The organism is Streptomyces sp. AM 2-1-1, assembly GCF_029167645.1.
In the GTDB taxonomy this organism is placed as follows: domain Bacteria; phylum Actinomycetota; class Actinomycetes; order Streptomycetales; family Streptomycetaceae; genus Streptomyces.
Map to the genome: position 1 here is coordinate 7074689 of NZ_CP119147.1, position 57510 is coordinate 7132198.

Sequence of the window (57510 nt, forward strand, 5' to 3'; positions counted from 1 at the left end):
CCCTCACCTACACCGCCACCGTCGGCAACAACGGCTCCGAGGCCGCCACGGGCACCACTGCCACGATCACCCTCTCCGGTGCCGCCCGCACCATCACCTCGGCGAGCGCTTCCCAGGGCTCCTGCACCGTCACCGCGCCGACCGTCACGTGCGCCCTGGGCACGGTCGCCGACGGCGCGTCGGCCACCCTCACCGTGAACGTGACCCCGACCGCGGCCGGCACCCTGACCGCCACCGTCACCGCCGCGGCCACCGAGACCGACCCGGTCCCCGGCGACAACACCGCAGCCCAGTCCACCACCGTCGCCACCCCGCCGACCGCGGACGTCGATGTCGACCTCACCGCCCAGCCGCGGCTGGGCATCCTGGCGCCCTACATCACCTACACCCTGACCGCCCGCAACACCGGCCCCCACCCGGTCACCTCCGCGACCGTGAAGGCGGCACTCCCGCCGGGCGCCTCGGCCACCGGCCTCTCCACCGGATGCACCACCAGCGGCACCACGGTGACCTGCTCCTACGGGGCCATCGCCAACGGCGCGAGCGTCAACAAGACCTTCCGCGTCCCGCTCGGCCTGCTGAGCCTCGGCCCGGTCACCGTCACCGGCCAGCGCACCGCCTCCGCACCCGCCGACACCAGCGCCGCCAACGACACCGCCGCCGTCACCTGCAACGCGCTGTCCATCGTTCTCGTCACCTGCCCCTGACACCGGCCGGCCGCCGGACCCGGACCACCCGGCACGGTTGCCCCCACCGGCCCACAAGCCGGCGGGGGCAACCGTGCCGGCCAGCCCACGGGAAACACGCCCCGGGACCCGGGCCGTGCCCTGAACGCCGGCCGCCGGCGCGGCCGGCCAGAAGCGGGCGTCGGTCTTCCCCTCTCCTGATACCCGCCCCGCCCCGGTGACCCCGACCACCAAACCGGAACCGTGACAAGGCGGCCCGGCTCGCGGACCCGGCGGCAGCGCCCGCCGGCGTGGGGTCCCCGAGCATTTCCGTCGGTTCCGACCCACAAGTGCCGAGATGTTTGGTTTCCGCGTGGGGGGTACTCAAAGGTGCAGGCAGTCGGCGTACGCGGCTGCTGAGGTGCTGGACGGTTGGGAAAACAGCTCCCGGCGCCGTCCCTAGGTCCGGGTTTGCCGAGTCCGGGTGGGTGTCTGCGCCGAGGGCACCCGCCCGGTGCCCCCGATGCTTCGCAGGCCGCTGACCGGCTCCCTCGGCGGCAGGGCCTCGGCCGCGCCGTGGGGACCTGCGCCGCCGCACACCACGACTGCCTGAGCACCCCCGCGCCCGGCGGCACGCTGCCGGACGCCGGCGGTCAGACACCGCCACCGGGTCCCGACCTCGCCCCGCCGTGCGGCGAGTCGTCCGGTCGGGTACCGCAGGGGGCGTCTGGAAGGTCGATCGACGACGGGTCAAGGGCGGACGGTGGATCTTGGCCGCGGACCCGTCCACCAAGGGCTTCGCCGTTCCGCGGCTCCGCCCCACGCGACCCGCGCCCTCAGGTCGCAAGAGGCTCGGAACGCCGCGGGTCAGCTGCGGGGGAGCGCGCCCAGGAGGGTCGTCGTCAGGGCCAGTTTCAGGGAGTCCTTCAACTCCAGGTGGAAGCGTGCGAGGTCGGGCTCGGCCCGGTAGGCCGCTTGCAGGCTGGCCGGGGGAGTGCTGTACGCCGACAGCGCGCCGGCCAGGACCATGGTCTGCAGGCTGAACATCGTCGCGTTCTCGCCCAGCTCCGGCAGGTACGTCAGGAGCAGTGAGGTCATGGTTGCCAGGCGGTCCAGAGAGGCGCGCTTGTACCGTGCGACGACCTCGACGGAGACGTTGTGTTCCAGGACGCTGCCCTGAGCGCCGAAGAGGTCGCACAGTACCGCTCGGCCGGAGAGTGAGCGGCTGAGGATCTCGGCCACCGCCACCGCTCGCTCGGCCATGGGCAGGTTTTCGTCGACGTCGGCGGTCAGCTCTCCTGCCAGTTCCGTCAGCCACTCCTGCAGGAAGCGGTCCAGCAGTTCCAGCAGCACCGCCTCGCGGGACTCGAAGTAGCGCAGCACGTTCGGCTTCGCCAGGCCCACCCGGCGGCTGAGTTCGTTCAGGGTGACCGAGGCCACCGGCATCTCGTCCAGCATCGCCGATGTCATGTCGAGGATCGCCCGTCGCCGGATCTCCCGCTGCTCTTCGGTGCGCGCCCGCTGGAAAGTCACGGTCACCAGCCTAACTTAAGTACCCCCGGTACGTTGACAACGTACCGAGAGTACTTTAGCTTCGTGGAAACAAGATACCTTCGGTACTTAACCAGGTGGGAGTCCGGCATGGGCGAGAAGTGGACGACGGCGTACATCCCGGACCAGCGCGGGCGGGTGGCCGTGGTGACCGGGGCCAATACCGGCCTGGGCTACGAGACCGCCAAGGCGTTGGCCGGGCGCGGCGCCTCCGTGGTGCTCGCCGTGCGCGATGTCGGGAAGGGCGAGCGAGCCGCAGCGCGCATGACCGGTGACGTGACCGTCCAGGAGCTGGACCTGACCTCCCTCGACTCCGTCCGGGCCGCGGCGGCGTCGCTGCGGTCGCGGCTCGACCGGATCGACCTGCTGATCAACAACGCGGGCGTGATGTACACCCCGAAGCAGACCACCCGCGACGGCTTCGAGATGCAGTTCGGCACCAACCACCTCGGTCACTTCGCGCTCACCGGGCTGCTGCTGGAGCTGATGCTGCCGGTGTCCGGCTCGCGCGTGGTGACGGTCAGCAGCACCGGCCACCGCATCCGGGCCGCGATCCACTTCGACGACTTGCAGGGGGAGCGGTCCTACGGCCGGGTCGCCGCCTATGGTCAGTCCAAGCTGGCCAACCTCATGTTCACGTACGAGCTGCAGCGTCGGCTTGCCACGTACGGCACCACCGTCGCGGTGGCCGCACACCCCGGCATGTCCAGCACCGAACTCGCCCGCAACAGCCCCGCGGCCCTCCGCCTTCCGCTCACCCGGCTCGCGCCGCTGATCACCCAGACGCCGGCGATGGGCGCGCTGCCGACCCTGCGCGCCGCCACCGACGCCGCCGTGCTCGGCGGCCAGTACTACGGCCCCGGCGGACGCAACGAGATCATGGGCCACCCCCGGCTGGTGACCTCCAGCCCGCAGTCGTACGACGCAGCCGTCCAGCAGCGGCTGTGGGCCGTCTCCGAAGACCTCACCGGGGTGAGGTTCCCCACCGCCGGCTCCCAGCGGAAGCCGCTTCCCTCCGGATCGGCCGCCACCCAGTAGCCCGCGCTGGTGACAGGCGCTGACCCCTCCCGGCCTGGGCCGAAGAACAGTGCGTCCGCCCTTGAGCGAGCCTTGCCCCTGCCCCGCCCACCGCCCGCGAGCGCGAGGCCACAGCCGAGCGAGACAGGGGTGGTCGCGTCCGAGCCAGGGTTTGCCCTGCCGGATCGGCCGCCTTCCTCGTCCGCTCCCGCACGGGGTGCGAGGCGGCCTCACCGGGCAGGCGGCCGGCCCTGTCCCGGACCGGCTAGGGTGGCCACTCATGGTGACTGAACGATTTCGTAAGGTGATGACGCCGGTGGGGGCGGGTCCGGTGGTTCCGACCCCCGCCGACCTCGCTCTGCTGGACCGGCTCATGAACGTCGGCGACCCGGACTCCGACGCGGTGGTCGGTGACCTGTTCGCGCACGGGCAGGTCGAGCGCGTCAACGAGCTCCTGCACGACTGGAAGGTCAACGGACAACCTCTGCCGGACGGCCTGCCGGACAAGGTCGTCTCCTTCCTGACCGCGGGTCTGGTGGTGCCGGCCTGGGCGGACCGGGCCGCTGTCAGCCGCGCCCAGCGGTTCGAGCGGGAACACGCCATCGAGGAAGGCATCACCGCGGCCCTGCACACCACCATCGGCCGGGTCCGTATGCCGATGGAGATGAGCGCCATCGACCGCGCCGTCGACCTGAACGACGCCGAACTGTTCGCAGGCAAAGCAGCACAGCTCCTGGTCGGCTTCTACCAGGCCGAACCGTTCGGGCCTTCGAGCAACCTGCTCGTCGACCTCCTCAAGACGCGGATGATGCACTCGGCCGTCCGGCACCTGCTCCAGGCCGACCACTGGGACCAGGGCCGGTGGGGGACACCGATCAACCAGATCACGTTCCTGCAGAACTGGACGATGTTCACCAACGCCGCCTACGACACCCTGCCCAAATTCGGGACCACGATGACGCCCCAGGAACAGGCCGACCACCTGCACCTGTGGCGCGTCTACGGAGCGATGCTGGGCATGCCGCTCGACATCCTGCCGACCACCGTCGCGGACTCGCTCCACATCGCCGCGGTCCTCAAGCAGCACCTGAGCGAGGACTCCGCCAAAGCCGACGCCCAGTCCCAGCAGGCCATCGACGCCGTGGCCAAAATCGTCTCCGGACCGGCGGCGCCGGCGGCCCGGCCCTTCGTCACCGCCTTCGTCCGCTACGTCATCGGCGATGAGGAAGCGGACCACATCCACCTGGCCCGGGACCCCTTCCTGGACTCGTCCGTCAAAGTCGCGGTCCCGGCAGCCTTCACCACCATCAACACCGTCGGAGCCTCCGGCCTGCCCAGGGGCGGATTCAACGACATCCTCTTCACCCTCGTCCAACGCTGGCTCGAACGCGAGCACGGCGATGTCGACCTGCCCATGAACACCCGCCTGATCCCGGCACCCAGCACCGGACACCCCGCGACGCAGGCACCGGCACGCACCTGACGACACCTCTCGCCCAGACCCTCCAGCCCCGCCCCCGCCTCCGCGGGGAACGTCGCTGAACGGGCGCCGAGACCAACGGGCCGTCCGCTACCCCGCCACCATCGGCGGCGGGGTACCGGACGCGAGCGGGACATCGACCCACGCCGCGCCGGCCCTTCCCGTACGTGCCCAGCCACCGCCGCCGCCACGGCCGTGACGGACCGAGGCCGCCCTCCGCAGCGCTCGTGCAGTAGCCGGCTTCGGCACCACCCCGGACCCCGGTGGAGCAGCCACTCCATGCCCCGGGGCCCGGCACGGGGCCGCGCAATCCCTCGACCGCACGGCCCGGTCCCACGTCGCGGCCCGCCCCGGCACTGCGAGGTCCTCCACCACCCTGCGGGCCGGCCGCGCCTTCCGCGAGCGGTACCCCGACGCGCAGGCCGTGCACGCTTTCCCTCCCTGCTTCGGCGACTACGTCCCCCGGTCGGCGGACGTGGTCAGCCGTACACCGGGCGGTCTTTCCGTCGAGGCGATCGAGGAGGCCGCCGACCTCGCCGACGCCGTCGGACCGCACCCCCGCCCGCGCGGCGCATGCTCCCGGAGGAGGACGAGTTCCCGCCGGGGGCCGGTCACCGAGGCGCGCAGGCGCGCTTCGTCCCCGGGCCCCGCCGGCCGGCGCACCGCCCGGCCGCGTCAGCGGGTGACACCCAACGCCGGCAGCACCGTCTCCGCGACCCGGTACGCTTCCTCCAGGAGCGGGTTGCCGGAGAGAATGAAGGTGTCGACACCCAGGCCCTCGAACTCCCTGAGCCTTTCGACGACCTGCGCGGTCGAGCCCACCACCGCGGTGCCGGGCCCCGGCCGGAACAGGCTCATGCCCGGCCACATGTTGGGATGGACCTCCAGCTCACGGGCGTGCGCGGGAACCTTCCCGCCGTGCTGGCGGAACTGCCGCTGCCAGCCCACACCTTCCTCGCCCGCCCGGTCGCCGAGCTGGCGGGCGTACGTCGCGTCGCTGGTGACGTCGAGCAGTCGGTCGGCGGCCGCCCACGCCTCTTCCTCCGTGTCCCGGACGATCAGATGCAGCCGCAGTCCGATCCTGAGCGTGCGGCCGTACGCGGCGGCCCTCGCCCGGACCTTCTCCAGCTTCTCCTTCAGCAGGTGCGGCGGCTCACCCCAGGTCAGGAAGACGTCGACGTGCTCGGCCGCCATCTCGATGCCGGCGTCGGACGAGCCGCCGAACCAGAGCGGGATGTGCCCGTCCTGGACCGGCTTCAGCTCCCGGAAGGAAGCTCCGGCGTTCTTCAGGTCGTAGAAGCGGCCCTTGTGGTCGAAGACCTCGCCGGCCGTCAGGCGCTTCACGATCGACCAGTACTCCGCGCTCAGCTCGTACCGCTCGTCGTGCTCCACGTGGAGTCCGTACTCCTGGAGCGACTTCGTCGAACCGTTGACCACGTTGAAGCGCAGCCGGCCACCGAAGAGCGTGTCGAAACTGAGCGCCATCTTGGCGAGCAGCGTCGGCGAGACGAGCCCGGGGTGGACGGCGAGCAGCGGCTTGAACCGAGTGCTCGTCGATGCGGCGAGCGCGCTGCCCAGCGGCCAGACGTCGTACAGGTCGGTGGCGAGGAGCGCGCCGCTGTAGCCGAGCCGCTCCACCGTCCCGGCCAGCTGGCCCAGGTAGCCGAGGTCGACCGGGCGTCTGCCCGCGGGCTCCCAGGGGTAGGCGCCTTCGCGCGGAATGATGTACCAGAGGACTTCGGTCGCCATGTCGTCATACCGCCTTGCCGACCGCGGCACGGGCACGGGCGTGGGCCACGGTGATCGGGCGGTCGATGAATCCGGTCCGGTGGAAGATGTCGGCGGCCTCCTGCTGCTCGGCGATGAACGCGTCGGTGACGGGCTCGATCGCCCAGGGCAGGGAGGCAAGCGCGGTCTCCCAGTCGTCCGCCGATCCGCCGAGGTCGGCGGCCGCGATCCCGGCCGCCTGCCGGGGGTGGGCCGCCGCCCACTCGTCGGCGCGCTTCAGCGCCCGGGTCAGGGCCTCGATCGCTTCGGGCCGGGATTCGGCGAGGTCGCGGCGGGTGAAGAAGACGGAACGGTCGCTGATGACGTCGCCGGTACGGACCAGGGTCCGTACCCCGCCGGTGCGCCGCGCGGCGGCCAGCTCGGCCCCCTGGGCGATCCAGGCGGCGATCTCGCCGGTGCGCAGCAGGTGCTCGCTGCCGGCGTCGCTGCGGACGGCGGTGATGTCGTCGGCGTAGGACAGCCCGGCGTCGTCCAGGGCCTTGGCGATCAGATGGGTCTGCCAGGAGCCGATCGCCAGGTGGACGGTCGAGCCCTTGAGGTCGGCGACGGTCCGCATGGGGCTGTCCTCGGCGACGAGGAGCGCGCCGTGTCCGGGGCGTGGTGCGGAGACGGCCGTGTAGACGATGTCGTGCCCGGTGGCCTGCGCGGTGACGGGCGGGGTGGACCCGGTACCGCCGAAGTCGATGACGCCCTGGGTCAGGAGCTCTCCGGTGCGTACGCCGTTGGTGTACGGGTGGAAGACGACGCTCTCGCCCAGCGGGTCCAACTCCTGCTGGGCGAAGCCGAGCCGGGAGAGGTGGTACAGGTAGTAGAGGGACGGGTTGCTGCTGTGGACACCGATGGTGATGGTCATTCAGGTCACTCCGGCTTCGGTTCGGGCGGGGGAAGGAAGGGAAGGTGCGGGGGCCTCGACGCCGAGGTCGGCGAGAAGGCGTCGGCGCAGGGCCGCGAAGGCGGGATCGCCGGGGTCGCGTGGCCGGCCGATCCCGACCTTCTCGTCGGTGACGAGCCGGCCGTCACGCAGGACCGCGACCCGGTCGGCCAGCCGTACGGCCTCGTCGACGTCGTGGGTGACCAGGAGGACGGCGGGCCGGTGCCTGAGGCACAGCTCACCGACGAGCGCCTGCATCTTCAGCCGGGTCAGTGCGTCGAGCGCGGCGAACGGCTCGTCCAGCAGCAGGAGTTCGGGTTGACGGACCAGGGCGCGGGCAAGTGCGACGCGCTGGGCCTCTCCGCCGGAGAGGGTGGTCGGCCAGGCCCCGGCGTGGCGTTCCAGGCCGACTTCGGCCAGCGCTCCGAGCCCGTCCGCGGAGCGGCTGCGCGGCAGCCCGACCGTCACGTTGGCGAGAACCTTCTTCGACGGGACGAGGCGGGGTTCCTGGAAGACGATGGTGCGCGCCTCGGGAACGAGTACCTCTCCCTCGTCGGCGGCGTCGAGGGCTCCGAGGATCCGCAGCAAAGTCGTCTTCCCGCTGCCGCTGGCCCCGAGCAGTGCGACGAACTCTCCCCGGGCGATGTCGAGTCGGAGATCGTCCAGCACAGCCCTGGTGCCGAAGACGCGGCGCAGCCCTCGTACCCGTACGGCGGGAGCGGATGTCGAATCGGTCATCGGGTGGCTCCCTGAGGAGTGCGCCACGGCATCAGCAGGCGTTCCAGCAGCCGGACGACGATGTCGGCGGTCAGTCCGAGGAGTCCGTAGACGAGGATGCAGACTGCCAGGACGTCGGTGCGGGCGTAGCTCTGCGCCTGGGACATCAGATAGCCGATGCCGGCGGTGGCGTTGATCTCCTCGGCTGCGATCAGCGCGATGACGCTGAGCGTCATCGACAGGCGCAGCCCGGCGAGCAGGGACGGCAGGGCGCCGGGCAGCACGACTTCGCGTACGAGGGCGAGCCGTCCCAGGCCGAAGCTCCGCATGGCCTCGATGAGTTTCGGGTCGGTGTTGCGGACTCCGCTCGATGTGGACACGTACATCGGGAAGGTGGTGGCGACGGCGATGAGGAGGACCTTCGCCGTCTCGTTGATCCCGAACCAGACCATGAACAGTGGTACCAGCGAGAGGAAGGGGATGGTGCGCAGGGTCTGGAGCGAGGAGTCGAGGAGTTCGTCGCCGAGGCGGGTGAACCCGGTGGTGATGCCGAGGGTCAGTCCGGCGGCCAGTCCGATCAGAAGGCCGAGTCCGGAGCGGGTGAGCGAGATGGTGAGGGCGTCGGGCAGCTGCCCGTTGCCCCACAGCTCACCGACGGCCCGGACCACTGCGCCGGGCGATGCCAGCACGTCGGGCGTGAGGAGTCCGGTGGCGGACGCCACCCACCACAGGGCCAGCAGCAGGACCGGGCCGACGGTGCGGACGGCGAGCGCGTAGCCCCGACCGCGGGCTCTGCGGAGCTGGGGGCGCGGCCGGACGAGGCCGGTGTGCGGGGCCGCGGGCTCGCCGGAGTCGGCTTCCCGGCGGACGAGTCCGGGGGAAGCGGCGGCGGCGTCGCTCACTTCAGCTCCTGGACGTCGAGCAGGTGGGGGGCGACATCGACTCGGGTCCTGGTGACCTTCTGCTCGGCGTAGAACGCGGCGACGGCCCTGAAGCGCTCGATGTCCTCAGGGCCGATGGGGTCGATGGTGCCGCCCTGTGCCAGGAACCGCGTCTGGACCTCCTTGGCCTTCCCCGTCACGGCGGTCGGGCCGGGCGTCCGCGAAGACGTTGAGGTAGGCGGCCGGGTTCCGCTTCTCCTTGGCGCTGGCCTCGTGGAGGTACTGGTAGAGGGCCTTCAAGACCTTCGGGTGCTGCTCGGCGAACTCTGTCCGTACGGCATTGAGGCTGTAGTTGTCGGAGCCGAGCGCCGCACCGTCGGCGACGAAGTGCGCCTTGCCGCTGCCGATCTCCGCGACGGCGTAGGTGGCCCAGACGGCCCAGGCATCGACCTGGCCGGCGTTGAAGACCGCCGCCGTCTGGTCCGGCTGCAGATAGACCCCTCTGCCCTCGTCCGCCGGGATGCCGGCCTTGGCGAGAGCCTTGGAGCAGCAGGTACTCGCTCGTGCCGCCCTGGTTACACGGCCACAAAAACTTCTTCCGGCCAGGTCGGCCACCGAGGTGATGTCCGAGCCGTTCCGGCCGAGAGGATGCCCTCTCCCGCGGCGTCCGGGTCGACGGCGGTGAAGAACTTGAAGCCAGGGCGTTAAGCGAGCGAGGTGATGCCGGAGGTGATGGATCCCCGGTGGCGATGTCCAGCTGGTCCGCGTTCATCGCCTGCCGGCGGTCGGGCGGGCGAACGGGCCGGCGCTGCCGGTCCATTCGACCTTGGCGCCCGCCTTGGACAGGTCTGCCTTGTCGAGGCTGCTGTCCTTCTTGCCGAGGGCGAGCACGCCGTGTGGAGCCGCCGGCGGCTCGGGGATGCGCTCGGTCACGCTGGCCTTGCTCGCCGGAGCCCTTCGCCGCGTCGTCGGCCTCGGAGGCACCGCAGTGCAGTGGGGCCCGAGGAGCGAGGAGACGGTGAGGAGTGCCGGAACGGCTGTCGCATGCGTGGCCGGGGAGTGTTCACGATGAAGGTTCCTCGTGACTCAGGGGGCGGCGGAGGTTCCGGCGGCCCAGAGCGGCTGCGCGGCGGGCAGCGGCCCGGGGTCCCGGCCCAGCGCCGCCACGTCCCGACGGGCCTCCGGCAGGAAGCCGGGGGGGGGGATGGGCACGCAGCCCGGCTTCCTGTGCGGCGAGCAGGCCGAGACGTTCGGCGGACAGGTCGGGGTGGAGGGTCAGATGGGTGCCTGGCCTGCAGGCACCGGCGACTCCGTCGGCCCCCGCCCTGGGGGAAGGTCTCGGCGCCGAGGATGCGGGGGGGGGCGACCTCGTCGGGCCGTCCGGTGTGTGTGTGTGTGTGTGTGTGTGTGTCGCGTGTGTGTGTGTGTGTGTGTGTGTGTGTGTGTGTGTGTGTGGTGGCCCAGTCGGCTGCCCGCTCAGCAAGACGGCGAGAGCGGGAACCGGTCGACGAGGCCGGGGTGGTCGTCGAGGAGTAGATGATGGACGGTGATGGGGCGCGGCGTGCCGTTGTTGACGCGGAAGCGGCGGTCGGGCAGTCCGTCGAGAGGTCGACGCCCCCCCCACCCCGGCACCCGGCACGGCGGGCCGCCCCGACGGCGAGCGCGCCCTTCACGCACACGGCGTCGACGTCACCACGCCGCAGCGCGGGGCGAAAAGATCGGCCGCCCAGCGGCCCCGCTCAAAAAAAAAAAAAAAAAAAAAAAAAAAAAAAAAAAAATGCCCGTCGGCGGCCACGTCCATATTATAGAGAGAGAGAGAGAGAGCGAGCGAGGTGTCCTCGAGCGAGAGTCCGGCGGAGGCGAGCCCCCCCTCGAAGCCGCGCAGGGCCATGGCACGCCAGAAATCGATGGCGATGTCGTGCTGGGGCAGGGCGAGCAGCGGCCCGAGCAGGAGGCCGGCGCCCCGGATGCCGGAGCCGGGTGCGACCAGGATGGCCTGCCGTTCCTCGATCCAGGTGAGTCCGATCAGCCCGGTGCGTTCGCCCCATGAACGGGCCCACAGGGCGGGGACGTTGCCGCGTGCTCTGAAAAGGCCGGGTAGGGCGTGGGTGTAGTGCGCGGCGCGGTCGGTCTCCGGGGAGGCGTCCTGCAGGGAACGCACGGAGATGCCGCTCAGCGGCAGACCCAAGGCGTCGTCGTGCGTGAACCATCGTTCTTCTTCTTCTTCTTCTTCTTCTTCTTCTTCTTCTTCTTCTTCTTCTTCTTCTTCTTCTTCTTCTTCTTCTTCTTCTTCTTCTTCTTCTTCTTCTTCTTCTTCTTCTTCTTCTTCTTCTTCTTCTTCTTCTTCTTCTTCTTCTTCTTCTTCTTCTTCTTCTTCTTCTTCTTCTTCTTCTTCTTCTTCTTCTTCTTCTTTGCCGGTCGGCGGCGATGCCGGTGGCGGTGGGCACGGGACAGCGGGTGAACCAGAGGGTCCGGGCAGGACGGCAGGCGTCATGAGGTTTTTCCGGGGATCGACGAAGCAGGGGGAGCCGGCGGCGCGGCACGCACGTCCCGGTCCGGGCAGCTAACGCATGGAAGGGGCCCGCCGCGCGTCGGACCGACGCGCCGGGTGCGAAAAGGAGCGGGGAGGGGAACTGCGCAGAGGGTCAGCGACAGGCGGAGCTGGACACGCGGGCCAGGTCGATGTGACTGCGCAGCGTGAGGACGAGCGGGACCGGAGCGGCGTGGGCGGGGAGTCCCGGTTCGGCGGCCGGCCATGGCACTGCTCCCTTAGCTCGTCGGTTCAGCTCGTCGGTGATGACGGCGGCAGCCTGCCACGGAGCTGTGCCCGCCCACAACTCGCTTCCCATGATGCGGGATCACGTATGAACGCACTGTTTCACCAGGCACTTGTGACCGAGGGGGCCTCCCACAGTGTGGAAACATCGAAGTCCGCATCCGACAGCGGGAGTGAACCCACATGACCGACGCCGCAGCACGCGCTCCCGGCGGGGCCCAGGCGGTACAGCGCGCACTGGACGTCCTGCACTGTTTCCACGACAACGGCCCCGACCTGAGCGCCTCCGACCTCGCCCGCCGCCTGAGCCTGTCCGTCTCCACGGCCCACCGGCTTGCCCGCACCCTGCTCGGCGCCGAGTGCCCGGAGCAGGACGCCCGGACGTCCGGCTACCGGCTCGGGCCCGCCGTGACCGAACTGGGCCGGCTCTCCTACTACCAGCGTGGCCTGCATCCGGCGGCCCCCGAGCTGGCGGATCTCGCCGACCGCACGGGCGCCACCGCCGACCTCCCGCCCTGCGCAGCGGACTGTACGCGGTGATCGACGCCGGCGGTTCGGTGACCCCGAAGGCAGGACCGCGGCGGCCGCTGCACTCCACCGCACTGGGGAAGGTGCTGCTGGCTTGGCCGACGCCCGGCGAGGGCGGGCCTCCTCGCCGCCCCCCTTGCCCGCGTTCACCGACCGCACGATCGTCGAACCGGCGGCCCTGGACGCGGAGCTGGCACGGGTGCGGTCCGCCGGCTACGCCGTCATCGACGGCGAGTCGGCCCACGGGGCGCTGACATTGGAGCTGCCGGTGCTGGACGGCGCCGGGCACGCCCGTTTCGCCCTGGCGGTACGGGGCACGCCGTCCGTCATCACCGAGGCCCGCACCGACGATTCCTGGCCCAGGCGCGACCCTGCGCACGGGCTCTGGAGGGGGGGGGGGTGCTTCCGCTGTCATGGGGGGAGCGGCGGCCACCCGGCCCCTGAGTCTTCCCCCGGAACCGGTTCGGCGGGGGAGCCGGGCCCTCACCCGGACGTTCGATCCCGTCGCCGCCTGCGATCGTCACCAGTCGGCGGCGCGTGACGACCGCGATGGTTTGCCGGACGTCACAGGACTGGTGCAGCACCCGTCCGGCCGGCACGAGTGGGCTGTTACCGAGCGGTATAGCCGCCGTCGACGGGCAGGGCGATGCCGGTGACGTAGCCGGCGCCAGGGCTGGAGAGCCACAGGACGGCCTGGGCGATCTCGTCGGCGGTCCCGAGACGGTTGATGGCCTGGCCGGCTTCGGCCTGGGTGCGGGTCGAGTTCGCCGCCTTCGACCACCGCGGCGTCGACCATGGGGGTGGCGATGGTGCCGGGGCAGACGGCGCTGATGCGGATGCCGCGGGAGCCGTGTCCGAGGGCGGCGCTCTCGGTCAGGCCGATCACGCCGTGCTTGGGTGGCGTGGTAGGCGGCGCGGCCGGGGTTGCCGACGAGACCGCCGAGGGAAGAGCAGTTGACGATGGCGCCGCTGCCCTGGCCGCGCATGTGGCGCAGTTCGTGCTTCATGGCCGCCAAGATGCCGCGCAGGTTGACGTTCTGGACGCGGTCGAACTGTTCGGCGCTCTCGTCGGCGGCGTCGGTGGGCGGGGGCATGATCCCGGCGTTGTTGCAGGCCATGTCGAGGCGGCCGAAGGTCTCCACGGTGCGGTCGACGGCGGCGGCGACCTGGTCCTCGTCAGTGACGTCGCAGACCAGGGCGAGGGCCCGGTGGCCGGCGTCGGTGAGTTCCTTCACCGTCCCCTCGACAGCCGTCTCGTCGATGCCTTCGGCGAGGTCGACGGCAGCGCCGGCTTCGGCGAAGGCGCGGGCGGTGGCCAGGCCCAGGCCGGAGGAGGCGCCGGTGACGAAGGCGACCTGGCCGGTGAAGTCATAGACGGGGTCTGCGGAGAAAAATACTCGGACAGGGTTTCGGCGGGGGTTTCGGACGGGGATGCCGGAGGGTTCAGGTGGTCTGGCCGCCGTCGACGACGAGGGCGGTGCCGGTGGTGAAGGCGGCGTCGGCGCAGCACAGCCAGAGCACGGCGGAGGATACATCCCCGGGCTGGCCGAGGCGGCCGACGGGCTCGTCGGCGAAATGTCCTTCGCGGCCCCCGGGGCGGGTGTCGCCGAAGCGGCGGATCATCTCGGTGTCGATGATCCCGGGGCTTTTGACCTCGGCGCCGGAGGAGACGTTGACGATCGCGCCGCCGCCGTCCTGCTTCAGCATCTGGCGGATCTGGGCGCGGGTGCACAGGAACGCCTGGGTGAGGCCGACGCCGAGGACGCGGTCCCCGTCGTTCCTCGTGGTGTCGGCGGCCGACTGGACGGGCTGCTCGACGCCGGCGTTGTTGAAGGCGGCATCCAGGGTTCCGAAGCGCCGGACAGCCCTGGTCGATCGCGGCCTTGACGTCGTTCTCGCTGGTGACGTCGCAGGTGAGGGCGAGGGTTTCGCCGCTGCCCGCCTCGATGAGGCGGGCGGCTTCGTGCAGGCCGCCACGGGACAGGTCGGCGAGGGCGACCTGTGCGCCTGCGCGGGCGAAAGCGAGGGCGGTGGCCCCTCCGATGCCCCCGGCCGCGCCGGTGACGAAGGCGGCCTTGCCGTGGAAGCCGTAGGTGACGCGCACGTTCGTTCTCCCTTCGGGAAGGCGGGTCGCAGACGAGGGACCCTAAGGCGGGTCGGTGCCGCCGGGGGCACCGGCGCGCCGGTATCGGCGGGGAGGCGGCACGGGTCAGGGGGCGGCTTCGACGGTGACGCTGGTCGCCCGGCCGAGCTGAAGCATCGCGCCGGGATGCCCTCACCGTCGAGTTCGCTCGCCGCGTGCCGAGGTGATCGGCGCCGGTGGCGGATCAGGAGCGAGACGTGGCGGCCGACGGCAACGCCGACCGGCAAATGGCCGCCCCCGTCCAGGCCCGCGCCGACGGGAGCGAACGGGTACCGGCGAGCACTTCGAGCGACAGCAAGGCGGGGGCGGGGCCAAGCGATCGCCACACAGAGCCAGGGGGTGGCGGGGCGGCGGTTTTTTCCTCGTCGGCCGGCCGGGTCCAGCCAGTGCACGACTGCGTCGTCCTCGCCGCTCTCGCCGATGGCCATGTGGACCATCAGGCCGGCTCGGGGCGGCGCCGTGCCAGTGCTCCTCGCCTTGGCCTTGGCCCAGGACGCGGTCACCGGGCTCGATGACCTCCACCGGGCCGCCGCGGCGCCGGTACAGGCCGACGCATGCGGCCATGTACACGCTCTGCCTTTGCTGCATGGCAGAGCCAGTGGGTGCGCAGGCGCCGGGCATGAAGTGCACCAGGGAGGCGTGCGACAGGGGAAGGGGCAGGGCCGCCATGACCGGGTCGATGTAGACGTCACTCAAAGAATCCAGTCGGCCGGATTCTCGACTTGGTCTAGGCCGAGCAGCCGGCAAGACCTGCACGGCTGTTCGGGGTGCAGTCGGGATGATCACGGCGTGAGGAGGGTCTTGACGGCGCGGTGCTCGTCCATCGCCCTGCAGTTCTCGGCGATCAGCTCCAGGGGCAGGGTAAGGTCGAAGATCCGCTCTGGCCGATCTGCGGGCCAGGACTCGGTCGAGCAGGTCGCAGCAGGTAGCGGCGTATTGGGCAGTTTTGCCGCGCAGGCCGACGTGGGAGAAGAACAGCTCCTGCGCTCGTCGACGGCGACTCGTGGTGGACACTTCGATGAAGCCGGATATCGCCGCCTGGAGGGCGGAGCGCAGCGCCTGGCTCATGGCCTGGGCCGTGCCGACGCACTCCAGGACGCCGTCGGCGCCGATCCCGCCGGCTACGCCTTCGATTTTTTCCACGCCCTCGTCGCCGCGCTCGGTGACGATGTCAGGGGCGCCGGAACTCCCGGGCGAGCTTCTGCCGCGACTCGTGCCGCGACATGGCGATGATCTGCTCCGCGCCTCCCTCCTTCGCCGCGATCACCCCGGCGAACAGGCCTACCGCGCCGTAAAACCCGACCACGGCGGTCGAGCCGGGCCCCACCTCGGCGGCGTCCGCGGCCTACCAGCCGGTGCCCATCACATCGGAGATGGCCAGCGCAGACCGGGCCACAGCTCCTCGCCGGGCACCTCGCCGGTGGCCAGCACGTAGGTGCCCTGGGCGTGGGGGATACGCACGTACTCGGCCTCGCAGGTCGAAATGAACTCGCGGTGCGAGCAGTGCGACTGGAAACCGTTCGTGCAGTTCGCACAGGTGTTGTCGGACGTGGCGAACGAGCCGACGACGAACTGCCCCGGCTTCACCGCGGTGACCTCGGAGCCGACCTCCTCGACGAAGCCGACGTACTCGTGGCCCATCGGGTGCGGGTCGCCGATCGGCTCGGCGCCGCGGTAGGGCCACAGGTCAGAGCCGCACACGCAGGTGACGGCCGTGCGGATGATCGCGTCGGTGGGGTGAAGCAGCTTCGGGTCGTCCAGAGACTCGAAGCGGACGTCACCGGGGGCGTGGATGACTGCGCCGCGCATGGATGAGCTTCCTTTCGCGTGCCGGGGCGGGCGGTCCCGGATGCCGGGGTCGTCGCCGAATGCAGGGACAGGTGCACGATCCCGTCGTGGTGACCGGGCGAAAAGCACCACGTCATCCAGGTAACCCGCTCTTTCCGCGGGGAGCGAGACACCATCAAGGGGTGTACCGCCAGTACATCCCCAGGGGCGCAGGCGGCACGTACCGTCGAAGGAGTGGACAACCAAGCAGAAGTCCGCGAGTTCCTGACCTCGCGGCGAGCCAAGATCACCCCCGAGCAGGCCGGCCTGCCCCCCGGGAGCCGCCGACGGGTACCGGGCCTGCGCCGCAGCGAGGTCGCCGCGCTCGCCGACGTGAGCGTGGAGTACTACGCCAAGCTGGAGCGCGGCAGCCTCGCCGGCGTCTCCCCGGCCGTCCTCGAAGCCGTCGCCCGTGCGCTCCAGCTCGACGACGCCGAGCGCGCTCACCTGCTGAACCTCGCTCACGCCGCCGACGGCTCCGACGCCCTCATCCGCCCCCGGCGCCGCACCGCGCAGTGGAAGGCGCACCGGAGCCTGCAGTGGGTCCTGGACGCCGTCACCGCCGGTCCCGCCTTCGTGCGCAACGGCCGCATGGACCTGCTCGCTACCAATGAGCTCGCCCGCGCCTTCTACGCCGACGTCTACGCCTCGGCCGGCAACCAGGCGAACCTGGCCCGCTTCCAGTTCCTCGATCCCGCCTCGCGCCGTTTCCACCCCGACTGGGAGCAGGCCGCTGACATGGCCGTGGCCATCTTGCGCACCGAAGCCGGCCGCAGCCCCCACGACAAGGGCCTGCACGACCTCGTCGGTGAGCTGTCCACCCGCAGCGACGACTTCCGCACCCGCTGGGGTGCCCACAACGTCCGCCACCACGGCACCGGCACCAAGCGTTTCCACCACCGCACCGCAGGCGACCTCACCCTCGCCTACGAGGGCCTGGAGATGGCCGCCGCCCCGGGTCTCACGCTCACCATCTACACCGCCGAACCCGGCTCATCCTCCGAAGAGGGCCTAGGCCTCCTCGCCTCCTGGGCAGCCACGTCCCAGCCCTTCACACCTCACTTCGGCGACTGACATCACGACTCCGCACAGCGCGCCGGCTGACCGGGGGCGCCGCGCGGAAAACGTGGTGAGGGCCTGTCCGCGGCCGGCGCTCCGAGGTCTGTCGTCGGCGGGACGGACCACAGACGCCGCCGCGCCCTGCCCGGCCCCGTTCCGCCGGACGGGGCGCGGCGGCCGGTCATCCGGCCTTCCGTACCCGGGAACTGTCCACGCCGACGATCCCGCCGTCCGCGTCGGTCGGTACGACCTCCGGCACGGGTGCGCCGTGCCGGTCGACGAGGATGGAGTGCGCTTCGCCCGGCGCGAAGGCGTGCCGTTCCCCCCACTGCCGGAGCGTGAGGACGGCGGGGAAGAGATCGTGGCCGGCCTCGGTCAGGACGTACTCCTGGCGTCGGCCCGACGCCGCGGTGGTCCGGGCGAGGAGCCCGTGCGCGACCAGCTTGCGAAGACGGTCGCTGAGGATGTTGCGCGCGATCCCGGTGCGCCGCTGGAACTCGGTGAACGAGCGCGCGCCGTCCATCGCGTCGCGGACGACCAGCAGGCTCCACTTGTCCCCGACCAGGTCCAGGGTGCGGGCGACGGGGCAGTCGGGATCGGTCCACTGGGGCCCGGGGGAGCACGCGGTGCTGCCTGGCATGACACCTCCCATTGAGTTGCGGATTGAAACCATCATGCCGTACTGTCGAATAGGTTGCAATTTGCTACTGAATGGGGTCTGTGATGACTGCGTGGCGGCGCTTGCTGCTCGCGATGGTGTGTGGGGTCGCCGTGGCGAGCATCTACGCCGCGCAGACGGTCCTGGACCCGATGGGCCACGACCTCGGAGTGGCGCCCGGGCTCACCGGCTGGATCGTCTCCACCGGCCAGTTCGGATACCTGGTGGGCCTCGTGCTGCTGGTGCCCCTCGGGGACGTGGCGGACCGGCGCCGGCTGATCGCCGTACACCTGGCCGTCACGGCGGCCGGCATGGTCCTGACGGCGTCGGCGACGGCCTCCTGGGTGGCGTTCGCCGGACTCGCCGCGGCCGGGATGTTCGCGGTGGTGGTACAGACCACGGTGGCCTACGCCGCGTCGGTGTCGTCGCCCGGAGAACGCGGACGCGACATCGGGGTGGTGACCTCGGGCGTGGTCGTCGGCATTCTGGGCGCGCGGGCCGTCACCGGCGCGCTCACCGAGCTGTGGGGCTGGCGCAGCGTCTACGTCGTCCTCGCGGTGCTGTCCCTGGGACTCGCGGCCCTCGTCCTCGCCGTCCTGCCGACGGAGGAACGGTCCGGCCGCCCCACGGGATACGTACGCGCCGTGACCTCGATCGGCGGGCTCTTCCGGCAACGGCTCTTCCTGTCCCGGGGGCTCATCGCCTTCTTCCTCTTCGCGTCCTTCGGGACGCTGTGGAGCGGGTTGTCCCTGCCGCTGTCGGACGCGCCCTGGCACCTGAGCGAGGGGCAGACCGGCCTCTTCGGCTTCGTCGGCCTCGCGGGCGCCCTGGGCGCGGCACGTGCGGGACGATGGGCGGATGCGGGGCGGGCGATGCCCGTCACCGGTCTCGCGCTGGGCCTGCTCATCCTCTCCTGGGCGGCGATCGGGCAATTGACGTGGACCCTGTGGATCCCGCTCGTCGGGATCGTGCTGCTGGACTTCGCCGTCCAGGCCGTGCACGTGAGCAACCAGCATCTCCTCACCACCGCCCACCCCGAGCGCGTCAGTGGCGTCATCGGCGGCTACATGGTCTTCTACTCGCTCGGTTCCGCCCTTGGCGCGGCCTCCACCACCGCGCTCTTCGCCGCCCACGGCTGGGCGGGGTCCAGCTTCCTCGGGGCCGGCCTCGCCGCGTGCGCGCTGGTCGTCTGGGCGGTCAACCGACGGCTTTCCGTCGACGGCGCGACCCCGTCCGGCGAGGGCACGGACGCCACCCCCGTCGGGGACGGGAAAGCCGTGGAGCGGGCCGGGCGCGCGGCCTCCACCCACTGACCCGTTCCACCGCCGGCGTGGCGCGCCTCCGTCCCGGGGCGCGCCACCGGCATGCGGTGGCCTCCGTCGGCGGCGCCACCCCGTGAAGGCCCTCCCACGCGAGGGGTGTTCGTGTACGACCGGGCGGCGACTCACCCACCTGACGGTTCATCGAGCGTTTTCAGAGTGGCCACCGATCGAGTGACGGCGACGGGGGTCGCCACGCACGAGGCGCCCGCGCCGCCGAGGGAGATGCCCGACCTCTCGACTCTTCAGCGCAGGTGCCTCGCCGGTTCCCTATCGGGCCGCACTCGACCTGCCTCATGCGCCGGTCGAGTGGGTCACCATGCTCATCGTCACCCGCGAGCCCGACCGCCGCTGCGAGCTCCCGCCGCGCAGGCACGCCGGTCGCTCCGGTGGACCTGCGCAAACGCGACACCCTGGCCCAACTCGCAGCGGCCTTCGGCATATCGGCCGGCACCGCTCACGCCCGCACCGGTGCGGTCATCGACCTTCAGGCCGACCGGGCGCCGGCCCCGCTGAAGGTCCTGCGCGAGACCGGTCCGGAGTACGTACTGCCCGACGGGACGCTCGCCGACCGCGACCGAGCGGGCGAGGGCCGGGCCGACTGCTCCTCCGACCACCGCCGCCACGGCGTGAACGTGCAGGTCGTGACCGACCCGGTCGGCGAGGTCGTGTGGATCTCTCCCGCCTTGCCCGACAGGTGCCAGACCCGACCTCGGCCCCCACCCGCAGAATCATCCGGATCTGCGAACGCCAGGGAGTCCCCGTCGGAGGCGAGGACGCTCGCCCGGAGGGTGCGTACGTGCTCGGGATGTCCGATCAGCTGACATAAACGTCAGGGCGATCAGAGCCTGCGGGGCGTACCGCCCTGAAGGGGCGATGATCGTTTCGATCAACTCGTCGATCGGGGTGTCGCGCGGCCGCGGGGTGCCGACCCGGGGCCGGCCCGGGGACGCGCTCACCGGCGTGGCCGAGCAGTCACGGTTTCCCGGTACCCGGAACGGTCATCGTGATCGGCCACCTGCCTGTGATGCCTGGGAGGTGCCAACATCCCTCCCCAGAAACGCCGTTGGGGGGAGAGAAAGGCGCCCGGACGCCTACCGGGCCGCAGCCCGGGCCACCACAATCTCGGTATGACGATCACGCCGGCCCCTCCGAGCGCACCGCCGACCCGCCGCACCCCCCTCGACCTCGCCCGCGGGATCCTCACGGGCGCGGTGATCGGGAGCTCGCTCGCCGCACTCGTCGTCGGCACTGTCCTCGAACGCGTTCCCCTGCTGGCCGGCGGCTTGGCCGTCCCCCTCGCCTACGGACTGCTGGTCCTCGCCGCTGGGGCGCCCGAGCGCGCACGCGAGGCGGCCATCGTCCCCCGTACCACGCTCGCCAAGATCGAGAGCCTGCGCGCCACCGGCGGGGAGACCAGCGACGTGCCCGTCCGCTTGGACCTCACCGTCGCCCCGGACGGCGGACCGGCGTACCGCGTCGAGTCCACCCAGTCCGTCAATCTCGTCGACCTGCCCGACTACGAACCAGGCGGCATCGTCGTCGTCCAGTACCCACCGCACCAGCCGTGGGCGGTGAAGCTGGTGAAGCGCCCCACACCGGAATGGGAGGACCGCGCGACCGCGGCCCGCATCGATTCAGCGCCCGGCCCCGCCCTGACCGACGAGCGGCCCCCGGACAGCACCGTCGGCGGCTACCTCACCCTCCTCGCCCTGCTGCTCGGCGCGGCCGGCGTGGTCTTCGTCTTCCGGGCCGACCTCTTCGGCACGGAAGACCCTGCCGACCGGCCCCCCTCGGCCGCTGCGCCCGCCGACCCCGGCACCTCGTCCACCACGATCGTCTCGGCCGCGTCCGGCACCGTCGCCCTCGGCCCCGGACAGTCCCTGTTTGACGAGGGCCGACTGCGTGTGGCGGTCGATTCGCTCACCAAGGGCGACGGCAGAAAGCGCCAGGCCCTCACCGTCGTCGTGCAGGACCACCTGCTCACCGTCGTCTTCACCGCGGCGGGCTCGCAGGTACCCGGCTTCGACCTGGACGCGCTGCCCTACCCGCGTATCCCCGCCCTCGTCCGGGAGGCCGGAGCCACTCTCGGCGTCCGCTCCCCGCAGACCTGGCAGCTCACCGCCGAGAGCCTGTCCGGCGTCCTCACCCTCAGAGTCGGGGTGGCCGGCGCCGACGGCGCCGCCTCGTTGGAGGCGGACGGCCACGGCGAGATCGTGCGGCGCGTCCCGGCGCGCTGACAGACGGACGGAACGGGCGCCCGGACGGAACGGGTGAGCCGGGCGGGGCAGGCTAAGGGCTGTCCCGCAATTCCTGGCGGGTGCGCGACGACAGCTACGGCACCTCGCCGCGTTGTCGGAACGTCCACATACATCCAGTATGCGGGCGCCCCTCCGCCTTGCGATGCACCGCATCTGACGCCGCGCACTGATCCACCACGAATTGCGGGACAGCCCTCAGGGAAGGGAGCACGTATGGGCCGGCACGGATATCTGGCGTTGTGGTGCGTCATCCTCGGCGCCGTCGCGCTCGTCGGATACGGACGGTCGCTGGCCGGGGTGACCCGCGGCCAGCGGGCGGTCCGCGTCATGGGCCGGATCGAACGGGTCACGGAGCCCCGGCACGGGAGCTCGGGACGCGAGGGGATCGCCGTGGTCGTCACCTTCCGCGATCCCGCCACGGGGCAGGAGTTCACCGTCACCAACGACGGCGAGTGCGGCGACCGAATCAGCACGGCCTGGACGGGCCGGGAGATCGGCATCCGCTACCCTCCCGGCCGCCCGCACGCCTACCGCTTCACCACCGACCCGGACGCCGGACGGAGCGGCCTCGGCCGGCCCAACTTCGCGGTCTTCCTCATCTACGTCGGGCTGGTCGTCGTCGCCTCGATCGACTGGGGCTGGCCGTGGGCCCTCATCGGCTTCGGCGTGCCCTGGACGCTGCTGGGCGCGACCTACCTGCCCGGGGCCGTACGCGACTCACGCCTACGCATCGAGGGCCTCGCCTCCGGCGGCCCGGTCCCGGGCCGCGTCATCGCCGTACTGAAGGACGTCACCGTCGAAGCGGACGGCGAAACCGCCACCAGCCACACCCCGGTCGTCGCCTTCACCACCCACGACGGCACCGCCGTCACCGCCTACCGCACCGTAGGGCTGAGCGATCCCGCCCGCTCGCGCGGCCGGGACCTCACGATCCATTACCGCCCCGACAACCCGGTCGTCTTCACCACAGACCTCGCTGCCGAACACCGCTCCCACGTCGCTGAGATCGCGTTCGCTGCCGGGGCCCTTCTCTTGGGGGTCGGCGCGGCCGTGGCGGGAGGGATCTTGATCGCGGGCTGACGCCCACCGGCCCTGACGAGCCGGCCCCGCGACCGGCACGACGTCAGGTGACAGCCGCCGCCGAATCGATGTGTTCGCGCATGCCCGGATGAAGACTCGACGGTGCGGCAACATCGTTCTCGGTGATGTCCTGCGATTCCTGGGCGACGTCCATCAGGCCCGAACGAGCGTTTTCAGCGGTGCCTCTCCAGGGCGAGGACGGCTTCGGTGATGACGCTCATGCGGTCGGGGCCGATGCGGGATCTGGGGAAGAGCCGCCAGGACCTCAGCCGCGCCACGCGTCGTTCGACGGGTGCGTCGGCTGTGCGGCACGACGGGGGAGTGACCGGCCGGCCGCCGGCATCTGTGGCACAACCTCGGGCAAGCCGCTGAGCGGGCTGTCGCCGGCCACCACCCGTGCCTTCGCGTCCGGGTCCCCGACCGCGAGGGGAAACCCGGGCCGGTGGGGGCCGGCGAGGGTGATCAGCCCAGGTGCTGCTGGGCGTATACGGCGATCGCGTCGCGAAGGAACTCGGCCAGCGCGGGGTGCTTGGCGTCGTATCGGGCCTTGAAGTCCGGGTGGTCCACGTAGGTCTGACCCAGGCCCGTGAACGAGGCACGGCCGGGGGTCCAGAACGCCGAGACCGCCTCGAACTGCCGGCCCATGAGTTCCAGTGCGCGGGCGTCCGTCGGCGGCACTCCGGCCCGGACCAACTCGACGGCCGCGTCCTCGATCGCCTCGTACTCGGCACCGATCCTCTGGGTCCGGGGCGTATCCCAGCCGGCCATGCGGCGCTTGCTCTCCGTGATGTGCTCCATCACCTTCTTTCCGTGCCGGTCGACCAGTTCGTTCTCATACTGCGTCTGCTTGACGGGGTCCAAGCCCTCGAACAGCTCTGCCGGGTTCATGGGGGTCGTTCCTTCCAGGTGAGCGAGGGTGTTGGCGACCGTCTTGGCCAGTTGGTCGAACCGTTCACGTTCGGCGAGGAGCTTGACGAGGTGCCCGCGCAGGGCCGTGACGGCGTCCTTCTCCTCGTCCACGACCTCGGCGATCTCGGCCAGGCCGAGACCGAGCTCGCGCAGGAGGAGGATGCTCTGCAGTCGCAGCACCGACGCCTCGCCGTAGTAGCGCTTACCGCCACTGCCGGCCCTGTCCGCGGGGAGCAGACCAAGGGCGTCGTAATGACGCAGCGCCCGCGAGGTCAGCCCGGACATCGCCGCCAGTGCCGTGATCGACCACTCTTCAGCCACGTGCACCTGCTCTTTCCTTGCCCATCACCCTCGACGGATCACGCCGACATCAATCACCGTAGAAGTTGACGCAGCGGCAACCGCAAGCCGGATCCCGTCGCCGGCATCGTGGTCTGCGTCACATCTCTCCTCGGAGACAGAAACCTCCGGACTGCGGCGGAGAACGGGCCAGGCCGGTTTCTGTCCGGCTGCCGCTGCCCGCCGGGTTGCCGTCCGCCCCCGCAGCCCTCCATGGGCCGGCCCCTGCCGGCCGTCGGGTCCTCTGCGGGCCGCGAGTTCTGCCGCACGTCTCCCTGCTGGGGGCGGGCGTGCTGGCGGCCGGCCGTTTCGCTGGTGAACCTGCCCCCGAGCGGCGCACTCGGGACTCCGGCCACTGTTTACCGAGGCACCCGCCCGGAAGAGGGGCCGGTGCGTCGTTCGCAGCGGGGGCACTTCGCCACCAGGGCGGATGTCGGATCCCGGGGGCGAAAGCCCGCTGCCCGCCAACGGGACGGCCCGACCGGGTGGCCCGGCCACGCTCACCGCCCGCGCCCGCAAGTACGGCGCGGACATCGCCGCCGTGGTGGGCCGGTGCACGGCCGGGTGGGAGGGTGGCCCGCGCGTGACGGACGAGCCACCCTCGCCTGCTGACCAGCCCGTTCACCTGCCGGCACAGGATGAAAGAGGCTCACTGAGCGTTTTCGAAGTGGCCTGCGGGCGGATGACGGCGATGAGGGCGCAGCGCACGCGGGGGAGCCGGTGCCGAGGCGACGGCCCGGTGGTCGAGGCGGGGCCCAGGACGCGTTCCCGGCCGAACAGGGGGCCGCTCCGCACAGGGCCGGCCCGCGACCTGAAGCCCTCCGACATACGCGGACATACGCGAAGCGGCCCCGCCCACCCGGGCGGGGCCGCTTCGCGGTCATGGGTGCGGGTCAGGCGTGACGACGGTTTCCGGTAATGACCCGGTACAGGACGAGGAGGATCAGCGAGCCGACGATGGCAGCGATCCACGTAGAGAGGTCGAAGAAGCCGTCGATCGAGTCGACGCCGAAGATGACCTTGCCGAGCCAGCCGCCCAGGAGACCGCCGGCGACGCCGATGAGCATCGTGATGATGATGCCGCCCGGGTCCTTGCCCGGCATGAGTGCCTTGGCGATGAGGCCCGCGAGCAACCCGATGATGATCCACGCAATGATGCCCATGTTGCCTCTCCTACCTGGTCATATAAAGACGGTGTCAAGAAGCCGTGTTTACCGTGCCGGTGTTTTCAAACCCTGTTCGCACGAAACATCTGTGCATCGGCCGGCGGGGCGGCACCCCAGGGCGCGGGATCCCGGGCGACGTCGGTCCGCGCCGCGACGGGCCCCCGGTGGTTCGCCCGCAGTGACGGCCGGTCCCCTGCTGCCCAGGGGCGCGGCCTGTTTTTCGTCGGGCCGTCCGCACACGCCGCACCCCAAAGAGCCGACTCACCATCACCGTCGTGACCAGCGACCACAACAACACCTGAGGGACATTGCGTTGTACGTCCGGACTGAGGTGAGAGCCGCCGCTCCGAGGTGAGAGCCGCCGCTCCGCCGACGCCGATCGCGGCGAGCGCGCTCCTCCGGTCCCCGGCGGGTTTTGAAGGGTCATGACCTCGACTCCGGACCGTTCAGACGCCCGCGATGAGCAGATCGCCGAGCTGCGTACCGCTCTTCAGCAGGCGGTCGGGCGGAGGATGGAGTGCGACGCCGAGTGATGTCCTCGGCGTGTCCAGCGAGTATCCCGACGCGGCGGCCAGAACGTGGACGGTCGAGCTTCTGCCGAGTTTCAACGCGACAAGTGCCTCAACGGCGACCGTGACGGCCTACGCCCTGTGTCTGCCCACTTCATGAGGTGGTTCCCCCGGCGAGCGGGCAGCGGCATCGTCCCACGACGCTGTGCCGCTCCGGGTTGCGGTTCAGTGGCAGGTGCCGGGCGGCCAGCGGTCAGGACCGGTTCTCCGTGTGGTGACGGAGCCCCCTCGGACCTTCCGGGTGGGGCTCCGTTTGCGTACCCGCCTGCCAGCGCCTGCGCGGCACCGCGCCTTGGTGGCTCAACGGGCGGCTTCTGGGGAGCTGGTCGGGCCTGGTCCTGCTCCCCTCAGGCCGTTCGTGCTGGTGGACGTCCGGGAGGTCCGGGTTCGGTGGTCGGGGGCGGGAGGAGGCGGTCGAGGACGTATCGGATGTCAGGGTGCCGGCCGGTTCCGGAGCGGTAGAGGGCGTGGATGCTGCGGTGGACCGGCACGTGCAGGGGGTGGACGCTCAGTTCCGGTGTGGGGGCGGGGAGGGCCATGCGCGGGATGAGGGCGACGCCCGCGCGGCGGGCGACCAGGGCTGTGAGGACGGTGAAGTCGCCGGCCACCGCCGCGGTTCGCGGGACGAAGCCGGCGGCGCCGCACGCGCGCTGTGTCATTTCGTGGCACGCGGTCTCGGGGCCCGGGAGGAGCCAGGGGGCGTCGGAGAAGCGGCGCAGGTCTGCCGGCGCGCCGGGTGACAGGTGGCGCTCGGTGGCGTCGGCGGTGTGCAGGACGAGGAGGACGGGTTCGTCGAACAGGGCCAGGTGCTCGCAGCCGGCGGGAAGAGGGCGGGGGAGCAGGCTGTAGGAGTGGGTGACGGCGATATGGACCTGGTGCCGGGCGAGGGCGGTCTCGGCGGCCGGGGGTTCGTGTTCGGCCAGGAACAGGGTGGGCGCTTCCGGGGCGGGTGCGGTGCCGGGCGTGGGCCAGAGTGTGGGGATGATCGTGCGGGCGGCGGAGGCGAACGCCGCGATCCTGACGGTGCCGCGCTCGCCCTGACGCAGTGCTGTCAGGTCCGACTCGGCTGCGGCGAGGTTGCCGAGGAGCACGTGGGCGTGGTCCACCAGGCGCTGTCCCGCGCCGGTGAGGTGAAGGGTGCGGCCCCGCTTCTCCAGGAGCCGTACCCCGGCCTCCTTCTCCAGCACCGCCAGCTGCTGGGAGACGGCCGGGCCGGTGAGGTGCAGGGCCTGCGCGGTGGCCGCGACGGTGCCCTGCGAGGCGAACTCGGCCAGCACCCGCAGTCGGCGAACATCCAACAAGGAAGACTTCCTAACTGATCAATAAGAAAAAGATAAATAGACCTAATGAATGCTACCCGGCAGAGTCGGCAGGGTGAAGCTCGACAAGACCCCGCTCGCCCTCGCCGCCACCGTGCTGCTGTGGGCCACCGCCTTCCCCGCGATCCGCGTGGCCCTGGACGGCTACGGACCGGCCCAGCTGTCCTTTCTCCGCCTCGCCGTCGCCTCCCTCGCCCTCGCCGCCGTCACCCCGTGGCTGAGTATCCGGCGGCCCGCACGCGACGACCTCTGGCGCATCGGCCTCGCCGGCGGCACCGGGATGAGCGCCTACCAACTCCTGCTGAACTGGGGCGAGCTCCATGTCCCCGCCGGTACCGCCAGCCTGATCATGGCCGCCGTCCCCGCGATGAGCGCCTTGCTCGCGGCCCGCTTCCTCGGCGAGCGGCTCACCCCCACCAAGGCCGGCGGTTCACTGACCGCTCTCGCCGGCGCGGGACTCATCGCGCTGTCCGGCACGGAGAGCGGATACACGGCGGCCGCATGGACCGTCCTCGCAGCGGCCTGCGGCCAAGCCCTCTACCACCTGACGATCAAGCCCTTGCTCCGGCACTACACCGGACTGGAAGTCGCCGCCTACACCATGTGGGCCGGAACCGCCTTTCTGCTCCCCCTCGCCCCCACCACCATCCGGGCTTTTTTTTCCGCCCCCTCAGATCGACAGCCGCCGCCGTCTGCCTCGGCCTCACTCCCCTCGGCCACCGGGTTCTTCGTCTGGGGTTCTGCCGTCGCCCGGCTCAGCGTCACCACCGTCACCGCCGCCCTCTACCTCGTTCCCGCGGATGTGCTCGCCGCCTCCTCCCTCAGGTACGGCGAACAACCCCACCCCACCGCCGTCCTCGGCGGGCTCCGCTCCATCACCGGCCTTCTGCTCCTCGAACAAGTTACCCCGGCCCCCGCGGCCCGCAAAGCTGGATAACGAACACCGCGACCGGGAGAGACCGCCTTCCCACGCCACCACTCCTGACCCCCGGCCGACAGCCCGATCAGGGGCGGTGCGCCCCCGCACCCTGAGTACTCGAGTCCGTCCGGCGCCACGAGATGCGTGCATGGACCCCGCCTTCCCCCCCTCCCCCTCCCCCTCCCCCTCACCCCCGCTAACCGGTCAAGCGGGGCTATTGCTCTTGCTTGCCGTGTGTCTGGCAGAGGAGGGGTGGCCACTCCACACGGCGGGGCTGGGAGACTGTTTTCCTTCTTGCGCCCGCGTTACCGCCCCATGGCCCTGCCCGGCAGCCGCTGTGAGCTCAGCGGCCGGTTGCCTGCTTCTTCCCCACTTTCCCCTCGGCAGGAGTCACGGACACGACCTGCCTGCTCAGCGCCGAGTTTTTTCCCTACAGCCCACCCGTCGCGCTTCCCCCCCGGACCGTGCACATCCAGCACGCGGGCAGGCAGCTCGGTCCGTGCGTGTCGACCAACCCGGCCATCACCACCGGGACGATGACCATCTCGTTCGACGCGACCCGTTCCTGTCTCACGGTGGCCTCCCCGTCGACCGCCACCCTGACGATCAACTGGAACAACGGCCAGAGCAGCACCCTCCTGGTGAACTACGTCAACAACAACGCCGCCGGCCAGATCGTCTCCGTCGGCACGGGCGCGGTCACCACCGGCCTGTTCGCCGGTGACAGCGCGGTCGTCGTCAACGTCGGCCCCACGCTGGACACCCTGAACTGTGTCCTCAACGGGATCAGCAGCCGCACCGGAACCTTCACCCTCGAACTCACCTCCCTGTAGCCGTCATGCTGGCGGCATGGGTGCGCGCCGGGAACCATGACCGGGACGAGGCCACCGCACCAGCCTGCGCTCGAAACGAAGGGGCCGGAAGCGCTGAGCACGTCTCCGGCCCCGTTTGCATGTCCGCCCCCTTTCCGGGCGCAGGTCACCCGCCTCCAGACCCGCGAGCGCGCGGTCCGCAAGGTCGGCCGGATGCTCCTGACCTCCGCCACCGGCACCGGCTGCGACATCGAGCAGACGTGCGGCGTCACGGACCTCACCGCCAGCGATCACTTCAAGAAAGCCCGCACCCTCATCGACAGGGCAACCCCCTGCACCCACTCGGCGCGACCCCGGCCGCGAACACCCGCCCCGCCCCCTCCTCCAGGACGTCCTCGGCCCCGGGCAGGACACCACCCTCCTCGTCAGCACCCGCCCCTGGCCGCTCCTCGCGCTGCGCACGCAGACCCACTACCTCAAGGGCCAGATCCGCCGGCCCCGGCCGGACCTCGCCGCGCGCCTGGGCGAGGAGGTCCGCAAGGACTGGCAGCCCCGGGGCCGGGAACGGGCCCGGAAGCGGGCGGTGGCCTCCACCGGTATCAGGGTCGAGACCCGTGCCCGGTTCGGCTTCACGGCCGCCGCGGGCTCCAGCGACGACGGCAGGATCCGCCGCCTCACCCAGCCCCTGCCACCCCGCTACGCCGCCCGCCTCTTCGGCGCCCGGGCCGCCGGCGCCCGCGACGAAGACCTCCAGGCCGTCATCGCCGAAGGCCTCCAGGACCAGTACTTCCAGGACGGCGGCCGCCGCGCCGCCGGCCTCCACGTCCAGTTCACCGACATCGACTACCTCGACATCCAGCTCTGATCCCCGCACCAACCGTCCCGGGCCTCCCCAGGTCCGGTGAGCCGAAGCACGTTGGTCGTCACATAGGCAGGCTTGCTGTCACCGTTGGTTTCGACCAGGTTGCGGTAGACGAATCGGTGGTCGGTCGTCACCGTCTCCGGAGCGAAGAACGGCAGGCCGGCCACGAGTGCCCGGCGAATTCGGCAACCACCGCGGCGGGGATGCCGGGGCAGGGCCACTCCAACTTCTCGCCCCAGTCCGCCCCGGCGGGCGCGGCCGAGCGTCGCAGCGCCGGATACGCCCTAGCCGGACACGGGTGTCAGCTGCTCATCCGCCCACTCGGCGAAGGTGGTCACCGGGATGCCCAACTCCCGGGCAAACTCGGGCCGGGCGGGCTGGAGGACCGCGTTGTTCCACTCGTGTCCGGCTCCCCACTTCGGCATGCCCGCGTCGAGGGCCTCTTCCAGGCTCATGGAGGGCGCGGTCACGGGCACGCCCCAGGCGGCGGACAAGGTCTGCGCGATCTGCTCCATGGTGCGCAGGTCACCGGCCAGTTCCAGTTCCACCTCGTGGAACCGGTCAGGGTCTCGAAGGGCGTGCGCCGCAGCCGTGCCGATGTCCCGCGCGGCCACCAGGGCCAGTTCGGTGTCCGGTTTCAGTACCGTCAGCAGTCCGCCGCGGGGCCCTCTCGGCGCCAGCAGGGGCAGATTCTCCATGAAGAAGGCGGGCTTGATCACCGTCCAGCGGGCAAAGCCCGCACCACGCACCGCCTCCATGATCGCCTGCTTAGTGTGGAAGTAGTCCGCCATCGCCGCCCAGCGGCTCTCGGCCCAGCCGGGGGCCCGGGTGTGCTCACCGACTCCACTGGTCGAGGACTGCACGAACTGCCGTACACCCCCAGCCTTCGCCGCGTCCACCAGGTTGGCGGCTTGGGCGAGCTCGCCCGCGAAGTCCACGCCGGTCTCGTTCATCGGCGGCATCTGCACCGAGAACACCGCGCGGATTCCCTCGACCGCTGGGCCGAGGGAGGCCCGGTCGGAAAGATCCGCCCGCACCAGTTCGGCGCCCAGCGCCTCGATCGCCTGGGCGGCCTTCGACCGCGGATCGCGTACGAGTGCACGTACGGGCACCTCGGCGGCCAGGAGTGCGCGGGCCGTGGCCCCGCCTTGCTGGCCGGTGGCTCCGGTGACCAGGACGGTATCGCTGTTCATGGTTGCTGCTCCTGACGGACCGGAGAAAGAAAACGGCGGGGCCCGCCGCTTTGCTTGCCGCTAAGATATGGCGGTGCCCGCCGTTTAGCAATGAGGAGATCATGCCCGGTCAGCGCTCGGACGCCCGACGCAACTACCAGCGCATCCTCGCCGTCGCCGAAGCCGAGGTCGCCGCGCACGGCGCCGAGGCATCCCAGGAGCAGATCGCCCGCACCGCAGGCGTCGGTTCGGCGACCGTGCGCCGTCACTTCCCCACCCGCCGTGCCCTGCTCGAAGCCGTCTTTCAGGAGCGCATCGAGGGCCTGTGCGAGCGCGCCCACCGGCTAAGTGCGACCGAGGACGGCCGCACCGCCCTCCTGGAGTGGCTCCACGCCCTCGTCCTCTACGCCGTCTCAGCCCGCGGATTCGCCAACACCCTCAGCTACGAGCCCCCCACCGAGGAACCCTCCCCGCACTCCTGTGGCAACAGAATCGCAGCGGCCGCAACTCCCCTGCTCCAGCGGGCCATTCGCGACAAGGCGGTTGCACCACACGTCACCTTTCACGACCTGCTGACCCTCGCCGTCGGCATCGCCCTGGCCACCGAGCACCACAAGGACCCCGAGACCCAGGCCGACCGCCTCTTCCGCCTCGCTGTGGAAGGAATCAGCCCCGAGCACGGCATCGCTGGGGCAGCCGGGAACTCAGACTCTTCGGTACTGGTGACAGAAAGTCTGCCGAACGGGCGCTTGTGACAAGCGGGATGCCCTTATCGGTGACAACCGACGTGCCTCGACCGGTCCTCTCCGCCGGCTCATCCGGCGTCGCCGGTGACAACTCCCGAGCTTCGGCTTAACCGGGACGCGGCGATTGGGCCGTCAGATCGGCGTACAGGGCTTCCGGGGTGGGTCGTGTCGGTCCGGGGCTCCCGGGGTGTCCGGCGGGAGCATGGCCCCCTGAAGGATCAGGCGTAAGAGGAGAGTCGTTAGCTTGTCGTTCAACGACTTCGCTGGGCAGGCAACGGCGGCGCTGGGGCAGCGATCGGCTCAGCTAGCTGGGCACCGGAACCCAGGCGCGCATGTCCGCGTCGTTCGTGCCGTACCAGTAGCGCGGCATTCCTTTGATGCTGGTGGTGCGGAACGGACGGCCGTTGTCGTCGATGCGGATCGTGCCGGTGCGGCCCTGGGAGGACCAGTCGAGTTCGAGGTACCAGCGGGCGTCGCAGGTCTGTGTCGTCGCGTCGACCAGCAGCACCTCCGGGTCCTCGGCGGAGACGCGGTACGGGAAGCGCACGGCCGGCATGGTCCGTCCGCGATCGGCACCGTCCTTCGGGCGGGCGACAGGGCGGTCGACGTCGAGGTCCACGGTGAAGCGGCGGGGCGTGAGCTCGCCGCCGCAGCCCTGTTCCATGGAGTACGCGCTCCCGGCGGCCGGGTTGCCGCGGCCGACGACGCGGACGCGGAGCGCCTCCAGGACCACGGCCGTGGATGAACGCCCCTGCACCGAGATCTGCACCATCGTCCGCCGCCCGTGCACCGCGCCCTGCGTCGACGCCCACGCCCCGGCGTCCTGCTCCACCGGCGGCGGAGGCACCTGTGCGGGCGGTTTGTCGATGACGTAGTCGTGGCCGCAGCCCTTGTCCCAGACCAGGGAGTCGGTGCTCCAGGTGAGGGGCAAGTCGGTGGCCGGCTTCACGGCCGAGGTGAGATCGCCGCTGGTGGGTGACGGGGGAGTGGTGCGCTGCCGAGGGCTGGGCGACGCGGAGCTCCGGGAAGGGGAGGAGGGGGAGGCCGGCGGTTTCGCCGAGTGCCGGGGTGCGCCGGGGGCGGTCGTCCAGGGGGCCGCCGGGCGGGAGGCGTCCGCCTCGGAGGAGCCGTCGTCCGACAGGGCGAACACGATGCCGAGAGCGGCGAGCAACGCGCAGGCGACGGCGGCGGACGCCAGGGCCCGCCGACGGCGGTTCGGGAGGCGGGGAGCGCCGGCGAGGGCGGGGGAAAGCGGGTCGGGATCGTCTCCGGGCTGTTCTGCGGAGCTGCCTGCCTCGACGAGTGGCCCGTCCGGCTCCGGGTCTGCCCCCGGTTCCGATTCTGGCTCCGGTACCGTTGCGCCCGCCGAGCCGGCCGTTCGTGCACGCTGCCGATCGACCACCGCCGACAACCACAGCCGGTGCAGCTCGAGCCGCTCCTGCGGTGTCGCCCCGCAGAAGACCGCGAGCCGTTCCACTGGCGCGAATTCCTGCGGTACCGCCTCGCCCGCGCAGTACCTGTGCAGCGTGGAGGTGTTCATGTGGACGCGCCGGGCCAGAGAACCGTAGCTCCGGTCGGTGCGCTCCTTCAGCCCGCGCAGCAGCGCCGCGAACTCCTCGACATCGTCCCGCATGGACACCGTGCCCCCGTCGTCGCCCGCGATCCCGTATCCCAGGCGCTCGTATACCTGCACGTCAGATGGGCTGGGACGGTTCCACCGTCGCGTCAAGGGCGGCAGCCGTTGCGCCGGGCTCCGGCGACCGCCGATGCTCCTGGTGTCGCACCGACCAGGGCTGGAGGGACCAGCCGGCGTCGGGCGACATCCGACACGCATCCACCGACGGTTACCTCCACAGCCACCGGGGTGTGACGCGTCATCACCCACCCTCACGATGCCGGTCTCCGTATCGGGCAGCCGGGCCGTCCTGTCCCCGCACCGGACACGGCCGGGATGCCGACACGTGCGCCTTCGACACGAAAGCCGCAACCGGCCGAGAGCAACCACAAACGGATCAGAGAAAGAAGTCGCTCATGAACATGAAATTCCCGGCACGCCGTCGTCCGGCCCGCCGCGCCGCCGTCGCCGCCGGCCTCGCCCTGGCCGTCGGACTCGGTGTGTCGACACAGATGTCGGCGCAGGCGTCCGTCCGCGCCCCCGCAGCGGCGTCCACCGCCGCACCACAGTCGGTCAGCGGCACGTTCGGCCAAGCGGTGACCCGGGTCGCCGACTTCTACGGCGCGTACATCGACGCGAAGGGCGACGGCACGGACCGGGACGTCACGCTGGCCGCAGCGCTCCGCAGGCACTACCTGACGCCCGACTTCGCCGAGCGGCTTGCTGCCTGGGAGGAGAAGAACGCGACGGACGGCATCCTGCGTGCCCAGAACATCCCGGCGCGGTGGAGTGTGACCGACAACGGCATCGTGGGGAACGGCCATGAGGTCATCATCACCCTGACCTACGGCAGCGGGGAGACGACACAGAAGACCAGGCTCTTCGTACTGCTGGAGCGGTACGACCACATCGCCGACATCGCCACCACGAGCGCCCGCTGACGGCGGCGCCGCTCCCGTCCGGGCACCGCGCCCCGCCGCAGCGACGGCGGGACGCGGGGCCCGGTGGGAGCGGCGCCGCGGGTAGCCGGCGACGGCACGGCGCCGTGACTCGCGCTTGTGTCCGCCCGGGCACACCCACGTGCCCGGCCACATGCGGTTCTGCCAGTCGGCGTACGGAGCCCTGCGAAGGCGGAGCGTGCGGGCTGAGCTGCACTGTGAGCAGGCAGGGGGGACTCCAAGCACTGCCACCCGTAGCCCGCAGAACGTGAGCCGGCGGCGAGACGGTGGTCGTGAAGGAGACTGAGGGCGGTCAGTCCGAGTCGTACCAGTGAGCGACGGGGCGCTCCGGGCAGCCACGGCACTCGAAGATGTACACCGAGCCCACACTGCCCACGTCAAGCCCGGTGGGGTCCACCGGGACTGCCCGACCGTCGTCCTCGTCCCGGTCCTCCAAGGGCAGCCAGATGCGCCACGAGGCGCCGTCGCATTCCCAGCTCGACACGGTGAGCAGGTGGTCCATGCGGCGGCCGCACCCCTGGCAGTCCACCCATCCCTGACCTGTGAACCAGGACGGATACCCGCCGATTTTGATGCCCGGCGCCTCGGCGAAGCCGGAGAAGGGCAGCAGCGGAATCGCCTCCTGCAGTCGGCGGAAGTCCTCCTGCCATGCGTCGGCCAGGTCTTCCGGCAGATCCCAGCTCGGGTATTCCGTCACCCGCTCCGGGTGGACCACGCACGGCGCCGGAACATGCCCACGGGCCGCTGCCGGATCCGTTGGCGGTGCCGGGAGCACGGCCCGTACGGCGGCGGAGTCGTGCCAGAACACCACCGGCCACGGTGACGCGGGAAACTCGTGGTTGAACGGGCACCAGAGCACCTGCAAGACATCCGTGCCCTCGGGGAAAGACACCACGCCGGACGGCAGGTCCGCGCGGAAGGCCTGCACGACCGGCACCATCGGCACCCTGGAGCTGCCCGGCAGGCCGCTGCCCAAGTCTTGGTGCGTTTGAGTACAGACCGGCCAGGCCTTGTCTACCGGCCACAGCAACGGCCCGCCCACGGAGCTCTCAGTGCTCGACGGCACCCCCCGCCTCGGATGCAGACGCACTGTGTCCCGCGCCCACGCGGCGAGCCCTGGAACAAACCTCACCACGTCCACGGGACGTGGCGGCGTCCGCCGTCTCGCCACGCCTGTCCCGAGGTCCGAGCCCATCAGATGATCATCCATGGAGGAACCCTGCCAGACGGCGCCCGAGCGTTGTAGTTGGCCGGACGGGCCAACTACAACGGCACAGCTGAACGGCATCCGAGCGACCGTTGCCCGCCCCGGGTCTCCCCCGGGGGCCGGGGCGTGGCCGTGGGGTCCGGAGATCGGCGTACAGCGCTTCTGGGCCGTTCGTTCCGAACCGGTCCGCCGGGGCGGGGCGTCCGGAACCCCCGAGGTCCCCTCGGGAATCGAAAGGGCCGGCGGTCCACCTCGGGCCGGATCCGTCCCGGAACCCTTCTCTTCCCCAGAGCCCAAGGGGTCTCTCAGGGAAGTAGTCGGCGCGCCCGGCTCCCGCCCCCGAAAAGGCCCTCGGGCCTGGCGCTGACCAGTCCTGCGGTTGCCCGGTCGGCGGGATCGGATGCCGTGGCCTGAGAGGATCTTCGCTGAAGGGGGAGGTGCAGTAGTGCAGATGCCACCGGCGCACTTGGCCGTCGAACAGGATCGGCTGGAGGAACTGCGCGATCTGTTGGTGGCAGGAGCCGATATCCACGAGGAGTACAACGGGTTCACCCTTCTGCACAGTGCCGTCGACGGGGAGATCGACGGACACGTTCAGACCGGGGAACCTCTTCACGTGGATGCCACGTGTCTCCTGCTGTCTCAGGGCGCGGATCCCACTCGTCGTTCGCACGGTGGGGCGGGGGTGTCAGCGCATCACCTGGCCTTCGTCAACCGGCACTGGCTTGCTTGCGCTCTCTTCGAGGCCTGGCTCGCCCGTGGAGAAGCCATGGGTGATCTCTGACGAAGGATTCCGGGATGCCGCACGGTCCTCGGTCCGCGTCCCCGGGACGTGCGACCTGGCGGTGGTGCCCCGGCAGCGTCCCCGCCCCCGTCCTCGACCTGGCGGGGGCGGGGAACCGCACCTCCCGGTGGCCCGTCCGGGCCGCCGGGATGGTGTCTCAGTCGAGTACGGGGGTGCCGGCGGCCTTGCGGAGGTCTCGCCGCGCCAGGGCGGCGCCCCGGCTCTCGTTGAGCAGCCCCAGGAGTCCGATCGGGAGGGCGAGCCACCGCCACGCGGTGTCGAAGTGGGTGATCACGCCGGCCATCCAGGCGCAGTGGATCGCGATGCCCACGAGATTGCCCAGCAGCCGCAACCCTGGATGCGCTTTCCTGCGGAATACTCTCTCGAACCAGGTCTTTTCCATGGCCCCACCCCTTCACTTCGGCCCGGGACCGGCCCGGACGACGACAGGCGCACCATAGAAGACCCGCATGAACTCCCTTGACCACACCCCATGGTCAAGGGGTTTCCCCCAGGACATCGACGACCATGGGGGCAGAGGAAAGGCCCGTGGTAGGGCAAGCCGGGACCGGCCTCGCCGCCGGAGCTCGTCGCGCGCCTTCGGCGTGCCCGCGTGCTCGTGCACCCGGGCACCACCTGGCGGGCCGTGGACTTTGTGGTGCCGGCGCGGCCGCCCACCACCCGGGCACCCCGCCGTAGCCAGGGTTGCGGAGCTAACCCCACGCCGTCGCAGTGTGCTGCCACAGCCCGCGACCGCCTGGTAGACCAGCCCCCGCGAATCCGCTCCACGCCCCGTCAAAACCCGCTCCAGGACGGGGCGGAACGGATTTTCGCGAGAGGTCGAATGACCGGCGGCCGGCGCGGACTGTAGACCTCGCGCTCAACCGGAGCGCACCTGCCGGGAGACCCTCCGTGTCCCCGCTCGCCTTGATCGTCATCGTGCTCGTGGTCGTCGTCGCGCGGCGATCAGGCTCGCGCGAGTTCCTCGCGGCGGCAGACGTCTGCGGGCCCGCCGTGCCGGTCATCGCGGCACCGTCCCGGCCACCCGAACCGTGTCCGTCCTCCTGCACCCCCTGCCACGCGCCGCCGCTGCGCCCGCTGCTCCATCACTGCGACCGCCTTCGCCCGGACGGTGCCGCGCCGCCGCGACCCCGCCGTTTCTTCGCCGAGGTGCTCCTGCGCCTCAACTTCCTGGGCCCTTGCTCGACATCGAGGCAGGCGGCCCCGGCCAGGGCCCGCGCCCCTTCCGCGACCCGGACGCGTCCGCGGACGGTGACGAGGACGGCGAGCACCGCCGGTCGGCACGGGCGGCCGTCCGGGGCGCGGCCATGGGATCCCTCCGGCGGGGCGGCGCCTGCAACGTATCTGCTGCAGCCGACCGGGCGGACATCTCTTCCGCTGACGCACGGGGGGTGTGTCAGCGGCCCGCGCGCAGCCGTTCCAGCAGGGCGTTCTCCGCCCGTTCCGCGTCGTCGTCCTCCCAGAAGGTGACCGGCACGCTCCTGATGTGGCGACCACGCGGATCGAGCAGATGGCCCGCCAGCTTCAGCTGCCAGAGCGCCACCGCTCGGTCGGCGACGACGAGTTCGGGGAAACGCGTGGAGAGCCGGGCTTCGAAGGCGGCGATGTCCTCGGGGGATCGCAGCCACACCGTGAGCATCAGGTTGTGCGGCCCGGAGAGCGAGGCGCAGAGCCGGGTCTCGCGCATCCGGATCAGTTGGGCGGCGACCCGTGAGGTCTCGGCCGCCGGTGCGGCGCCCCAGAGGGTGACGGAGATCGGCCAGCCGGAGAGGTAACGCGCCACCTCGCAGCGGTAGACCAAGGCATCCTGCCGGTGCATGCGGTCCAGGCGCCGGCGGACCGTGGTGGGGCTGACGCCGAGCCGTTCCGCGAGCCGGGCGGCGGGCTGCCGGAAGTCCTCGCTGAGCAACAGGTACAGCCGGGTGTCGAGCATGTCGGGGGCGGCCAGCCCCCGGCGGGGCGCGGCCACCGGCGGCCGGTCCGTCACCAGCGCGTCCTTGCTGTCCGGCCCAAGCCGGTCCAGCCGCCAGCGGCTTCCCTCAGTGTGTACGACGGTGGCGAGCTGCGTCCGGGTCGCGGACACGCCGGGCAGCCGGCCGAGGCGGAAGCCGACGTACCGCGTGAGTGCCGCCTGGTCGGGGAAAACCGCGTTCAGGATCAGGTCCCTGGAGCCGCTCATGTGCTCGATGGTGATGAGGTGGGGATCGTCCGCGATCTCCGCCGCCACCGCGTGCAGCGAACCCGCCGCACAGTCCACCTCGATGAAGGCGATGATCGGCACCGCCGGTCCCACGGCCACCGTGTAGCAGCTCAGCCAGGCGTGACCGGCCTCGGTGAGCCGGTTCCAGCGGCGGGCCGCCGTGGAGGCGTCCACTCCGAGCGCCTTGCCGATCTGGGCCCACTCGGCGCGCGGCGAGGTCTGCAGGGCGGTGATCAGGAGGTAGTCCAGCTCGTCCAACAGCGGCGGGTGAGCGGCGCCCAGCAGGGCCCCGGCGCCAGCCGGTTCCGGCGGCGTGGGCCACCCGGTGGATTCGTGCGTCGAGGGTGTCATCGGAGGCGCTTTCCTGCGGATGATCCGGCCCGGAGGGGTTCGCTCCGCACGATACGCCCATGTCTCTGCTCCACGATGCCCACGCGCTCGCCCCCTCGCTCACCGCCCTGCGGCACGCCCTGCACCGGGAACCCGAACTCGGACTGGACCTGCCGCTGACCCAGGCCCGGATCCTCGACGCGCTGGACGGCCTCGGCCTGGAGATCCGGTCGGGCCGCGCGCTGAGTTCCGTCACCGCCGTCCTGCGCGGCAACCGCCCTGGACCCGCCGTGCTGCTGCGCGCCGACATGGACGCCCTTCCCGTCACGGAGGACACCGGCCTGCCGTACGCCTCCGTGCTCGACGGGCGGATGCACGCCTGCGGCCACGACCTGCACGTCACCGGGCTGGTCGGGGCCGCCCGGCTGCTCGCGGCGCGGCGCGGGGAACTGGCGGGGGACGTGGTCTTCATGTTCCAGCCCGGCGAGGAGGGCATGGGTGGTGCCCGGATCATGATCGACGAGGGGGTGCTGCACGCCGCCGGGGAGCGGGTGGTCGCCGCGTACGCCCTGCACGTCGTGTCCACCGGAGCGCCCACCGGCTACGCCGCCACCCGCCCCGGCCCGATGCTCGCCGCCTCCGACGCCGTGCACGTCACGGTGCGCGGCCGGGGCGGCCACGGCTCCTCCCCGCACTCCGCCACCGACCCGGTGCCCGCGCTGTGCGCGGCGGTCACCGCCCTCCAGACGGCGGTGACCCGTGAGATCGACGTCTTCGACCCGGCAGTGATCACTGTCGGCAGGATCGAGGCGGGCACCGCCGCCAACGTCATCGCGGACACCGCCCGGTTCGACGCGACCGTGCGTACCTTCTCCGCCGCCGCGCGGGCCACCGTCCGCTCGGCCTTCGAACGGACCGTGCACGGGGTGGCGCGGGCGCACGGCGTCACCGCCGAGATCGACTACGTCGAGCAGTACCCGGCCACCGTCAACCACGCCGGCGAGGCCGCGTTCGCGCTGGAGACCGCCCGCGCCGTGCTCGGCGAGGACCACGCCTTCGAGGCCCCGCACCCCATGGCCGGGGCCGAGGACTTCTCCTTCGTCCTGGAGGAGGTGCCCGGCGCGTTCGTGGGCCTCGGCGCCTGCCCGCCCGGCACGGACCCGGCCACCGCCCCGATGAACCACTCGGCTCGGGCGGTCTACGACGACGGCGCCCTGCCGCACGCCGCCGCCCTGCTCGCCGGGCTGGCGCTGCGCCGCCTCGGCGGCCCGCTCACCGCCCCGGACGCCCTCCCGGACCTCCGGGCCGTCCCCGCGCCCGCCCGTCAGGAGTGACATCCCCGTGACCGACACCGCCACCCCGCCGCCGGACACCACCGGGCGGAAGCCGCCCGCCGCGTCCGTCACCGCCGTCGTGGGACTGCTCGTCTTCTTCGAGATGACCAGCGGTTTCCTCCAGGTCGGCCTGGCCCCGCTGCTGCCGGACCTCGCCGACCACCTCGGCATCGGCTCCGCCGCGCTGAACTGGGTCGTCTCCGTGCAGTTGCTGGCCGCCGCCGTCTGCGTCCCGCTGTTCGGCCGGCTCGGCGACCTCTACGGCCACCGCAGGCTGCTGCGGATCGCCCTCGCGGTGATCGCCGCTGGCACCCTGATCGTCGCCCTCGCACCCGATTACGGGGTGCTGCTCGCCGGCCGCGTCCTCCAGGGGCCGATCGCCGCGTTGCTGCCGCTGGAGATCGCCCTGGTGCGCGATCGGCTGCCGGTGACCGACGCCCGCCGGGCCATCGCCCGGCTCGTCGGCGCGCTGACCGCCGGAGCGCTGGCGGGCGGCCTGGTCATGGGGCTGGTCGACTCCGCCTCCGGCTCCCTGCGGCTGACGCTGCTGGTGCCCGCCCTGCTCGCGGTGGTGTGCGTCCCCGTCTCCTTCGTGGCGGTACCGGAATCGCGCACCCGGGCGGCCGGGCGGGTCGACTGGGCGGGGGTGGCGCTGCTGAGCACCGCCATGATCGCCCTGCTGGGCGGGGTGTCCGGCGCCGCGGACGGCTCGTGGGGCTCGGCGCGGGTGCTCGGCCCGCTCCTGCTCGGCCTCGCGCTGCTCGCCTGCTGGGCGGTGGTCGAGCTGCGGAACGCGGAACCCCTGGTGGACATACGGGCCCTGGCGGCACGCACCACCGCCCCCTTCCACCTGGCGGCGTTCCTCTTCGGCGTCTTCTACTTCGGCAGCCAGACGCCCAACGCCACCTTCTACGCGGCCGACCCGGAGGCCACCGGCTACGGTTTCGGCCTCACCGCCCTGGCCATCTCCCTCGCCTCGCTGCCCGGCGCCGTCGGCAGCGTCGTCGGCTCGCTGGCCACGGCGGCGGTGGCGCGGCGGATCGGCTACCGGGCGACCCTGATGACCGCCTTCGGCCTGGTGGCGCTCACCTTCCTGCAATTCGCCCTCGCGCACGGCGCGTTGTGGCAGATGGCGGCCGGCTCGACCTTCCTCGGCCTCGGCATCGGGCTGGCGCTGGGCGCGATGCCCACGGTGATCGTGGAGGCGTCCGACCCGACCCGCACCGGCATCTCGGCGGCCCTCTACAACAACGTGAAGACACTAGGCGGAGCCGTCGCGGGCGGTGTCTTCGCCTCCTTGCTCGGCGCGCTGACCTTCACCGGCGCCGACGAGCCCGGCGAGGGCGGCTACACGGCGGTCTGGCTGGTCTGCGCCGCGTGCGCACTGGGCGCGGTGGCGTTCGCGGCCTTCTCTCGGCGGAGGGAGGAGTGAAGGGCGGGGCGTCCCATGAGGCGGGAGCCCGCCCCGGCACCGCCCTCGGCACACCCGCCCCGTCCCAGCTCACCGAACGCATGTTCACCACGACCCCCACACCCGCACCACCCCGCCGGCACAACTCTCCCCGACCGCCCCGCGTCCCCCCGGCCGCCGCCCGCGCCCGCTCCACCAGCCGTTGACCTGGGCCGCGCGACGAGGGCGCCATCGCCGCCCCCGTCATCGCCGCGCCTTGACGACCCGTCCGCACAGCCGTCACACCGGCCCGGCCGCGCACGGCCCCGACCGCGGCCCCGGGGTCAGGCCGGGGCCGTCTGCCGCAGCGCCGCGACCGGGGACGCTTCCGCACCCCGCGCAGCTGCTTCCTGTCGACTTCGGGGTGGGCGGGGACGACCGCGTCGACGGACGCCGTGGTAGGGAGCGGGACGCCGACGGCTCCGGCCCGGCTGGTGCCGAAACGGACCTCGACGGACTGCGGGGGCGGAGCCGGCCGAGCCGGACCATGTGGTCCACGCCGGCCCGGCGCATCCTCAGCCGGGCGGCGGCCCGCTCAGGTCCGAGCGGGGCGTCGGCGGCGATCAGGCCCACGAGGTCCTCGCGGCGGCAGATCGCCGCACCCTGACCGGGGTGGTGCAGCGTCCCGGCCGGGACATCTGCGGCCACCAGGGAACAGCCCCGCACGGGGGAAGCGCGTCGCATCCGTGTACCGAATTGGTGCCAGTACCCCGACAGCGCAGGTGACGGGGTGTCCACACGGGATGATCACCTTGCTCGGCACGTCTGCTTGGCTTCTGACTGTACTTCGGGGGACCTCTTGTACCGCTTCACCCGCCGCACGGGCGCTGCTCTGAGCGCCGTCGCGCTGATTACCGGCATGGCATCGGCATGTACCGACTCATCTGCGGCGCCCAAGCCTCCGCAGTCCGGGAAGGCGGCCGGCTCCACCGCGGCCCCCACGGCTCAGCCGTCCTCCCCGCCCGGCCCGGAGCGGTTGGACCAGGAAGCCCGCGACTTGCTCCACCTGACCGACCCCCCGTCGTTGGACGAGGAGGGCTTCGTCTCGTCCGGTTCCCTCGCGGTGCCCGGACAGAACCTGGACGAGACCATCGAGTCAGGCACGGCCCTTCGGGTCGAGGTGGCGTGCGCGGGGGAGGGCACGGTCACCTTCACGGTCGTCTCGGGCACCGCCAAGACAGCCCAGCGCGTCGACCGTACGCAACCTCGATGACGGAGCGGTTTCTGACTCCCACTCACGGCCGGGCCATGAGCCTCAGCAGGATCCAGGCGGACCCACCCCCCCGCGCGCTGGAGGGGAGGCGACGGGCGGCAGGCACCGGCCACAAGGTGAGCCACATCTGATTCGTCCCTGGTCGACGGCCCCACGTCACCCGGCCTGCGCTCGGGGACGGCGTGCGCCTTGACTTACACACACGCTCACACAGAAGGGGCCCCGAGGGCGCCCCGTCCCGCCCCGGGACCCCGCCGCGTTCCCCGCCACCGTGCCGCCCCCACGGCCCTTGAGGGTTGTTCCCCATCCCGTACCGGCCGCGCTCGCTCCGCTCTTGATCCGAGCCCGGTCCCGGTGTCCTGAGGCGCTCCAACCCGCCCCGTTGGACCCCGCCGTGTTCCCCGCTCACCGCGCCGCCCCCCATGGGCTCCTGAGGCTGTTCCGCATCCCTGCACCGCCGCGTCGTCGCCTGATCCGGAGCCTGTCCAGTGTGTCCAGAGTACAGTGCCGAGGGGCACGCGGGACCACGAGGATGGGGACGCCCTGCCCGCCGCTCGGGTTCCCTGATATCCGTCACTGCGGCTCCCAAGGGCTGCCCCGGAGCTGTCCTCCTGCTGCCTGCAGCGATGGCTCTGCGTGCCTGGAGGCCCCAGCCCAGCGGTGACGACCCACCGAACCTGCTCTGGCTTAACGTCGCGGTCGGCCCCGGCGCCCTCCCATGCCTTACTCTGGCGGACCGGGACAGCCCGGTGGCCCGCCGACCAGGCCCTTGACTGCGGGCACTGTACCCGGCGTCTCGTCGCTCGGCGGCCCGATCCCAGTTCCCATGCTGTCCCTGGTTCCAGAGCATCTTCCGGCTCCAGACTATGGTGCTGCTCCTGCCGCCCCTGGGGGCGGCTGATTGTGGCTGCGGACCCCACGCCCGGCCCCACCCCGGCACCCGCGACCATCCCCTGTCTGCGCTGGGACCACCTGCCGAAGTCCACTGGCCTTCCGCGCGGCCTGGCGGCATCAATGAACCCGGGGGAGGCCGGCGCCCCTGGTTCCGATCCCTGCCCCGGCCGCTGAACACCGGCCGCCACCGCTGCACCCGGCTGTCTGGCCTCCACCCCCGTGACCTCCACTGTCGGCGCGCGTGGCCACCCTACGCGCTGCTCCCTCTCGCCGTCACCGGCTGACGCCGCCCCCAACTGGCCACTGGGCCTGTCCCGCGGTGCCTTGGTGGGCCCCGGGCGGACACCTCGGCGCAACGGCCTCCAGCCGCGACCTGCCCGAGACGGTCTCCTCCTGGCTCCGCCTCTGCGCACCCTCACCACCGCACCTGGCGCGCTCCACGCAGTTCAGATCCTTCAGAGATCGTGGCACGACGCAGGCCGTTCCGGTGTACCGCGCACCGGTCGGAAACCTCCCGCCCTGGGCTCCAGGTCTTGCGTGTCCGCGACTCCAGGTCGTACCGATTGCGGATCTCGAACAGGGCTCCTCCTTGGTGGCGGGATCGGAGTGGGTCGAGGACGTCATGATGGCGCATGATGTCCTGGCGCCACTCCGACCAGTTCGCGGCTTCGGCCCACAGCTCGCTGAGTTCAGACCGGTTGGAAACCACTCGATCCAGGGCGGCCTGGACGGCGAGCAGCCAGAGCGTCCGCGGCGGCAACTCCAGAAGCGGTTCTGAGGTACTGTAGTTCGAACAATTTGGCCGATCGCAGTCAGAATGCTCGGCAACGACCAGAGCCGCCGCGCCCACGGCCTGCCCGCCGTCGCAGATACCCAGGAAGTCCGGGGGCCCGGCGGCACGCTTGAGCACGCCGCGGATCACGGCTTCCGCGCTCTTCCAGTGTCAGATTCGTCCAGGTCACCCGCGGCAAGCCCGGCGGCGGTGTCGTTGTCGAAGGGCCGACGTCCCAGGCGCCCCATGTCCCTCCTCGCGCGGTCGGCTGTGGATCGTCGCACCGGCCACCGACAGTGCGCTCAGGAGTCGGGCAGCCACCTCGCTTGCGCAGGAGGCCGGAAGCCAGCGCGTCCGCACATCCGCTCGCCTGATCATTCTGACGCGGCTGACAAGGGTCTTCAACTGCGCCCGAGCTCCAGGGTGGCGTGGGCGATGACCGGCTACGACGGCATTTCGGCCGCCTTCTGGGCCGGCGGCAAGGGTGCCGAGACTGGGCAGATCGTCCCGGGCGCCCGGACGGCGACGAGCCAGTCCTGGAAGACGCTCGCCCTGGCGCCCTGGTCAGCACGGACGGCGAAAGCGCGGACGCGTCTGGGGAGCGCGTCGATCTCGGTGTGCAGTGGGCGCGCACGGTTTTGAGCAGCAGCTGTTCGGCCTGGGAAGGGTTTCCGGTCGCCGGAGAATCCATCCGGCGACCGTTCGGGGTGAGGGCGGCCGGGCGACTACCGGTCGTGGGGAAGTGCGCTTCTTGTGCAGGTAGGCGCGGACGCGCTGGTAGCTGCCCTTGTAGCCGAGCGGCACGATCTCTTCCCACAGCTTCCAGGCGTTGGTGCAGCCCTCGTTCCACCGGTCGTCCAGGTAGGGCTTGTAATCATCGAGGACCGAGGGCCGGTTCTGCCACTGGCCGGTGAACAGCTCCTCCGGAGCCTTGGCCTCGGCGAGCTGCTTGACGGTCCGCCAGGTCATTCCGAGCTGCCGCTGGACCGAGCGACGGCTGTGCCCGGCTTCCAGCAGTGCGTGGACGTCGGCGTGCCGGGCCCTGGTGCGGTCGGCGAAACGATGGCCGGTCGGCCATGGCGAGCCAGAGGGATCTCTCTCCGGCGCAGGCTCCGGATCGGGATCGGGGGCGGGCGTGACAAGGGCGCGGAGGCAGCGGCGGTGCTGAGCGACGGCCCGTTCGGCAGCCTCGCTCACGTTGTGCCAGAGGTGCCAGCGGTCCGCGACCTGGACCGCCTGTGGAGCGCCGACGGTGGCACCTTCGGCGAAGAACGGCGCCCGGTCACGGCAGATCACCTCAACGCTCGGCCGCGTGGCGAGCCAGGCCGCCAGGCTGGACGCCTCCCGGTCGGGCAGCAGGTCGATGGGGCGGCGGGTCTCGATGTCGATGAGGACGGTGCCGTAGTGGCGGCTCTTCCGGGCCGCGTACTCGTCAACGCGGATAACCCGTGGTGCGGCCACCTCGGGCTCGGGAAGCGCGTCCACCAGACGAAGCACCGTGCTGCGGCTGGCGGAAACGCCGAGAACGTCGGCGATACGGGCCCCGGCCCGGCCCGCGAGCGCCAAGCCGACCGACACCAGGGTCGAGCGCAACCGTTCGGTCCGCTGACTGTGCCGGCGCGTCAGGCCCGGTATCTGCTCGACGAAGGTACGGCGTGCGCAGTCCGAGTTTCCACAGGTGAACCGTCGGACCTTCAATTGAAGGACAACCCGTCGGCCTCCGCTGGGAACATCAGCGGGAAACCGCAGGTAGGAACCGTGAAACCGGTTCGACCAGGTGCCACAGACCGGGCACGCGGCGCCGTCGGCCGTACATTGCGCATCAACGCGCACGATCGCGATGTTCACGTCTACCGACAGCACCGCGACGTCGGCGATCGACGGGAACAACAACTCCTTCAGCCGGAGCAGGACCTCTTCCACGGCCCTGAACATTCAGCCCGAGTGCGTTACCCAGGGATCATTTTCAGGCAACTTCACCCCCAGCTCGAAGAGGCCCAGTAGTCGCAGAGAGTGGCCGTTCCACAGAAGTTGAGCCAGAGCCGAATCTCGTGACCATTCCACCTTGGGTCTCGTAGGCTTCCCGCCTCCCAACTCGGTGTCGAAGTGCTGTCCGAGCCCGTGGACAAAGCCAACCGGGCCGCCCGGCCGTTCGAGAGGTAGGCCGGCCGGAGACCGGCGGAGTCCCTCGCGCACGTTCGGCGTGCACCCATGCACGGGCACACGGGTGCACACGGGGCGAGCAGCCGGACGCGGTACGGACCGCACCGGGGTGCCGCGCCCCCTGCCGCAGCTGGATCAGGTACGGGGGTAGCGGCAGGTCTGCCCAGGTCACGGCCTGATGCAGTGGCCCTGCGGCAGGCCCTGCCGCAGGTGCTGCGGCAGCACCTGCGCCACCGGCACAAGACCGGTGACCGGTCCGCTGGGCGTCCGCTGACGATCCGCTGGCATCCGTCCGGGATCTGTCTGGCAGACGGATACCAGCGGCTGCTGGACGGATGCCAGCGGATGCCCAGCGGCTGTCTGGACGGATGTGCGCGGAACGCCCCGCGAACCCGGGTTCGGCCCGGAACTCACCATGAGCGGGTTTTCCGGTGTGTGTGCAGCTCAGGACCGCCACCCGCCACCGCCCGGACACCGCCACCCCGGGTGGCGGGTGGGAGGTCACCACGGCCCGGGTGGCGGTGCCGGGGCGGTGGCTGGGCGGTGCCGGGTGGCGGTGCCCGGAACAGGCCGCCGAGCGGCCCGGAAGGGCGAGCCGGCCGTCGGTCCTCGCGCACACGTGCACGCGAGGTGACGGGCGCCCCGGCCGCCGCACCGCCCCCGGCGCTGCTCGACCCGGTGCTCCTGGCGGTGGCCCTCGCCGCGGCTGCCGGGGTGAGTCCGAGCGGAGCGGCCCCGGGACCCGGCGGAACCGGGCCGGTACGCACGCACGGGCTCCCCAGGTAAGTAGTCGGCGTCCGCCGCGTCCCGGAAAACGCGGCCTGACCGGCATCGGCCAGGCCAAAGGACGCACACCCGACGCGACCGAGGACGCGACCCGGGGCACGCCTCAGCGCGTGACCCAGGATGCGACCAGAGGCGCGACCCGCCTGGGGCACCCCGGCAGCCTCCCCGGGCCGGCGGCCGCCCGGCCACCTGCCGCAGCCCCTGCCGCAGGTACTGCCGCGCGGTTGCTGCCACGGGTGCTGAGCTGCGCGGGCCTCCTGAACCTCCCGCGCCTGGTGCCCAGGGCGGCGTCGTTCAGTGGGTCTGTCCGGTTTGAGCATGTGATGCCGAGGCTGGCCAGGGGGAGGGTGGCGTTGCGCGCATGGTGGCTGGTGCAGCGCAAGCTGCCCAGGGCCCGACGGCGCGGCCAGATCGGCCGCCGTGCCGGATCCGTTCACCGGCGTGCCGCGGAACCGTCTCCGACCCGTTTGCGCACCCGACGCACCAGCTCATCCGCGGCCTGCGGCCACTGTGCGTACTGAAAGTCGAAGCCTGCCTGGGTCAGTCGGCCCGGGACGACACGGCGGCTCTTCAGCAGCAGTTCGGTGTCGGAGCGCAGAGCGAACGCGCCGACCTCGGCCATCCACTTGGTCGCAGGGAGACCCACCGGTGCACCCCAGGCGGAGCGCAGGGTGCGCATGAATGCGCGCTGCGGCAGGGGATGGGGAGCAGCCAGGTTCACCGGCCCTGCGATGTCCTCCCGGTCGATCAAGAACTCCACCGCGCGCACGAAGTCGTTTTCGTGGATCCACGACACGTACTGTGCTCCACCGGCGACCGGGCCGCCGAGACCCAGGCGGGCCAGTCCTAGCAGGACGGCGAAGACCCCGCCGGGGTCCGGGCTCATCACCATGGCCGAGCGCAGAGCGACCTTGCGCGTGGCCGGCGTTTCGGCCTGCTGCTGAGCCTGCTCCCAGGCCTTGGCGATCTCGACGCTGTACGCCCAGTAGTTGGGCACGCCCGGTTCGGTACCGCCGATCACACCGGTGGCCTCGTCGTTGGCGGCGTCGAAGCGGTGCGCGTACACCGTGGCGGTGCTCATCTGCAGCCAGAGCCGTGGCGGTCGGGCAGCTCCCGCAATCGCGGCGCCCACGACCCGGGTGGAGTCGACCCGGGAGTCCATCATTTCCTGCAGATTGGCCGCCGTGTATCGGCAACTCACAGTGCGTCCGGCCAGATTGATGACGACATCGCTGCCGTCCACCGCCGCCGTCCATGGCCCCAGGGTCTGGCCGTTCCATTGGACCTCGCCCTCGCGCCTGGGGCGTCTGGTGAGAATCACGACCTCGTGGCCGGCGGCGTCGAGTGCGCGCTTCAGGATCGCGCCGACCTGTCCGGTGCCCCCAGGAATCACAATCTTCATCGGCTACCCCTCCTTCGTCTTGGATGAGCCTAGACCAAAGAGTTGAACATGTTCAAAACTAGGGTACGATCCGCGATTTCAGTCAGCCTCGCCGTGCGGCACGGGGCGCTGGACGTCAGTTGGGAGCGTTGTCCGGTTTGATCACGTGATGCCGAGGGTGGTCAGGGGGCGGGTGGCGTTGCGCGCGTGGTGGCGGAGGCCGGCGGCGATACTCCGGTGCCCTGACAGGCGGAGGGACCCGAGGGCGAGGTTGCGCAGGCTGGCCATGGCCCGAGGGGCGGTGCCGGTGCGCACACGGGAGGCGTCCTCAGTCCAGGCGGTGTCACGTACAGCGCGAGCGACGGGCCGAGATCATCGATGATGCGGTCGGCCGCGGACTTCGAGATGCCGAAGAGCGGGGCAAGCTGGCGCAACGTGAGGTTCGTGCGCCAGTGCGCCGCCACCAGCAGCACCCGGTCTTCCAGCGGAAGGGACCATGGGCGGCCCTTGCGGACCGGATCCGCACCCTCACGGCGCAGCGCAGTCACCAACTTGCCGAAGACACCCGGGCTCAGCCCCGTGAACGGGGCTATCCAGGACGACTCCGACGCCGTGATCACACCAGACAAGATCGTTTCATGGTGCCGACACAACGTCGAGAATGCTCCTATGACTGAAGAGCTGGTGAAGTTTCTCAAGGCGCGGCTGGACGAGGAGGCCGACTTGGCACGACGCTGCGACGGCGACGGCGACGGATGCGGGGAGTGGTCTGCCCACGGACACACGGTCGACTTCTGTCAGGTTGACCTCTCCGGATTCCACCCCACGATTGCTCTGCATGTGGCTCTGCACGACCCGGCCCGCGTCCTGCGCGAGGTCGAAGCCAAACGGCGCATACTGGCCCGCCCGCGACCCATGGCCGTGCCACGACCTGCGAGACCTTGCCTCGCCCTACACCGGCCACCCTGACTTTCCCTCACGGACCTGAAGCGGCGCAGCCCACGGACAGGGTGCCCAGCGAGGCCGCGTGTTGAACCGAACCACACCCACTAAAGATCATTTACGGGACAGGTCTTAGGCTCGGTGGCCATGAGTCAGAGCGGTTCGCAGGCGGCGGCATTCTTCCGAGATGTCCGTGGAAACGGAGTGGTCTGGCTTGTCCGGGATGACGACGGAAGCCCGACTCACCTCTCCGCGGACGGCACGCGAAGTTTTCCCTTCTGGTCTACCTCGCTCCGGGCTCAGAGGGCGGCGAATATTTGGGGTCGTGGGCTCCGCGTCGATTCCATGCCCGTGGACACCTGGTGCGATCTTGTACTGCCCGATGCTGCCCGGGACGGACTCGTGATCGGCATCAACTGGAGTGGGCCGCGTCTGGTCGGCTGGAGCTTCACTCCCAGGGAAGTCCTTAACCGGCTGGCGGATGCCAGCTAGCTCACAGCATCGGTCACCGGAGCGCGCAGGCGCCGCCGGCGCATGAGTACGCATCCGAGGGTGAGGAAGGCTTCGGTGGACGTCGTCGCGGATCTCCCAGCGGATCCGTAGCCGGCGGAACCAGTACAGCAGGGAGCAGATCCGCTCCGTCCAGGCGGCGCGCACAGCGGCCGCCCGGCGGCTCAAGGCCGACCTGAGGCCGCGGAGAAGCTGCGCCCCCGACGTTTCGAGGCCTCCACCACCGCCGCTTCGAATGCCTCCAGGCGCTCGCATACCCGGCGCGCTCGTCCTCGAGTACGGCGCTGAGCGCCACGGCAGCGATCTCCTCCGACGCGTCAGGACGAGGAACCCGCTCGGATCGGCCAACGCCCACGTCCACCGCCACGCCGCCGCCAGGACGGCCTTCACGTCCCACACAGAGGCCACGACCGACTCACCCGCCGGAGCCTCCCTCGGGGCCGTACGCGTCCACGTCGTGCTGACCGACGCTCATGCGGCCCATTCCAGTCCGAGGCCTGCCAGCCGCTGAAGCTGCTCAACCGTGAGCGTCGCCCGTCGGCTCTTCACGTTCGACAGCCACACCCCCAGCCGCACCGATGTCCCGTCCGGCAACTCCTCGGACCAGGACCTCGCCACCACCGTGGACTCCCGCTGGGCGTACTGGGCGAGCGCGGCGAGCCCTCGTTCGAACGCGCCGGTCCGCGCCCCGCCCGCCCGTCGTGGCCGCGCCTTCACCAGACCACCAGCCGGCTTCTCCGGTGGCCGGACGCCGAGCGCGACCAGGCGCTCGCGCGGCCCCCCCGACCAGCTCCCCCCACCCGTCCCGCTGGGCGACCAGCCACCGGCCCACGTCCAGCCCGTTCACCATCGCCCCGGGCTCCACATGCCCGAGCACGCTCCCCGGGGCGACAATTCCCTTCAGAGCGGCGTAGTGCCGCTGCCAGTCGACGGGCCAGTCCGGCGCCCAGTCCGGGTCGATCGCCGCCAGCACCGCCGCACGCCGCGACGCCCGCCCCGGGTCCTTCCCGAGCCCGTTCTTCTTCCGCGCGTTGGCCAGCCACTGCCCCACCGGCCGGTCCATGATCATCGCCGTGACCGGTGCGGCCAGAGTCCCGTACACCGCGAAGTACGCATGGGCGGCGCCGAGGTTCTCCTCCCACGCCGCGTCCACCGGGTCCCACACGACGCCGAGCGCCTCCAAGTCCTCGGAGAAGCTACGGTTGCCGTGGTGGGCGGCACCGACCTGATGACCGGACTATGCCGAACGACACCGCGATGAGGCGGTCGCTCTGGTGGTGCAATGGCGGAGTGGTCAGTTCGTGTTGCCGAGGACATCACCGGCTGCCGTGCGGAAGCCCTTCACGGCCTGGTAAAGGGCGCGCTCTCGTTCGGCGGCGAGAGCGGTGTCCGCCGCCTTCTGGGAGGAGTCTCCTGCATGGGCGTTCTTCACCATCCGCCGCATCACGTTGGAGAGGTCGCCGGATGCGTGAGCCACACGGTCGGCTGCTTCCCCTATCGAAGGCGGACCTTCAAGGATGACGACTTCAACGGCACGGTGGACCTGCCGAGCCAGTGCGACGAAATGGTGGACCTTCTCGTCCACATCCCGCAGGTCGGGAATCTCCGGCTGGAGTGCGCCCAACACGGCGTCCATGGCGATGTCCCGGTCGTGAAGAGCACCGAGGTAGTTCGCGTAGGCGTCCCTGCGGTGCTGCCTGCGCCACTGGCCGAACTGCGAGCGTGCGGTCGCGCGCCCGTTCACCATCGCCGCGCCGATGGTGGCGAGGGAGCCTACGGTGGCGCCGAGCAGTGCGGCGAGTCCAGCATCCATGATCTCATTTTGCCTTTCCCTTTTGATTCGTCAGCAGCCAGGTCTGCGGCCTGCCGTGGTCTGGAACTGGGCGGTCAGAATGATCACGTGGCTGAACGTGTGCGGGTTCGTGAGATCGACGACGACGAGGGGCGACGACTGCCCCGGCGGTGGCTCCGGCCCGGATTGGTTGAGCACCACCAAGCGCAGCGGCCCGTCGAGCCGGCCGACGCCCCGCCCTCGGACGCCTTCGAGGGTTCTGAGGGAGCGGACACCCCGTAGGGGAAGTAGTCGGCGCGGCGTCACCCCCTCGACCAGGCCGGTGACGTGGACGTTTCCCCGTCGTGGCCGTGCCGTTGAGGCGCCCGGGAAAGCGCCCTGGACGGCGCCTCGCAGGCCATCCCGGTGGCACGGCCTTCAGCAGCCCGTCACGCACGGCAGCGGCGAGACGAGCACGAAACCCCTCGACCCCCCTGCCCCTCGGGGACAGCTCAAGGGGATTTGCTTCGCCCGGCCTCGCTTCGCCGCTACTTTCCGTAGCGCTGTTTGGCCCGTCGGATCGGCGTACAGCGCTCCCGGGGTGTCCGTCGACTGGGTCGCCCGGCCGTTCGAGAGGTGGGCCGACCGGAGACCGGCGGAGTCCCTCCTGCGCGTTCGGCGTGCACCCGTGCACGAGCACGCGCGGGCACACGGCGGACCGCCCGCGCCCCTGCCGCAGCTGGTGCCACGGGTGCTGCCGCAGGTGCTGCCGCAGGGTTGCTGCCATGGGTGCTGACCTGGACGGACCCCCTCAACCCCCGCCCCTGGTGTCGGTGCGGCAGCACCTATGGCAGCCCCTGGCCGATCAGTGATGACCTGCGGGTTTTTTTCGGTGGCGGTTCGGCATCGTGAGGTCAGCGCGGTAGCTGGGAGGCCACGGGTCCGTTTCCCTCTGGTTCGCCGCAGACGTACCGGGATGTTTGGTTTCCGGGTGGGGGTCCTCAAGGGCGCAGGCGGCCGGCGTACGCGGCTGCTGAGGTGCTGGACGGTTGGGACAACAGCCCCCAGCGCCGCTCCTACGCCCTCGGCCTGCTCCGGGCCCGGCCGTGGGTTTCCCAGCGGATGTCTGGACGGATGTCAGGGGATGCGCCAGGGAACGGGGTTCGGCCGTGAAATCCACCATGGGCGGGTTTTCAGCGTGTGTGCAGTTCAGGACCGCCACCCGGGACCGCTCGGCTACCGCCACCCGGGGTGGCGGGTGGCGGTCACTCCGAACCGGGTGGCGGTGGCCGGGCGGGGCTGGGCGGTGCTGGGTGACGGTGCCCCGGGCGGCCGGCCCGGCACCCGGAGGAGCGAGCTGGTGGTCGCGCAGCAGCCCTTTCCGGGCCCGGGGAGCGCTGCCCGCGGCGCGCAGCCAATCGGTCCGCACGCCACCGACAGCCGCAAGCACAGCCGTAGCCCTCACAGCCCGCCCGGCCCGCGCCAGCGGACCGGCAACAGGCCGGAAGGCACTCGCCCAGTGCCGGCCGGGCTCCCCAGGCAAGTAGTCGCCGGCCGCCGCGCCCCGGAAAACGCGGTCTGACCTGGTGTTTACCAGGTCCGCGGCTGCCCGGCCGGTGCGACCAGGGGAGCGATCAGAGTACGACGAGAAGCGCGACCAGAGGCGCGACCTGCCGGTGGCGCCCCCGCCGCGGACTTCCCCTTGTTCCCCTGGGGCTGGCTACTGGGAGGTGGGCGGTGGAGGCGGTGACACGGCGTCGGGGAACGCGTACGCCGCTGCGGCGGCCTCTCTCCCGGCCCGCTGCGGAGCGCGCCGAGCACACATCGGTCCGGCCCTCCGGCCAGCTGCCGCAGGTACTGCAGCGGAGGGATGTCAGCCAGTGGGTCAGGGCCCAGGGGGACATGGCCCGCAAGGCCAAGAAGGAGACGCTCGCCCCGGTTACCCGCTGCGCATCTAGGAAGTACTGCGGGCAGCATGACGTGATGCCTCCGGTGACGGGGCAGAACGACTGTGGCGCCTCCCGTGTGGGAGGCGCCACAGTCGTGCACGCCAGGAAGATAAAGGCCCCGATCCGCCGCACCTCCGGGTCACCCAGTGCGATGTGTCGGCTTCATTTCAGTGGGCTGGTGGCAGTGATGGTCGATCAGGTAGGGGTGTTAGAGGCGTCAGCAAGCACGTCGGCGACGGGCACTGAAGGCTGTTCCACCCGCTAGGGCCACAATTGCAGCTACGGCCAGCATGCGGGTGATGTCCCAAGTATTACCGACCAAAGCGTCCTGCCTGCTGGCTTCTACAGACAACCGCATAGTGGTCTCACAAACAATTACCACTGGGACTACGAGTTGACAGGCCAGGCGGAGGCCCAGGTGGTAAGCCTTACGCGAGTAATAGCCAGCGAATCCGCAAAGAGAGCCAAAAAGAAGAGCGAAGGCCCACCACAATACGAGCATAGAAAGGAAATCCTGCCACGCAAAATGAGTGGCCTTTCCAGTTGGATCACTAAAATCTGGCGCCACGAAATCGCCTTGAATCGCCTTTGTTACGTAGTAGGCAAGTACGGTGACGAATAGTGACGCGAAACCCATAACGCCAGATTGCTTCATGGATTTAGCCATCAGTCCCGCAAAGAACGCCAATAGGCTGTACATCCAGCCAGCGACTAAAGTGACGCTCACAGCATGACTCAGCTGTCCGTCCATCGATTCCAAGAGTGGCCCAGCCACCCCAACGAACAACCCAACCGCAAGCGGGAGTGTGACAGTCGAAAGTGATGAGCGCACGCGTACAACCTCTTTGCGGGGGAGGGATGTTCAGGCTTCACCCTACTGCACCACCCGGGATGTCGTGGGGTTCCCCAGTGACCGAAAACCTAACTATTGCTCATAATTGGGTGAAAGTTAGGTCTTCGGTCACTGGAGGCCAGACTTCAGCCAAGAAGGCTAGGCCGATTCTTTAGTACTTGCCCCAGTACGCGTTGCAGGTGTAGGCGACGCCGGCCGTGACGACAGCCTTGGCCCAGACATCCGCGTTCTGGATGTCCTTGTCGGTGAGCTGCGCCATGGCGACGCTGGCCGAGTGCTTCACGCTGGGGTGAATGTAGTTGGAGTAGCAGTGCTTCCCCGTCGCGGCGGCCGAAGTTCCGTAGTTCCAAGTGCCGCCACCGACGGAAGCCCTCGTCAGCGGGCCGGAGCCCTCCTGGAACGAAACCGCTCCCCACTCGGTCGGCTTGTCGCCGTTCGGGAGGGTGAGCACATCGGGGGGCGTGTCGCCATTCGCCACGGAGTAGACGTGTACCTGCGGGGCCGCGGTGGCGTGGGCCGGGGCGGCGACCGCAAGGGCGCCAGCAGCGGTGGCCAGCGATACGGCAGCGAGGGCGAATTTTCCGGGCTTCTTCATAAAAAACTCCTTCGAGATTGCAGTGCGATTTTTTATCGACTGACAACTTAGTGTGGACGGTGTGATCATCTTTCATAGTTGGGACGCTTCTGTAAAGGCATTTGGAGGCAACCCTGCACGCGGTCAGGGTTTGATGGGGTGCCCGCTAAGTCCGATATAAGTGTAACTGACACGGGTTTCTTTATGGTTCTCTAGGGTGGAAATATGAAGATTTTTCGGGAATGCCGCAACAGAATTAGCGGGGCTGTAGATATGGTCACCCCGAACGATTCAAGCCATAATTTGGCGTATTTTTTCTGCCCGTGAAAAGTTCGGTTGCACGGCAGACGACCTTGTGTTCAGAAACAGGCATCTAGTACGCGGCTCACCTCTTCACCGCCCAGGTCGCCGGCGCTTCCGACGCGCAGCTCCAGGCCGTCATCGCCGAGATCCTCTAGAAGCGGTAATTCAAGGACTGCGGCCCCCGGGCCGCCGGTCTCCTCGTCGAGTACACCGACATCGAGCATGTCCGACATCCACCCCTGAGCTCCTCTCAGGGGCTTCCCAGCTCGGAAACCGCAGGCGCCCTGCCTCACAAGCACGTGTGATGATCTGCGGGTTTTTGTCGATGGAAGTTCGCATCGTGATGTCAGTGCGGTATTGATCGGGTTTCTGCTGTTCAGCTTGCTGCGGTTAGGGATTCGAATGGGGACAGAAATGTCGATTTGGTGCTGATAGTGATGGTGTAGATCAGCTGGTTGCCGGTCGTTACAGCGTGGGTTGTCCTGTCGCTGGTCAGGGCTGTGGTGGGGGGACGGGCGCTGCTGTGTTGCTTTCTATGGGCGGACTGCAGGCGGTAATGGATTCCTGTTGCGGTGCGGCCCGATGCAGAGACCTTGCCGAAGGCTGGTGCTTGAAACTCGTCAGCTCCACCCCGGCACTCCTCCTCCTCTTCCTCGACCAAGGCTCCGATCCGCTGTACCGCCGAGTCGCCCAGCACCGCGGTGAACACCGCCTTGACTCCGCCCACGCCCGCCGACAAGCATGGACGGTGACCGCCGCACGGACCCGCCCCTCAGCGACCTCGCCCATTCATGCGGCCTTCGCCCACTCCAGCCCCAGAATGGCCAGCCGCTGAAGCTGCTCAACCGTGAGCGTCGCCCGTCGGCTCTTCACGTTCGACAGCCACACCCCCAGCCGCACCGACGTCCCGTCCGGCAACTCCTCGGACCAAGACCTCGCCACCACCACCGTGGACTCCCGCTCGGCGTACTGGGCCAGCGCGGCCAGGCCCCGCTCGAACGCCCCGGCCCGCGCACCACCCAACGCCCGCCGCGGCCGCGCCGGAACCGCGGCGGCCGGCTCCGGCGGCCGGACGCCGAGCTCGACCAGGCGCTCGCGCTGCCCTCCGGGCAAGGCCTCCCACCCGTTCCGCTGAACGCCGAGCCACCGGCCCACGTCCAGCCCGTTCACCATCGCCCCGGGCTCCACGTCCCCGACCATGCTCCCCGACGCCACGATGCCCTTCAGGGCGGCGTAGTGCCGCTGCCAGTCGACGGGCCAGTCCGGCGCCCAGTCCGGGTCGATCGCCGCCAGCACCGCCGCACGCCGCGACGCCCGCCCCGGGTCCTTCCCGAGCCCGTTCTTCTTCCGCGCGTTGGCCAGCCACTGCCCGATGGGCCGGTCCATGATCATCGCGGTGACCGGTGCGGCCAGTGTCCCGTACGCCGCGAAGTAGGCCTTCGCCGCGCCGAGGTTCTCCTCCCACGCCGCGTCCACCGGGTCCCACACGACGCCGAGCGCCTCCAGATCCTCCGCCCGCCCGGGCAGCATCGTCCCGGCCCGCATCGCCCTCCGCTGATCGGACAGCCACCGCCCCAGCGGAAACCCGCCCCCGCCCCCGCCCTCCCCGATGCCGAACTCGCCGTTCCCACCCTCACCGGAGCCGAACTCTCCGCTCCCGCCCTCGACATGACCGTACGGAACCGCGAGGTCCCCCTCCCGCTCCCGGTACGCGACCGCCGCCCGGTGCCCCGCCCGCCAGTTCGCGTGCTCCGGCTCGATCAGGTTGTACTCCACCATCCTGGCCACCAACGCCGGATCCCGGTGCACCCCGAACCGCAGCAGCAACCGCTGCTCCTCCGCGTCGTCACCCTCCGGTGCCTCACCGAGCCACGACGACACCGGCTTCGTCCGATGCAGGTCCTCCTGCGGAGCAGCAAGCATTTCCACCGCACGCTCATCATGCGCACGCAACCCGGAAAGAACCTTCAACAAAGGCCGATACGACGCCGAATACGGCATGTCTTCCGGAGTTTCATCCGGACCGAGAAATACCGGCACGATCAGCGTCGCCATTTTATCCTGA

At 70.7% G+C, this 57510-nt stretch carries 47 protein-coding genes and 11 pseudogenes (2 of these 58 only partly in view); 20 read left to right on the plus strand and 38 right to left on the minus strand.

Annotation, left to right across the window (positions count from 1 at the left end; genetic code table 11):
* A protein-coding gene (locus tag PZB77_RS30470; RefSeq protein WP_275495838.1) for a beta-propeller fold lactonase family protein crosses the window boundary here: on the plus strand, window positions 1–707 show its final stretch. 949 nt of this gene lie to the left of the window's left edge; the window shows 707 of its 1656 coding nt (coding positions 950–1656); its start codon lies beyond the left edge, outside the window; its stop codon occupies window positions 705–707.
* Between the two features lie 825 nt (window positions 708–1532).
* Here the strand turns inward: PZB77_RS30470 and PZB77_RS30475 are convergent.
* The gene (locus PZB77_RS30475) at window positions 1533–2198 is read right to left on the minus strand and encodes a TetR/AcrR family transcriptional regulator (RefSeq protein ID WP_275495855.1); all 666 of its coding nucleotides are present in this window, start codon (window positions 2196–2198) and stop codon (window positions 1533–1535) included.
* 108 nt (window positions 2199–2306) lie between these two features.
* On the opposite strand from PZB77_RS30475, the gene PZB77_RS30480 reads away from it, so the two are divergent.
* Window positions 2307–3254 carry an SDR family NAD(P)-dependent oxidoreductase gene (locus PZB77_RS30480; RefSeq protein WP_275490470.1) on the plus strand — a complete coding sequence of 316 codons (948 nt, stop codon included), beginning with the start codon at window positions 2307–2309 and terminating at the stop codon, window positions 3252–3254.
* 259 nt (window positions 3255–3513) lie between these two features.
* A complete protein-coding gene (locus tag PZB77_RS30485; protein WP_275490469.1) occupies window positions 3514–4716 on the plus strand; it encodes an oxygenase MpaB family protein in 1203 nt (400 codons plus the stop codon).
* Between the two features lie 672 nt (window positions 4717–5388).
* On the opposite strand, the gene PZB77_RS30490 is transcribed toward PZB77_RS30485, so the two are convergent.
* From PZB77_RS30490 to PZB77_RS30525, 8 genes and pseudogenes are all read right to left on the minus strand, one after another.
* The gene (locus tag PZB77_RS30490; protein ID WP_275490468.1) at window positions 5389–6462 is read right to left on the minus strand and encodes an LLM class flavin-dependent oxidoreductase; all 1074 of its coding nucleotides are present in this window, start codon (window positions 6460–6462) and stop codon (window positions 5389–5391) included.
* Between the two features lie 4 nt (window positions 6463–6466).
* Window positions 6467–7354: an ABC transporter substrate-binding protein gene (locus tag PZB77_RS30495; RefSeq protein WP_275490467.1), complete on the minus strand. Its 888-nt coding sequence runs from the start codon at window positions 7352–7354 to the stop codon at window positions 6467–6469.
* The gene (locus PZB77_RS30500; RefSeq protein WP_275490466.1) at window positions 7355–8110 is read right to left on the minus strand and encodes an ABC transporter ATP-binding protein; all 756 of its coding nucleotides are present in this window, start codon (window positions 8108–8110) and stop codon (window positions 7355–7357) included.
* Window positions 8107–8991, minus strand: a complete 885-nt coding sequence (locus PZB77_RS30505; RefSeq protein WP_275495839.1) for an ABC transporter permease — start codon at window positions 8989–8991, stop codon at window positions 8107–8109. The genes PZB77_RS30500 and PZB77_RS30505 overlap by 4 nt, the downstream gene beginning before the upstream one ends.
* Window positions 8992–9096: 105 nt before the next feature.
* The gene (locus PZB77_RS30510; RefSeq protein ID WP_275495840.1) at window positions 9097–9585 is read right to left on the minus strand and encodes an ABC transporter substrate-binding protein; all 489 of its coding nucleotides are present in this window, start codon (window positions 9583–9585) and stop codon (window positions 9097–9099) included.
* A 153-nt stretch (window positions 9586–9738) separates the two neighbouring features.
* Window positions 9739–9903, minus strand: a complete 165-nt coding sequence (locus PZB77_RS30515) for a hypothetical protein (protein WP_275495841.1) — start codon at window positions 9901–9903, stop codon at window positions 9739–9741.
* A gap of 153 nt (window positions 9904–10056) precedes the next feature.
* Window positions 10057–10349, minus strand: a pseudogene (locus PZB77_RS30520) (hypothetical protein); the annotation flags it as partial.
* Window positions 10350–10427: 78 nt separating this feature from the next.
* Window positions 10428–11158: pseudogene (locus PZB77_RS30525) on the minus strand (hypothetical protein); the annotation flags it as partial.
* A gap of 771 nt (window positions 11159–11929) precedes the next feature.
* On the opposite strand from PZB77_RS30525, the pseudogene PZB77_RS30530 reads away from it, so the two are divergent.
* Window positions 11930–12718, plus strand: a pseudogene (locus PZB77_RS30530) (IclR family transcriptional regulator).
* A 165-nt stretch (window positions 12719–12883) separates the two neighbouring features.
* On the opposite strand, the pseudogene PZB77_RS30535 reads toward PZB77_RS30530, so the two are convergent.
* The 5 genes and pseudogenes from PZB77_RS30535 to PZB77_RS30555 all read right to left on the minus strand — a co-directional run bounded on the left by PZB77_RS30535 (window position 12884) and on the right by PZB77_RS30555 (window position 16226).
* Window positions 12884–13599 (minus strand): annotated as a pseudogene (locus PZB77_RS30535) (SDR family oxidoreductase).
* Window positions 13600–13717: 118 nt separating this feature from the next.
* The gene (locus PZB77_RS30540) at window positions 13718–13981 is read right to left on the minus strand and encodes an SDR family oxidoreductase (RefSeq protein ID WP_275496288.1); all 264 of its coding nucleotides are present in this window, start codon (window positions 13979–13981) and stop codon (window positions 13718–13720) included.
* A gap of 3 nt (window positions 13982–13984) precedes the next feature.
* Window positions 13985–14251 (minus strand): annotated as a pseudogene (locus tag PZB77_RS30545) (hypothetical protein); the annotation flags it as partial.
* A pseudogene (locus PZB77_RS30550) lies at window positions 14202–14378 on the minus strand (SDR family NAD(P)-dependent oxidoreductase); the annotation flags it as partial. The pseudogenes PZB77_RS30545 and PZB77_RS30550, both read right to left, overlap by 50 nt.
* Before the next feature lie 821 nt (window positions 14379–15199).
* Window positions 15200–16226: pseudogene (locus PZB77_RS30555) on the minus strand (alcohol dehydrogenase catalytic domain-containing protein).
* A gap of 213 nt (window positions 16227–16439) precedes the next feature.
* Between PZB77_RS30555 and PZB77_RS30560 the strand changes: the two are divergent.
* On the plus strand, window positions 16440–17318 hold the full coding sequence (locus PZB77_RS30560) for a helix-turn-helix transcriptional regulator (RefSeq protein ID WP_275490456.1): 879 nt from the start codon (window positions 16440–16442) through the stop codon (window positions 17316–17318).
* Window positions 17319–17484: 166 nt separating this feature from the next.
* Here the strand turns inward: PZB77_RS30560 and PZB77_RS30565 are convergent, their stop codons facing one another.
* Window positions 17485–17943: a helix-turn-helix domain-containing protein gene (locus PZB77_RS30565; protein WP_275490455.1), complete on the minus strand. Its 459-nt coding sequence runs from the start codon at window positions 17941–17943 to the stop codon at window positions 17485–17487.
* An 83-nt stretch (window positions 17944–18026) separates the two neighbouring features.
* On the opposite strand from PZB77_RS30565, the gene PZB77_RS30570 reads away from it, so the two are divergent.
* The 4 genes and pseudogenes from PZB77_RS30570 (at window position 18027) to PZB77_RS30585 (ending at window position 22621) form a co-directional block, all read left to right on the plus strand.
* On the plus strand, window positions 18027–19274 hold the full coding sequence (locus tag PZB77_RS30570) for an MFS transporter (RefSeq protein WP_275490454.1): 1248 nt from the start codon (window positions 18027–18029) through the stop codon (window positions 19272–19274).
* Between the two features lie 325 nt (window positions 19275–19599).
* Window positions 19600–20046 (plus strand): annotated as a pseudogene (locus PZB77_RS30575) (transposase family protein); the annotation flags it as partial.
* A gap of 364 nt (window positions 20047–20410) precedes the next feature.
* A complete protein-coding gene (locus PZB77_RS30580; protein WP_275490453.1) occupies window positions 20411–21520 on the plus strand; it encodes a hypothetical protein in 1110 nt (369 codons plus the stop codon).
* Window positions 21521–21754: 234 nt separating this feature from the next.
* On the plus strand, window positions 21755–22621 hold the full coding sequence (locus PZB77_RS30585; RefSeq protein WP_275490452.1) for a DUF3592 domain-containing protein: 867 nt from the start codon (window positions 21755–21757) through the stop codon (window positions 22619–22621).
* Window positions 22622–22794: 173 nt separating this feature from the next.
* On the opposite strand, the pseudogene PZB77_RS30590 reads toward PZB77_RS30585, so the two are convergent.
* The 5 genes and pseudogenes from PZB77_RS30590 to PZB77_RS30610 all read right to left on the minus strand — a co-directional run.
* Window positions 22795–22923, minus strand: a pseudogene (locus tag PZB77_RS30590) (IS5/IS1182 family transposase); the annotation flags it as partial.
* Between the two features lie 160 nt (window positions 22924–23083).
* Window positions 23084–23857 (minus strand): TipAS antibiotic-recognition domain-containing protein, encoded by a 774-nt coding sequence (locus PZB77_RS30595; protein ID WP_275490451.1) that lies wholly within the window; start codon window positions 23855–23857, stop codon window positions 23084–23086.
* Between the two features lie 905 nt (window positions 23858–24762).
* A complete protein-coding gene (locus PZB77_RS30600) occupies window positions 24763–25032 on the minus strand; it encodes a GlsB/YeaQ/YmgE family stress response membrane protein (protein ID WP_275490450.1) in 270 nt (89 codons plus the stop codon).
* A gap of 449 nt (window positions 25033–25481) precedes the next feature.
* Window positions 25482–25643 (minus strand): hypothetical protein, encoded by a 162-nt coding sequence (locus PZB77_RS30605; RefSeq protein WP_275490449.1) that lies wholly within the window; start codon window positions 25641–25643, stop codon window positions 25482–25484.
* A 308-nt stretch (window positions 25644–25951) separates the two neighbouring features.
* Complete coding sequence (locus PZB77_RS30610; protein WP_275490448.1) at window positions 25952–26905, minus strand: LysR family transcriptional regulator; 954 nt, start codon at window positions 26903–26905, stop codon at window positions 25952–25954.
* Between the two features lie 73 nt (window positions 26906–26978).
* On the opposite strand from PZB77_RS30610, the gene PZB77_RS30615 reads away from it, so the two are divergent.
* The 3 genes from PZB77_RS30615 (at window position 26979) to PZB77_RS30625 (ending at window position 29519) form a co-directional block, all read left to right on the plus strand.
* The gene (locus PZB77_RS30615; protein ID WP_275495842.1) at window positions 26979–27860 is read left to right on the plus strand and encodes a DMT family transporter; all 882 of its coding nucleotides are present in this window, start codon (window positions 26979–26981) and stop codon (window positions 27858–27860) included.
* Window positions 27861–28345: 485 nt separating this feature from the next.
* Complete coding sequence (locus PZB77_RS30620) at window positions 28346–28675, plus strand: hypothetical protein (protein ID WP_275495843.1); 330 nt, start codon at window positions 28346–28348, stop codon at window positions 28673–28675.
* Window positions 28676–29237: 562 nt separating this feature from the next.
* Window positions 29238–29519: a hypothetical protein gene (locus PZB77_RS30625; protein WP_275490445.1), complete on the plus strand. Its 282-nt coding sequence runs from the start codon at window positions 29238–29240 to the stop codon at window positions 29517–29519.
* Window positions 29520–29800: 281 nt separating this feature from the next.
* Here the strand turns inward: PZB77_RS30625 and PZB77_RS30630 are convergent, their stop codons facing one another.
* The gene (locus PZB77_RS30630; RefSeq protein WP_275490444.1) at window positions 29801–30709 is read right to left on the minus strand and encodes an NmrA/HSCARG family protein; all 909 of its coding nucleotides are present in this window, start codon (window positions 30707–30709) and stop codon (window positions 29801–29803) included.
* Between the two features lie 101 nt (window positions 30710–30810).
* On the opposite strand from PZB77_RS30630, the gene PZB77_RS30635 reads away from it, so the two are divergent.
* Entirely contained in the window at window positions 30811–31443 is a 633-nt protein-coding gene (locus tag PZB77_RS30635) for a TetR/AcrR family transcriptional regulator (protein ID WP_275490443.1), read from the plus strand.
* 295 nt (window positions 31444–31738) lie between these two features.
* On the opposite strand, the gene PZB77_RS30640 is transcribed toward PZB77_RS30635, so the two are convergent.
* The gene (locus PZB77_RS30640) at window positions 31739–33067 is read right to left on the minus strand and encodes a helix-turn-helix transcriptional regulator (protein ID WP_275495854.1); all 1329 of its coding nucleotides are present in this window, start codon (window positions 33065–33067) and stop codon (window positions 31739–31741) included.
* 398 nt (window positions 33068–33465) lie between these two features.
* Between PZB77_RS30640 and PZB77_RS30645 the strand changes: the two genes are divergently transcribed.
* Window positions 33466–33990 (plus strand): hypothetical protein, encoded by a 525-nt coding sequence (locus tag PZB77_RS30645; RefSeq protein ID WP_275490442.1) that lies wholly within the window; start codon window positions 33466–33468, stop codon window positions 33988–33990.
* Window positions 33991–34300: 310 nt separating this feature from the next.
* On the opposite strand, the gene PZB77_RS30650 is transcribed toward PZB77_RS30645, so the two are convergent.
* Entirely contained in the window at window positions 34301–34984 is a 684-nt protein-coding gene (locus PZB77_RS30650; protein ID WP_275490441.1) for a DUF1963 domain-containing protein, read from the minus strand.
* A gap of 682 nt (window positions 34985–35666) precedes the next feature.
* Between PZB77_RS30650 and PZB77_RS30655 the strand changes: the two genes are divergently transcribed.
* Window positions 35667–35999, plus strand: a complete 333-nt coding sequence (locus tag PZB77_RS30655; protein WP_275495853.1) for an ankyrin repeat domain-containing protein — start codon at window positions 35667–35669, stop codon at window positions 35997–35999.
* Between the two features lie 157 nt (window positions 36000–36156).
* Here the strand turns inward: PZB77_RS30655 and PZB77_RS30660 are convergent, their stop codons facing one another.
* Together PZB77_RS30660 and PZB77_RS30665 are read right to left on the minus strand one after the other, a co-directional pair.
* Entirely contained in the window at window positions 36157–36402 is a 246-nt protein-coding gene (locus PZB77_RS30660; RefSeq protein ID WP_275490440.1) for a hypothetical protein, read from the minus strand.
* 1014 nt (window positions 36403–37416) lie between these two features.
* Window positions 37417–38571, minus strand: a complete 1155-nt coding sequence (locus PZB77_RS30665) for an Lrp/AsnC family transcriptional regulator (RefSeq protein WP_275490439.1) — start codon at window positions 38569–38571, stop codon at window positions 37417–37419.
* A gap of 59 nt (window positions 38572–38630) precedes the next feature.
* Here PZB77_RS30665 and PZB77_RS30670 point away from each other — a divergent pair, with 59 nt between their 5' ends.
* The 3 genes from PZB77_RS30670 to PZB77_RS30680 all read left to right on the plus strand — a co-directional run bounded on the left by PZB77_RS30670 (window position 38631) and on the right by PZB77_RS30680 (window position 42547).
* Window positions 38631–39884 carry a M20 family metallopeptidase gene (locus PZB77_RS30670; protein ID WP_275495844.1) on the plus strand — a complete coding sequence of 418 codons (1254 nt, stop codon included), beginning with the start codon at window positions 38631–38633 and terminating at the stop codon, window positions 39882–39884.
* 7 nt (window positions 39885–39891) lie between these two features.
* Entirely contained in the window at window positions 39892–41316 is a 1425-nt protein-coding gene (locus PZB77_RS30675) for an MFS transporter (protein WP_275495845.1), read from the plus strand.
* A gap of 877 nt (window positions 41317–42193) precedes the next feature.
* The gene (locus PZB77_RS30680) at window positions 42194–42547 is read left to right on the plus strand and encodes a hypothetical protein (protein ID WP_275495846.1); all 354 of its coding nucleotides are present in this window, start codon (window positions 42194–42196) and stop codon (window positions 42545–42547) included.
* Window positions 42548–43856: 1309 nt separating this feature from the next.
* On the opposite strand, the gene PZB77_RS30685 is transcribed toward PZB77_RS30680, so the two are convergent.
* From PZB77_RS30685 to PZB77_RS30705, 5 genes and pseudogenes are all read right to left on the minus strand, one after another.
* A complete protein-coding gene (locus PZB77_RS30685; protein WP_275495847.1) occupies window positions 43857–44363 on the minus strand; it encodes a DUF4259 domain-containing protein in 507 nt (168 codons plus the stop codon).
* A gap of 414 nt (window positions 44364–44777) precedes the next feature.
* The gene (locus tag PZB77_RS30690; protein WP_275495848.1) at window positions 44778–46136 is read right to left on the minus strand and encodes an ISL3 family transposase; all 1359 of its coding nucleotides are present in this window, start codon (window positions 46134–46136) and stop codon (window positions 44778–44780) included.
* A 1459-nt stretch (window positions 46137–47595) separates the two neighbouring features.
* On the minus strand, window positions 47596–48564 hold the full coding sequence (locus PZB77_RS30695) for a TIGR01777 family oxidoreductase (protein WP_275495849.1): 969 nt from the start codon (window positions 48562–48564) through the stop codon (window positions 47596–47598).
* Window positions 48565–48705: 141 nt separating this feature from the next.
* Window positions 48706–48831 (minus strand): hypothetical protein, encoded by a 126-nt coding sequence (locus tag PZB77_RS30700; protein WP_275496289.1) that lies wholly within the window; start codon window positions 48829–48831, stop codon window positions 48706–48708.
* A 62-nt stretch (window positions 48832–48893) separates the two neighbouring features.
* Window positions 48894–49172: pseudogene (locus PZB77_RS30705) on the minus strand (transposase family protein); the annotation flags it as partial.
* Between the two features lie 40 nt (window positions 49173–49212).
* On the opposite strand from PZB77_RS30705, the gene PZB77_RS30710 reads away from it, so the two are divergent.
* Entirely contained in the window at window positions 49213–49512 is a 300-nt protein-coding gene (locus tag PZB77_RS30710; RefSeq protein ID WP_275490434.1) for a DUF6221 family protein, read from the plus strand.
* Window positions 49513–49632: 120 nt separating this feature from the next.
* Window positions 49633–49977, plus strand: coding sequence for a DUF2750 domain-containing protein (locus PZB77_RS30715; protein ID WP_275490433.1), 345 nt, complete (start codon window positions 49633–49635; stop codon window positions 49975–49977).
* Between the two features lie 489 nt (window positions 49978–50466).
* Here PZB77_RS30715 and PZB77_RS30720 read toward each other — a convergent pair whose 3' ends face one another.
* The 8 genes and pseudogenes from PZB77_RS30720 to PZB77_RS30755 form a co-directional block, all read right to left on the minus strand.
* Window positions 50467–50712 (minus strand): helicase associated domain-containing protein, encoded by a 246-nt coding sequence (locus PZB77_RS30720; protein WP_275490432.1) that lies wholly within the window; start codon window positions 50710–50712, stop codon window positions 50467–50469.
* A gap of 298 nt (window positions 50713–51010) precedes the next feature.
* A pseudogene (locus PZB77_RS31340) lies at window positions 51011–51160 on the minus strand (helicase associated domain-containing protein); the annotation flags it as partial.
* 129 nt (window positions 51161–51289) lie between these two features.
* Window positions 51290–51808: a proline dehydrogenase gene (locus PZB77_RS30730; protein WP_275495850.1), complete on the minus strand. Its 519-nt coding sequence runs from the start codon at window positions 51806–51808 to the stop codon at window positions 51290–51292.
* A gap of 2124 nt (window positions 51809–53932) precedes the next feature.
* Complete coding sequence (locus tag PZB77_RS30735; protein ID WP_275490429.1) at window positions 53933–54547, minus strand: DUF6518 family protein; 615 nt, start codon at window positions 54545–54547, stop codon at window positions 53933–53935.
* 172 nt (window positions 54548–54719) lie between these two features.
* Window positions 54720–55163, minus strand: a complete 444-nt coding sequence (locus PZB77_RS30740) for a lactococcin 972 family bacteriocin (protein WP_275490428.1) — start codon at window positions 55161–55163, stop codon at window positions 54720–54722.
* Between the two features lie 338 nt (window positions 55164–55501).
* On the minus strand, window positions 55502–55678 hold the full coding sequence (locus tag PZB77_RS30745; protein WP_275490427.1) for a hypothetical protein: 177 nt from the start codon (window positions 55676–55678) through the stop codon (window positions 55502–55504).
* A 143-nt stretch (window positions 55679–55821) separates the two neighbouring features.
* Window positions 55822–56184, minus strand: a complete 363-nt coding sequence (locus tag PZB77_RS30750) for a hypothetical protein (protein WP_275490426.1) — start codon at window positions 56182–56184, stop codon at window positions 55822–55824.
* 50 nt (window positions 56185–56234) lie between these two features.
* Window positions 56235–57510 carry the 3' portion of a DEAD/DEAH box helicase gene (locus tag PZB77_RS30755; RefSeq protein ID WP_275490425.1) on the minus strand. The gene runs 1253 nt beyond the window's last position, so the window shows 1276 of its 2529 coding nt (coding positions 1254–2529); its start codon lies beyond the right edge, outside the window — the gene reads right to left on this strand; its stop codon occupies window positions 56235–56237.

Bases quoted from the DNA above. Each gene is read 5' to 3' on its own strand.
- PZB77_RS30635 (WP_275490443.1), top strand. From the start codon at position 30,811: ATGCCCGGTCAGCGCTCGGACGCCCGACGCAACTACCAGCGCATCCTC.
- PZB77_RS30655 (WP_275495853.1), top strand. From the start codon at position 35,667: ATGCCACCGGCGCACTTGGCCGTCGAACAGGATCGGCTGGAGGAACTG.
- PZB77_RS30680 (WP_275495846.1), top strand. From the start codon at position 42,194: ATGGCATCGGCATGTACCGACTCATCTGCGGCGCCCAAGCCTCCGCAG.
- PZB77_RS30670 (WP_275495844.1), top strand. From the start codon at position 38,631: ATGTCTCTGCTCCACGATGCCCACGCGCTCGCCCCCTCGCTCACCGCC.
- PZB77_RS30480 (WP_275490470.1), top strand. From the start codon at position 2,307: ATGGGCGAGAAGTGGACGACGGCGTACATCCCGGACCAGCGCGGGCGG.
- PZB77_RS30645 (WP_275490442.1), top strand. From the start codon at position 33,466: ATGAACATGAAATTCCCGGCACGCCGTCGTCCGGCCCGCCGCGCCGCC.
- PZB77_RS30745 (WP_275490427.1), bottom strand. From the start codon at position 55,678: ATGTCGGACATGCTCGATGTCGGTGTACTCGACGAGGAGACCGGCGGC.
- PZB77_RS30640 (WP_275495854.1), bottom strand. From the start codon at position 33,067: ATGCGGGACGATGTCGAGGAGTTCGCGGCGCTGCTGCGCGGGCTGAAG.
- PZB77_RS30570 (WP_275490454.1), top strand. From the start codon at position 18,027: ATGACTGCGTGGCGGCGCTTGCTGCTCGCGATGGTGTGTGGGGTCGCC.
- PZB77_RS30495 (WP_275490467.1), bottom strand. From the start codon at position 7,354: ATGACCATCACCATCGGTGTCCACAGCAGCAACCCGTCCCTCTACTAC.
- PZB77_RS30600 (WP_275490450.1), bottom strand. From the start codon at position 25,032: ATGGGCATCATTGCGTGGATCATCATCGGGTTGCTCGCGGGCCTCATC.
- PZB77_RS30660 (WP_275490440.1), bottom strand. From the start codon at position 36,402: ATGGAAAAGACCTGGTTCGAGAGAGTATTCCGCAGGAAAGCGCATCCA.
- PZB77_RS30740 (WP_275490428.1), bottom strand. From the start codon at position 55,163: ATGAAGAAGCCCGGAAAATTCGCCCTCGCTGCCGTATCGCTGGCCACC.
- PZB77_RS30580 (WP_275490453.1), top strand. From the start codon at position 20,411: ATGACGATCACGCCGGCCCCTCCGAGCGCACCGCCGACCCGCCGCACC.
- PZB77_RS30630 (WP_275490444.1), bottom strand. From the start codon at position 30,709: ATGAACAGCGATACCGTCCTGGTCACCGGAGCCACCGGCCAGCAAGGC.
- PZB77_RS30700 (WP_275496289.1), bottom strand. From the start codon at position 48,831: ATGGCCAGCCTGCGCAACCTCGCCCTCGGGTCCCTCCGCCTGTCAGGG.
- PZB77_RS30485 (WP_275490469.1), top strand. From the start codon at position 3,514: ATGGTGACTGAACGATTTCGTAAGGTGATGACGCCGGTGGGGGCGGGT.
- PZB77_RS30695 (WP_275495849.1), bottom strand. From the start codon at position 48,564: ATGAAGATTGTGATTCCTGGGGGCACCGGACAGGTCGGCGCGATCCTG.
- PZB77_RS30500 (WP_275490466.1), bottom strand. From the start codon at position 8,110: ATGACCGATTCGACATCCGCTCCCGCCGTACGGGTACGAGGGCTGCGC.
- PZB77_RS30585 (WP_275490452.1), top strand. From the start codon at position 21,755: ATGGGCCGGCACGGATATCTGGCGTTGTGGTGCGTCATCCTCGGCGCC.
- PZB77_RS30715 (WP_275490433.1), top strand. From the start codon at position 49,633: ATGAGTCAGAGCGGTTCGCAGGCGGCGGCATTCTTCCGAGATGTCCGT.
- PZB77_RS30710 (WP_275490434.1), top strand. From the start codon at position 49,213: ATGACTGAAGAGCTGGTGAAGTTTCTCAAGGCGCGGCTGGACGAGGAG.
- PZB77_RS30730 (WP_275495850.1), bottom strand. From the start codon at position 51,808: ATGGATGCTGGACTCGCCGCACTGCTCGGCGCCACCGTAGGCTCCCTC.
- PZB77_RS30490 (WP_275490468.1), bottom strand. From the start codon at position 6,462: ATGGCGACCGAAGTCCTCTGGTACATCATTCCGCGCGAAGGCGCCTAC.
- PZB77_RS30665 (WP_275490439.1), bottom strand. From the start codon at position 38,571: ATGACACCCTCGACGCACGAATCCACCGGGTGGCCCACGCCGCCGGAA.
- PZB77_RS30565 (WP_275490455.1), bottom strand. From the start codon at position 17,943: ATGCCAGGCAGCACCGCGTGCTCCCCCGGGCCCCAGTGGACCGATCCC.
- PZB77_RS30540 (WP_275496288.1), bottom strand. From the start codon at position 13,981: ATGCTGAAGCAGGACGGCGGCGGCGCGATCGTCAACGTCTCCTCCGGC.